General features: G+C 61.1%; 53 protein-coding genes, 1 tRNA gene and 1 riboswitch (2 of these 55 only partly in view). Of the genes, 30 read left to right on the forward strand and 24 right to left on the reverse strand.

The genetic code is table 11. The annotated features are described in order from the left end of the window. Positions 1–384: the 3' portion of a translation elongation factor 4 gene (lepA, locus tag MK6180000_RS04965; RefSeq protein ID WP_138933730.1), read on the forward strand. Its footprint begins 1,416 nt before the window's first position; 384 of the gene's 1,800 nt are visible here — the last part of the coding sequence; the start codon falls outside the window, past its left edge; it ends in the stop codon at positions 382–384. A gap of 19 nt (positions 385–403) precedes the next feature. Here lepA and MK6180000_RS04970 read toward each other — a convergent pair whose 3' ends face one another. The 5 genes from MK6180000_RS04970 to MK6180000_RS04990 all read right to left on the reverse strand — a co-directional run bounded on the left by MK6180000_RS04970 (position 404) and on the right by MK6180000_RS04990 (position 4,103). After that, on the reverse strand, positions 404–889 hold the full coding sequence (locus tag MK6180000_RS04970; protein ID WP_138933731.1) for an REP-associated tyrosine transposase: 486 nt from the start codon (positions 887–889) through the stop codon (positions 404–406). A 116-nt stretch (positions 890–1,005) separates the two neighbouring features. Continuing rightward, entirely contained in the window at positions 1,006–1,125 is a 120-nt protein-coding gene (locus tag MK6180000_RS04975) for an entericidin A/B family lipoprotein (RefSeq protein ID WP_138933732.1), read from the reverse strand. A 450-nt stretch (positions 1,126–1,575) separates the two neighbouring features. Continuing rightward, positions 1,576–2,094, reverse strand: a complete 519-nt coding sequence (locus MK6180000_RS04980; protein ID WP_138933733.1) for a bactofilin family protein — start codon at positions 2,092–2,094, stop codon at positions 1,576–1,578. Continuing rightward, a complete protein-coding gene (locus MK6180000_RS04985) occupies positions 2,084–3,403 on the reverse strand; it encodes a M23 family metallopeptidase (RefSeq protein ID WP_171054550.1) in 1,320 nt (439 codons plus the stop codon). Before MK6180000_RS04985 ends, MK6180000_RS04980 begins: the two co-directional genes overlap by 11 nt. A 238-nt stretch (positions 3,404–3,641) precedes the next feature. Continuing rightward, positions 3,642–4,103 (reverse strand): peroxiredoxin, encoded by a 462-nt coding sequence (locus tag MK6180000_RS04990; RefSeq protein WP_138933734.1) that lies wholly within the window; start codon positions 4,101–4,103, stop codon positions 3,642–3,644. 115 nt (positions 4,104–4,218) lie between these two features. Between MK6180000_RS04990 and MK6180000_RS04995 the strand changes: the two genes are divergently transcribed. The 7 genes from MK6180000_RS04995 (at position 4,219) to uvrA (ending at position 15,953) form a co-directional block, all read left to right on the forward strand. Further along, positions 4,219–7,698 carry a YhdP family protein gene (locus MK6180000_RS04995; RefSeq protein WP_138933735.1) on the forward strand — a complete coding sequence of 1,160 codons (3,480 nt, stop codon included), beginning with the start codon at positions 4,219–4,221 and terminating at the stop codon, positions 7,696–7,698. 25 nt (positions 7,699–7,723) lie between these two features. Further along, the gene (gene queA, locus MK6180000_RS05000; protein WP_138933736.1) at positions 7,724–8,776 is read left to right on the forward strand and encodes a tRNA preQ1(34) S-adenosylmethionine ribosyltransferase-isomerase QueA; all 1,053 of its coding nucleotides are present in this window, start codon (positions 7,724–7,726) and stop codon (positions 8,774–8,776) included. 110 nt (positions 8,777–8,886) lie between these two features. After that, the gene (locus MK6180000_RS05005) at positions 8,887–10,164 is read left to right on the forward strand and encodes an MFS transporter (RefSeq protein ID WP_138933737.1); all 1,278 of its coding nucleotides are present in this window, start codon (positions 8,887–8,889) and stop codon (positions 10,162–10,164) included. 123 nt (positions 10,165–10,287) lie between these two features. After that, positions 10,288–10,872 (forward strand): DUF924 family protein, encoded by a 585-nt coding sequence (locus MK6180000_RS05010; RefSeq protein ID WP_138936348.1) that lies wholly within the window; start codon positions 10,288–10,290, stop codon positions 10,870–10,872. Between the two features lie 128 nt (positions 10,873–11,000). After that, entirely contained in the window at positions 11,001–12,398 is a 1,398-nt protein-coding gene (gene lpdA / locus MK6180000_RS05015) for a dihydrolipoyl dehydrogenase (protein WP_138933738.1), read from the forward strand. A 14-nt stretch (positions 12,399–12,412) separates the two neighbouring features. Beyond that, positions 12,413–12,973, forward strand: coding sequence for a methyltransferase domain-containing protein (locus MK6180000_RS05020; RefSeq protein ID WP_246040436.1), 561 nt, complete (start codon positions 12,413–12,415; stop codon positions 12,971–12,973). Positions 12,974–13,070: 97 nt separating this feature from the next. After that, positions 13,071–15,953, forward strand: coding sequence for an excinuclease ABC subunit UvrA (gene uvrA / locus MK6180000_RS05025; RefSeq protein ID WP_138933739.1), 2,883 nt, complete (start codon positions 13,071–13,073; stop codon positions 15,951–15,953). A 13-nt stretch (positions 15,954–15,966) separates the two neighbouring features. On the opposite strand, the gene MK6180000_RS05030 is transcribed toward uvrA, so the two are convergent. The 5 genes from MK6180000_RS05030 to MK6180000_RS05050 all read right to left on the reverse strand — a co-directional run bounded on the left by MK6180000_RS05030 (position 15,967) and on the right by MK6180000_RS05050 (position 22,355). Continuing rightward, on the reverse strand, positions 15,967–17,229 hold the full coding sequence (locus MK6180000_RS05030; RefSeq protein WP_138933740.1) for a sensor domain-containing phosphodiesterase: 1,263 nt from the start codon (positions 17,227–17,229) through the stop codon (positions 15,967–15,969). Between the two features lie 134 nt (positions 17,230–17,363). Continuing rightward, a complete protein-coding gene (locus MK6180000_RS05035) occupies positions 17,364–18,464 on the reverse strand; it encodes an AI-2E family transporter (RefSeq protein WP_138933741.1) in 1,101 nt (366 codons plus the stop codon). Positions 18,465–18,573: 109 nt separating this feature from the next. Then, on the reverse strand, positions 18,574–19,446 hold the full coding sequence (gene mmsB, locus MK6180000_RS05040) for a 3-hydroxyisobutyrate dehydrogenase (RefSeq protein WP_138933742.1): 873 nt from the start codon (positions 19,444–19,446) through the stop codon (positions 18,574–18,576). 125 nt (positions 19,447–19,571) lie between these two features. Next, entirely contained in the window at positions 19,572–20,705 is a 1,134-nt protein-coding gene (locus MK6180000_RS05045; RefSeq protein ID WP_138933743.1) for a carboxylate-amine ligase, read from the reverse strand. Positions 20,706–20,852: 147 nt separating this feature from the next. After that, entirely contained in the window at positions 20,853–22,355 is a 1,503-nt protein-coding gene (locus MK6180000_RS05050) for a CoA-acylating methylmalonate-semialdehyde dehydrogenase (RefSeq protein WP_138933744.1), read from the reverse strand. Positions 22,356–22,457: 102 nt separating this feature from the next. Between MK6180000_RS05050 and MK6180000_RS05055 the strand changes: the two genes are divergently transcribed. The 3 genes from MK6180000_RS05055 (at position 22,458) to coaD (ending at position 24,488) form a co-directional block, all read left to right on the forward strand. Next, complete coding sequence (locus MK6180000_RS05055; protein ID WP_138933745.1) at positions 22,458–23,354, forward strand: LysR family transcriptional regulator; 897 nt, start codon at positions 22,458–22,460, stop codon at positions 23,352–23,354. 70 nt (positions 23,355–23,424) lie between these two features. Next, positions 23,425–23,856, forward strand: a complete 432-nt coding sequence (locus MK6180000_RS05060; protein ID WP_138933746.1) for a CBS domain-containing protein — start codon at positions 23,425–23,427, stop codon at positions 23,854–23,856. Positions 23,857–23,996: 140 nt separating this feature from the next. Continuing rightward, on the forward strand, positions 23,997–24,488 hold the full coding sequence (gene coaD, locus MK6180000_RS05065; RefSeq protein ID WP_138933747.1) for a pantetheine-phosphate adenylyltransferase: 492 nt from the start codon (positions 23,997–23,999) through the stop codon (positions 24,486–24,488). Between the two features lie 3 nt (positions 24,489–24,491). Here the strand turns inward: coaD and MK6180000_RS20255 are convergent, their stop codons facing one another. After that, on the reverse strand, positions 24,492–24,635 hold the full coding sequence (locus tag MK6180000_RS20255; RefSeq protein WP_171054551.1) for a hypothetical protein: 144 nt from the start codon (positions 24,633–24,635) through the stop codon (positions 24,492–24,494). A 95-nt stretch (positions 24,636–24,730) separates the two neighbouring features. Beyond that, a complete protein-coding gene (gene gap, locus MK6180000_RS05070) occupies positions 24,731–25,732 on the reverse strand; it encodes a type I glyceraldehyde-3-phosphate dehydrogenase (protein WP_138933748.1) in 1,002 nt (333 codons plus the stop codon). A gap of 170 nt (positions 25,733–25,902) precedes the next feature. On the opposite strand from gap, the gene MK6180000_RS05075 reads away from it, so the two are divergent. Beyond that, positions 25,903–26,871 (forward strand): DUF808 domain-containing protein, encoded by a 969-nt coding sequence (locus MK6180000_RS05075; RefSeq protein WP_138933749.1) that lies wholly within the window; start codon positions 25,903–25,905, stop codon positions 26,869–26,871. Positions 26,872–26,926: 55 nt separating this feature from the next. Here the strand turns inward: MK6180000_RS05075 and tkt are convergent, their stop codons facing one another. Continuing rightward, complete coding sequence (tkt, locus tag MK6180000_RS05080) at positions 26,927–28,942, reverse strand: transketolase (protein ID WP_138933750.1); 2,016 nt, start codon at positions 28,940–28,942, stop codon at positions 26,927–26,929. Between the two features lie 228 nt (positions 28,943–29,170). On the opposite strand from tkt, the gene MK6180000_RS05085 reads away from it, so the two are divergent. From MK6180000_RS05085 to MK6180000_RS05095, 3 genes are all read left to right on the forward strand, one after another. Then, entirely contained in the window at positions 29,171–29,701 is a 531-nt protein-coding gene (locus MK6180000_RS05085; RefSeq protein WP_138933751.1) for a coiled-coil domain-containing protein, read from the forward strand. Then, complete coding sequence (locus MK6180000_RS05090; RefSeq protein WP_138936350.1) at positions 29,701–30,096, forward strand: cell division protein ZapA; 396 nt, start codon at positions 29,701–29,703, stop codon at positions 30,094–30,096. The genes MK6180000_RS05085 and MK6180000_RS05090 overlap by 1 nt, the downstream gene beginning before the upstream one ends. 81 nt (positions 30,097–30,177) lie before the next feature. Continuing rightward, positions 30,178–32,586 (forward strand): ATP-dependent helicase, encoded by a 2,409-nt coding sequence (locus MK6180000_RS05095; RefSeq protein WP_138933752.1) that lies wholly within the window; start codon positions 30,178–30,180, stop codon positions 32,584–32,586. Between the two features lie 76 nt (positions 32,587–32,662). On the opposite strand, the gene MK6180000_RS05100 is transcribed toward MK6180000_RS05095, so the two are convergent. Continuing rightward, entirely contained in the window at positions 32,663–33,964 is a 1,302-nt protein-coding gene (locus MK6180000_RS05100) for an HlyD family type I secretion periplasmic adaptor subunit (protein WP_138933753.1), read from the reverse strand. Then, positions 33,961–35,694 (reverse strand): type I secretion system permease/ATPase, encoded by a 1,734-nt coding sequence (locus MK6180000_RS05105; RefSeq protein ID WP_138933754.1) that lies wholly within the window; start codon positions 35,692–35,694, stop codon positions 33,961–33,963. Before MK6180000_RS05105 ends, MK6180000_RS05100 begins: the two co-directional genes overlap by 4 nt. A gap of 325 nt (positions 35,695–36,019) precedes the next feature. Further along, positions 36,020–36,219: riboswitch (cobalamin riboswitch) on the forward strand. A gap of 104 nt (positions 36,220–36,323) precedes the next feature. On the opposite strand from MK6180000_RS05105, the gene MK6180000_RS05110 reads away from it, so the two are divergent. Continuing rightward, on the forward strand, positions 36,324–36,587 hold the full coding sequence (locus MK6180000_RS05110) for a hypothetical protein (protein ID WP_138933755.1): 264 nt from the start codon (positions 36,324–36,326) through the stop codon (positions 36,585–36,587). 6 nt (positions 36,588–36,593) lie between these two features. Here the strand turns inward: MK6180000_RS05110 and MK6180000_RS05115 are convergent, their stop codons facing one another. The 3 genes from MK6180000_RS05115 to MK6180000_RS05125 are packed head-to-tail and all read right to left on the reverse strand — an operon-like array spanning position 36,594 to position 38,622. Continuing rightward, a complete protein-coding gene (locus MK6180000_RS05115; RefSeq protein ID WP_171054552.1) occupies positions 36,594–37,388 on the reverse strand; it encodes a metal ABC transporter permease in 795 nt (264 codons plus the stop codon). After that, positions 37,385–38,173: an ATP-binding cassette domain-containing protein gene (locus tag MK6180000_RS05120; RefSeq protein ID WP_425466822.1), complete on the reverse strand. Its 789-nt coding sequence runs from the start codon at positions 38,171–38,173 to the stop codon at positions 37,385–37,387. The genes MK6180000_RS05115 and MK6180000_RS05120 overlap by 4 nt, the downstream gene beginning before the upstream one ends. Beyond that, positions 38,140–38,622 carry a helix-turn-helix domain-containing protein gene (locus tag MK6180000_RS05125; protein ID WP_138933757.1) on the reverse strand — a complete coding sequence of 161 codons (483 nt, stop codon included), beginning with the start codon at positions 38,620–38,622 and terminating at the stop codon, positions 38,140–38,142. The genes MK6180000_RS05120 and MK6180000_RS05125 overlap by 34 nt, the downstream gene beginning before the upstream one ends. A 98-nt stretch (positions 38,623–38,720) precedes the next feature. Between MK6180000_RS05125 and MK6180000_RS05130 the strand changes: the two genes are divergently transcribed. Then, entirely contained in the window at positions 38,721–39,659 is a 939-nt protein-coding gene (locus tag MK6180000_RS05130; RefSeq protein WP_138933758.1) for a zinc ABC transporter substrate-binding protein, read from the forward strand. Between the two features lie 152 nt (positions 39,660–39,811). On the opposite strand, the gene MK6180000_RS05135 is transcribed toward MK6180000_RS05130, so the two are convergent. Continuing rightward, positions 39,812–39,888 (reverse strand) — tRNA-Ile (locus MK6180000_RS05135). A 105-nt stretch (positions 39,889–39,993) separates the two neighbouring features. Here MK6180000_RS05135 and purM point away from each other — a divergent pair. The 3 genes from purM to rnd all read left to right on the forward strand — a co-directional run bounded on the left by purM (position 39,994) and on the right by rnd (position 42,871). After that, a complete protein-coding gene (gene purM / locus MK6180000_RS05140; RefSeq protein WP_138933759.1) occupies positions 39,994–41,040 on the forward strand; it encodes a phosphoribosylformylglycinamidine cyclo-ligase in 1,047 nt (348 codons plus the stop codon). After that, positions 41,037–41,630: a phosphoribosylglycinamide formyltransferase gene (gene purN / locus MK6180000_RS05145; RefSeq protein WP_138933760.1), complete on the forward strand. Its 594-nt coding sequence runs from the start codon at positions 41,037–41,039 to the stop codon at positions 41,628–41,630. Before purM ends, purN begins: the two co-directional genes overlap by 4 nt. A gap of 83 nt (positions 41,631–41,713) precedes the next feature. Then, positions 41,714–42,871, forward strand: coding sequence for a ribonuclease D (gene rnd, locus MK6180000_RS05150; protein ID WP_138936352.1), 1,158 nt, complete (start codon positions 41,714–41,716; stop codon positions 42,869–42,871). 4 nt (positions 42,872–42,875) lie between these two features. Here rnd and MK6180000_RS05155 read toward each other — a convergent pair whose 3' ends face one another. After that, the gene (locus MK6180000_RS05155; RefSeq protein WP_138933761.1) at positions 42,876–43,397 is read right to left on the reverse strand and encodes a hypothetical protein; all 522 of its coding nucleotides are present in this window, start codon (positions 43,395–43,397) and stop codon (positions 42,876–42,878) included. A gap of 169 nt (positions 43,398–43,566) precedes the next feature. Between MK6180000_RS05155 and MK6180000_RS05160 the strand changes: the two genes are divergently transcribed. Next, entirely contained in the window at positions 43,567–43,995 is a 429-nt protein-coding gene (locus MK6180000_RS05160) for a SufE family protein (RefSeq protein WP_138933762.1), read from the forward strand. An 89-nt stretch (positions 43,996–44,084) separates the two neighbouring features. Here the strand turns inward: MK6180000_RS05160 and purL are convergent, their stop codons facing one another. Next, positions 44,085–46,253, reverse strand: a complete 2,169-nt coding sequence (purL, locus tag MK6180000_RS05165) for a phosphoribosylformylglycinamidine synthase subunit PurL (RefSeq protein WP_138936353.1) — start codon at positions 46,251–46,253, stop codon at positions 44,085–44,087. A 161-nt stretch (positions 46,254–46,414) separates the two neighbouring features. Between purL and MK6180000_RS05170 the strand changes: the two genes are divergently transcribed. Both MK6180000_RS05170 and MK6180000_RS05175 read left to right on the forward strand, forming a co-directional pair. Then, complete coding sequence (locus tag MK6180000_RS05170; protein ID WP_138933763.1) at positions 46,415–47,446, forward strand: pyridoxal-phosphate dependent enzyme; 1,032 nt, start codon at positions 46,415–46,417, stop codon at positions 47,444–47,446. Continuing rightward, positions 47,443–48,573 (forward strand): M24 family metallopeptidase, encoded by a 1,131-nt coding sequence (locus MK6180000_RS05175; RefSeq protein ID WP_138933764.1) that lies wholly within the window; start codon positions 47,443–47,445, stop codon positions 48,571–48,573. Before MK6180000_RS05170 ends, MK6180000_RS05175 begins: the two co-directional genes overlap by 4 nt. Before the next feature lie 25 nt (positions 48,574–48,598). On the opposite strand, the gene mazG is transcribed toward MK6180000_RS05175, so the two are convergent. Further along, positions 48,599–49,414, reverse strand: coding sequence for a nucleoside triphosphate pyrophosphohydrolase (gene mazG, locus MK6180000_RS05180; protein WP_138933765.1), 816 nt, complete (start codon positions 49,412–49,414; stop codon positions 48,599–48,601). A gap of 85 nt (positions 49,415–49,499) precedes the next feature. On the opposite strand from mazG, the gene speB reads away from it, so the two are divergent. Next, positions 49,500–50,468 (forward strand): agmatinase, encoded by a 969-nt coding sequence (speB, locus tag MK6180000_RS05185; RefSeq protein WP_138933766.1) that lies wholly within the window; start codon positions 49,500–49,502, stop codon positions 50,466–50,468. 42 nt (positions 50,469–50,510) lie between these two features. Next, positions 50,511–50,909: a DUF1499 domain-containing protein gene (locus tag MK6180000_RS05190; protein ID WP_138933767.1), complete on the forward strand. Its 399-nt coding sequence runs from the start codon at positions 50,511–50,513 to the stop codon at positions 50,907–50,909. Here the strand turns inward: MK6180000_RS05190 and MK6180000_RS05195 are convergent. After that, positions 50,847–51,131, reverse strand: coding sequence for a hypothetical protein (locus tag MK6180000_RS05195; protein ID WP_138933768.1), 285 nt, complete (start codon positions 51,129–51,131; stop codon positions 50,847–50,849). The two genes, MK6180000_RS05190 and MK6180000_RS05195, sit on opposite strands and share 63 nt — an antisense overlap. A gap of 62 nt (positions 51,132–51,193) precedes the next feature. Here MK6180000_RS05195 and prfA point away from each other — a divergent pair, with 62 nt between their 5' ends. The 3 genes from prfA to MK6180000_RS05210 all read left to right on the forward strand — a co-directional run bounded on the left by prfA (position 51,194) and on the right by MK6180000_RS05210 (position 53,998). After that, entirely contained in the window at positions 51,194–52,243 is a 1,050-nt protein-coding gene (gene prfA, locus MK6180000_RS05200; protein WP_138936354.1) for a peptide chain release factor 1, read from the forward strand. Then, positions 52,240–53,076: a peptide chain release factor N(5)-glutamine methyltransferase gene (prmC, locus tag MK6180000_RS05205; RefSeq protein ID WP_138933769.1), complete on the forward strand. Its 837-nt coding sequence runs from the start codon at positions 52,240–52,242 to the stop codon at positions 53,074–53,076. The genes prfA and prmC overlap by 4 nt, the downstream gene beginning before the upstream one ends. 244 nt (positions 53,077–53,320) lie before the next feature. After that, positions 53,321–53,998, forward strand: a complete 678-nt coding sequence (locus MK6180000_RS05210) for a DUF4167 domain-containing protein (protein ID WP_138933770.1) — start codon at positions 53,321–53,323, stop codon at positions 53,996–53,998. Positions 53,999–54,346: 348 nt separating this feature from the next. Here MK6180000_RS05210 and MK6180000_RS05215 read toward each other — a convergent pair whose 3' ends face one another. Then, positions 54,347–55,252: a LysR family transcriptional regulator gene (locus MK6180000_RS05215; protein ID WP_138933771.1), complete on the reverse strand. Its 906-nt coding sequence runs from the start codon at positions 55,250–55,252 to the stop codon at positions 54,347–54,349. A 184-nt stretch (positions 55,253–55,436) separates the two neighbouring features. Between MK6180000_RS05215 and MK6180000_RS05220 the strand changes: the two genes are divergently transcribed. Together MK6180000_RS05220 and argC are read left to right on the forward strand one after the other, a co-directional pair. Next, a complete protein-coding gene (locus MK6180000_RS05220; RefSeq protein WP_138933772.1) occupies positions 55,437–56,249 on the forward strand; it encodes a glutamate racemase in 813 nt (270 codons plus the stop codon). 77 nt (positions 56,250–56,326) lie between these two features. Next, positions 56,327–56,413: the beginning of an N-acetyl-gamma-glutamyl-phosphate reductase gene (gene argC, locus MK6180000_RS05225; RefSeq protein ID WP_138933773.1), read on the forward strand. The gene runs 939 nt beyond the window's last position; 87 of the gene's 1,026 nt are visible here — the first part of the coding sequence; the start codon lies at positions 56,327–56,329; the stop codon falls past the right edge of the window.

Genomic DNA, 56,413 nt, shown 5'->3' on the forward strand with positions numbered 1-56,413 from the left:
TATCAGATACTGGGATATCGCACTGATAATCTGGTCAAGATGTCGATTCTGGTGAACGATGAGCCAGTGGATGCGCTGTCGATGATGGTGCACCGCGACCGGGCCGACATGCGCGGCCGCGCGATGGTGGAAAAGCTAAAAGACCTGATCCCGCGCCACATGTTCAAAATCCCGATCCAAGCCGCCATCGGCGGCAAAGTGATCGCGCGAGAAACACTGTCTGCGATGCGCAAAGATGTGACGGCAAAGTGCTATGGCGGCGACGCCACGCGCAAGAAAAAGCTGCTGGAAAAGCAGAAAGCCGGTAAGAAGAAGATGCGCCAATTCGGCAAGGTAGATATTCCGCAGGAAGCGTTTATCTCCGCGCTTAAGATGGACAACTGATTTCAGGTACGTCCGGGTTCTACGCGAGGATCATTTCAGACATAGGCGCGCGATGCACAGTTGAGACGGCCCAGTCTTCGGGCCTGCGCACGAGGCCGTGCTTAACCGGATCGAAGTGACAATAGTCAACATGGCGCTGAAAATCGGCTTCGCTGCGTATGGCGTGTTTCCAGAATTTGCATTGCCAAGTGCCCGTTTGGCCTTTGCGCCACTTGCTGTCGCGGCGGCCCGGCTTCGCGGGTAGGTGGCTGCAAAAAAGGGCTTCCATTCCCTTCCACGCTAGCGAAATTTCATCGTCGGGGTATGGCACGGTCCAGACGGCGTGAATGTGATCAGGCAGTACGACCATCGCGTGACAGGTTATTGGATAGTTGTCCAATACTGATGCGTAGGCATCGCGCAGCATGTCGATACCATTGGTCAGCGTCTTTGCGCCACGATCCTCAAGGCGGACGGTGAAGAAGTAGGTACCGCCCGGAGCGGATATATGTTGATGTCTGCTCATGACTTACTATCGCACATCTGGGTTAAACAATGGTTTAGTCGGGCGCGACGTTCGACGTGAAAAAGGGACGGCCTAATTGGACCATCCCTTTTTGCTAATCGTCGCGAATTAGCGAATTATTCCGCCTCATCTTCGATTGCGGCGCCAGCCTTTTGGACGTCGCGCCCAAAACCCTCGGTTGTCTCACAAGCGGTGAGGCCAAGGATCACCAGAATGGCAAGTGTTGCTTTTAGCATTAGTACGCTCCTAGTTGTGTAGTTGTGTTTCTCCTATAACGCCGGATTGCGCGGGTTGGTTCCAATGCAAATGACACTAGGGCAGGTGACAGGTGAGCGTCCGACCAAGCCATTCATTAAATCGAATGCGGGCTATGTCCGAACACCGCGCCACTCATTTTTGCAGGGCTGGCAGCGGCAACGGCTTTGGCGCTGGGGCGGTGTACCGAATCAGGTGCGTGATTGTATTTCCCTTCGGGCCTGCGATGACGGTAGCAGAGCCTTGCCCTGATATGAAGTTGCGGGATCATTGATCCACCATAGTCCAAGGCTACCAAGAAGCGCACCCGTCTACGCGGATCAATACCGTTTTGGCGCGCGCGCAGGCCGCCAATAAAAAACCGCCCCAAACCTGTCGGTGGGGCGGCTTCTCAATTTTCATGGCGCGGAGGCGCCAAACAGTTCAGTCGCTCAGGCTGGCTTTTGCTCCGCTGGTCTGGCGGCGCCCGGCTCTGCTGCTTTGGCCTTGGGGTTCAGTGGATCATCCTGGCGCTGAACCGAGCCTTCGAAATGGGCACCAGATTCGATAGCGATCGTTTTGTGGATGATGTCGCCTTCGACGCGTGCGGTCGATGTCAGGCGCACTTTGAGGCCGCGCACGCGGCCCACAATGCGGCCGTTGATCACAACGTCGTCGGCGATGACTTCGCCCTTGATCGTCGCCGTCTCGCCGATCGTCAGCAGGTGCGCGCGAATGTCGCCCTCGACCGTGCCTTCGACCTGAATATCGCCTGTGGTCTTCATGTTGCCCGTGACGTGCAAATCCGAGGATAGCACTGATGCGGGCGGCTTCGCCTTTGGCGCCGCCGACTTGTAATCGCCCTGAGGCGCTGTGGCCTTGGGAGCGTCTTGCGGCTTGTCATGGCCAGCCGGCTTGGGCGCATCTGTTCTTTGCGGGCTTGGGTCGTTGATTTTGCTTTTAGAAAACATCTCTCGCAGCCTTGATATAAGTCATTGGATTGACGGCATTGCCGTTTACGCGAACCTCATAGTGTAAATGAGTGCCAGTAGACCGTCCTGAGTTTCCCATATCACCGATCCGTTCGCCGCGCGAGACTCTTTGTCCCTTCGTTACGCGGATTTTAGATTGGTGCGCATATCGCGTCTCGATTCCGAACGCATGCTTGATCTTGACCAGCCTCCCGTAGCCCGAAAGCCAGCCCGCATGTGTGACCACGCCGTCGGCGGTTGCGTAAATCGGCGTGCCTGTCGGCCCGGCCATATCGGTCCCGGCGTGCATCCGGCCCCAGCGCTTGCCAAAGCCCGACGTGTAGCGAAACGCGCCCCTCAGGGGCAACGCGAAGGGCGCTTTTTCGGCGGCGATCCGGTACATGTTCAGCCGGTCCATCTGGTTGAGAATACCATTGGCACGAACGGCGTCTGCCGATGCTTCCTCGCCGCGGGTGGAAAAGCTAAGCGGCATCAGCGGGCCGCCTTGGCCGGAGTAACCCTTGCGCACGGTATTCAGCATCGTGTCGGTATTCATCCCGGCGGCGCGGAACATCTTGTCCAGCGGCTCGACCGAGATGGTCATTGCATCTTCCAACTGGCGAAAGATCTGGTCGTTCTGGTCCTGCATCAGGCGAATCTGTGCCTGCATCTCGTCCGCTTGTAGCAAGGCATCCTGCGCGTCTGCGCTGATCTTGTCGCGCTCGGCGGCGGTGTCGGCCAGCGCGGAGGTTAGGAAATCGACAGGGTTGGTGCCTGCCTCTTCGCCCTCGGCCAAGGGGCCACTGCCGCCAGACGTCTCAAGCTGGGCGGTCAACGCATCGGCGCTGCCGCGTGCCTGCTCGCGCTCTTTCATAGTGCGGCGGAGGGTAGACTGGATAACGCCGATGCCAGTCTCCATCTCGCGGCGGCGGGTCTCGGATGCCAAGAGTTCCGACTGCATCACAGAAATCTGGTCTAGCGCCGAGTTAAAGCGTTCCTGCGCTTCGCGGGCCTCGATTGCGCGTTTGTCCCGCTCTCCGCTCAGATCATTCAAGCGGCGCTCGTAGGTGCGCTGGTCGCGCTTGGCCTGTTCGCGAAAATTGCCCGATCCGATACTGTCCATCAGCAGGATCGCGGTGGCAATGATGGCCCACCCCACGATCAGCGATGCGCCACTGAACGCGATCAACTGCGTTACAGGCCGCAAGCGCATAAAGCGCGTGTCGGTGTCCGAACGCAGAAATACCCGGCGTTCGGGAAAATGGCGTTCTAGAAAAGCGTGAGTTGCTATTGCGATCCGTGTGCGCAAGGTGTCCCCATCCCTGATTGTCCCAGTACCATCCCGATGGGGCGCATCATTTGTGCCGCGCGCCGCCTTGAGCGTTTGCTTAGACAGACAGCGTCCATTGGGCAACAGTTTTGCGCCGCATCACGGCTGAAACGGGTTATGAGGGCCAGAAACGGCAAAATATTGCCGATATGCATGGTGTTTGAGCGGGGTTTTGTAGGCGGCCGCCTGTGCCGTATCGTCGCAAGCTGCCGTGCAGCTACAGCGTGCGTACAGCCTCCAGCACCTCGTCGGCGTGGCCCGGCACCTTGACCTTGCGCCATAGATTGGCGATCCGGCCATCCGCGCCGATCAGGAATGTGCTGCGCTCAATGCCCATAAAAGTCTTGCCGTACATCTGCTTTTCACCCCAGACGCCGTAATCTTCGCAGGTGCTTCCATGCTCGTCCGAGACGAGGGGGATAGTCAGATCATGCTTGGCGATGAACTTGTCGTGCTTTGCCACCGAATCCTTGGAAATGCCGATGACCTTTGCGCCAGCCGCCTCAAAATCGGGGGCGAGGGCGGAAAACGCAATCGCTTCCGTGGTGCAACCGGGCGTGTCGTCGCGCGGATAAAAGAAGAGGACGACGGGCTGTCCGGCCAGCCCACTAAGCTGAATTTCGCCGCCGCCGCCCAGTGGAAGGGTGAAATCGGGGGCCTTGTCTGAGATATCGGGCATCTGGCATCCTTGGGTTGGGCTGAGTTCGTGATATATTACCGTAACGCTTGCGAAAAATAAAAGAGCAGGCGCGCAAAACGAGAGGGGCCCCGCGTTGAGACCCCCAAAGGAGCAGATGAGCCAGAAAGGCCACCAGACGCCGCCGGATGCGCCGCCGGAAGTCGCACCTGATGCGGCAGCCGATGGTGTGCATCACGCACATCATGCGCATCGCGCACGCAGGCGTCGCCGTCGGCGAAAGGCCGGGCTGTGGTCATTGCTCAGTGTGGCCGTGCTGGCGGGGGCCTGCGCGCTATTCGTGCTGTCGTATCTTGGCACCCCGATTATCGTGCCCGACGGGCTGCGTGCCCGGATCGCTGACCGAATTAATGCAAGTGCCGGCGGCCTGACCGTCGAGGTCGGCGAGATGGCCGTCATAGTAGAGAAAGGGTGGACCCCGCGCCTTACGCTGCGCGCTGTCACGCTGCGCGGGCCTGACAGCCGTGTGCTTGCGACCCTCTCGGAACTGGGCGGGACTGTCGCGATGCGGCCTCTCTTGCGCGGCCAGGTGGAACCATCAGTCATTCGCTTATCGGGGTTGCAGGTGAACCTGCGCCGCGACGACACTGGCGGCGTCGGCGTGCAACTGGGCGGTGCGATTGGCAGCGGCGGTAACGCCCCTGAGGCCCGCGACCCCAGCGCAATGATCGCGCTGATCGACACGGCACTCACGCGGCCTGCCATGGCGTCGCTGACTGGCGTTTTTGCGGACAACATGACCCTGCGCTACGAGGATGCGCGCGCCGGGCGCGCCTGGACCATCGACGGTGGCAAGGTAGAAGCGACGCGCGAGGCAGGTGTCCTGCGGATGCGCGGCGACTTTACCGTGCTGGGCGCGCGCGCCTATGCCAGCACGTTAGAGATGAGCTTCTCCAGCCGGATCGGCAGTAGTGCCGCGCAACTTGGGCTGAACTTCTCGGATCTACCGGCGGGCGATCTGGCGATGCAATCGCCGGCGCTAAGCTGGCTGGATGCGCTGGACGCGCCGATTTCGGGCGCACTGCGCGCGCGGCTGGACGGCAACGGGCGGCTGGGGCCGCTGAACGCCAGCCTCAGCATCGGCAAGGGCGCGTTGCGTCCTACCGAGGGGACCAAGCCGATCGAGTTCGATTCCGCGCGCAGCTATTTTACCTATGACCCGGCAGAGCAGACCATCGCGTTTGAGGCGGTATCGATTGATAGCCGCTGGGTATCGGCAAGTGCCGAGGGGATCGCACATCTGATCGGCGGCGAGAACGGCTGGCCCGACGAATTGCAGGCGCAGTTGAGCGTCACGGATATCACCGCTGATCCTGCGGACCTCTATGACACGCCCATCGATCTGGACGGTGCCACGCTGGATATGCGCCTGCGGCTGGAGCCGTTTCATCTAAGTATCGGCCAGCTTAGTCTATCGGATCAGGGCAGCCATGTTGTGCTGACCGGCGATCTGCGCGGCGGCGAGGCGGGATGGGATCTGGCGCTGGACGGGCGCGTTGACACGATGCAGCGCGACCGCCTGATGGACCTGTGGCCCGAGGCCGCAGTGCCTAAAACGCGCACTTGGGTGTCGCAGAATGTCTCGCAGGCGCGGCTGCGCAATGTCCAATTGGCCGTCCGGTCCTCGCCCAAGCATCGGCCCGACGTGTTTCTCGGCTTCGACTTCGACGATTTGACGACCCGCTTTATGAAGCAGATGCCGCCTATTCAGCAAGCGGCTGGCAAGGCGCGCCTGCTGGAGGGGCGTTTCGCCATCGCCGCCGACTCGGGCTGGATCGATGCCGGGCAGGGCGGGCGGATCGACATATCTGGCACCAGCTTTACTGTGCCCAAGATCGGTATTCCGGATGCCCCTGCCGAGGTGATCGTGCACACGAACAGCTCAATCACGTCGGCACTGACCTTGATCGACAACGAGCCGTTTCAGTTTCTGACTAAATTGGGCCGTCCCGTCGATCTAGCCGACGGGCGCGCTCAGGTTGAGGCGCGTCTGGCATTTCCGCTAAAGAAGAAGGTGCAGACCGAGGAAATAAAATTCGACGTCTCAGGCACGCTGCGCAATCTGCAGAGCGACGTTTTGGTCCCGGGTCGCGTGCTAAGCGCCGACGCGCTAACGCTCGCAGTGAACGCGGATGGGCTAAAGGTGTCCGGCGACGGATTGTTGGGCAAGGCGCCGTTCAGCGGCGCGTATAGCGCGGCGTTAGGCCCCGATTCAGACGGCAGCCGGGTGGAGGGAACGGTGACGCTGAACCAGACCTTCGCAGACGAGTTCGGCATCGGCTTGCCGCCGGGAAGCCTTGGCGGGAGTGCGGTGGGCGACGTGGTGGTCCAGCTTCCGAAGGGCGAGGCGGGCAGCTTCATGCTGACCTCTAATCTCGCTGGGCTTGGTCTGTCGCTGCCGCAGCTGAAATGGTCCCTTCCGCGCGCTACGCGCGGGACGCTCGATGTGCGCGGCAGGCTGGGCGTGCCGCCGCAGATCGACAAGCTGTCGCTGGACGCGCCGGGGCTGCAGGCGCTGGGCAGTGTCAGCCTGACGAGCGCGGGCCAGTTGAACCGGGCAATGTTTTCGCGCGTCTCGGTCGGGGGCTGGCTAAACGCGCCCGTCACGCTGACGGGGCGTGGCAAGGGCGCCGCGCCGGGCATCGAAGTGACGGGCGGCAGCATCGATTTGCGCAAGGCGGACCTTGCCGGTACGGGCGGCGGCGCGGGCGCGGGCGGCCCTGTATCCTTGGCGCTGGATACGTTGGTCTTGTCCGACGGCATCGCGCTTCGCGACTTTCGCGCGCGTTTGAACACTGCCAATGGGGTCGACGGCACGTTCACGGGCCGCGTAAATGGCGGCGCAGCGATCCGCGGCCAGATCGTGCCGCAGCGCGGGCGCAGCGCGTTCCGTATAACGGCGGACGATGCGGGCGGCGTCCTCGGCTCTGCCGGGCTGCTAAAGCAGGCGCGCGGCGGCACGATGGAGCTGCTCCTGACGCCTGCCGGGGCTGAGGGTACCTACGAGGGCCAGCTGAATGGAGGCAACATCACGCTGACCGACGCGCCCGCGCTGGCCGCGCTGCTCAGCTCGCTCAGCGTCGTGGGTCTGCTGGAGCAGATGTCAGAAGGGGGCATCCACTTTACCGATGTCGACGCGCGCTTTGGGCTGGGGCCGGATCGACTGACGCTCTATTCGGGCAGCGCGGTGGGGTCCTCGATGGGTATCTCGATGGACGGCTATTACTACCTTGGAACCAAGCAGATGGATATGCAGGGCGTCGTGTCGCCGTTTTACTTTGTGAACGCGGCTGGGGGGATATTTACGCGGGCCGGTGAGGGGCTGGTGGGCGTCAATTATACTCTGACCGGGCCTGCGGCCGCGCCTAAGGTCGGGGTCAACCCATTGTCGCTGTTGACACCCGGCATGTTCCGCGAGATTTTCCGCCGCCAACCACCCGAGCGACCAAGCGGTGCGCTAAACGGGGTTCCGAGCGCGACCAGTTCGAACGTGACCGCGACGCAGGAGGCACCGCCGCCGGTGCCAGCGCCGCAACCGCGCAAGCCAGTTGATCGCGGCAACAGAAACCGCCCGTAACCTTGCCGGGCACAAAGGGCGCTGCATGAAGCTGAGCGATTTTGACTATGACCTGCCCGAGGCGCTGATCGCCACGCGCCCCGCCCGCCCTCGCAGCGCGGCCCGTCTGCTGGTGGCGCAAGGCGATGACCTGACCGATGCCCACGTCCATGATTTGCCGGACTGGCTGCGCGCTGGCGACCGTCTGGTGCTGAACGATACGCGCGTGATCCCTGCGCGCCTGAACGGGGTCCGCCGCCGCGATGGCGCCCAAGGGCTGACCGAGGCCCGTATCGAGGCAGTGCTGTTATCCCCGCGCCCCGGCGGCACATGGACCGCGATGATCAAGCCGCTAAAGAAGTTGCGCGAGGGCGAGGTCGTCATTTTCTCGGACGATCTAAGCGCGACCTTGATCGCCAAGGAGGATGGGCAGGGCGTGCTGGAATTCAACCTGACAGGCGATGATTTCGACGCAGCACTGGCCAAGGCGGGGGCTATGCCGTTGCCGCCCTACATCGCCGCGCGCCGCGCCGCCGATGCCAGCGACGTCGCTGACTACCAGACTGTCTGGGCACGCCATTCGGGCGCTGTCGCCGCGCCCACTGCATCGCTGCATTTCGATGATGCGCTGCTTGCGGCGCTGCGCGCGCGCGGCGTCGAATTTACCCACGTCACCCTGCATGTTGGCGCGGGCACGTTTCTGCCCGTCAAGGTCGAGGACGTGTTGACCCACAAAATGCACGCGGAATGGGGCGAGGTAACGCCGGAGGCAGCCAGACAGATCGCCGCGACCAAGGCGGCAGGTGGGCGCGTGATCCCTGTCGGCACCACCGCGCTACGCCTTATTGAAAGTGCGGCGCGTGCCACCGGCGCGATTGCGCCGTGGGAGGGCGAGACGGATATATTCATCTATCCCGGCTTCGATTTTCGGGTGACCGACGCGCTTATGACTAACTTTCACCTGCCCAAATCGACGTTGATGATGTTGGTCTCGGCCCTGATGGGCCAGCGCGAGGTCAGGCGCATCTACGCCCATGCGGTTCGCCATGAATATAGGTTTTTTTCCTATGGCGACGCATCCCTGTTGCTCCCGGCTTAAATCGCTGCCAAGGGCGTGTCGAAGCCTGCGCGGCACGAGTCGCGAACCGGCCAGACACGCGGCACAGATCCGAGGCATCATGGCCCGTCGGGACGCCATGGAGAAATACGATGTTCAAGGTTTTGTCAGGCGCGTGGGCGCTTCTCTTTGGTATGATGCTGCTTCAGGTTGGCAACGGCATGCAAGGCACGCTGCTGGGCATCCGGGGCGAGATCGAGGGATTTTCGACCTTCGCGATGTCGCTCATCATGTCGGGCTATTTTGTCGGCTTCCTCTTCGGCTCGCGCATGGCACCCGAGATGATCCGCCGCGTCGGGCACGTGCGGGTCTATGCGGCGCTTGGATCGTTCATATCGTCGATCATGTTGCTATATCCTACATGGACAGACCCATGGGCATGGGGCGTGGCCCGTATCCTGATCGGTTTTTGCTTCTCGGCGGTCTACGTGACAGCGGAGTCTTGGTTGAACAACTCGGCCAGCAATGAGAACCGTGGCAAGGCGCTGTCGCTGTATATGATCGTGCAGATGATCGGTATCGTATCGGCCCAAGGGTTGATGATTGTGGCCGATCCGGGCGGTTTCGTCCTCTTTATCATCCCGTCGGTCCTGATCTCGATCTCGTTCGCGCCTGTCCTTTTGTCGGTCAGCCCGACGCCCGCGTTCGACGCAATTAAGCCTATGACGCTGAAGCAGATCTACTATGCCTCGCCTTTGGGCTGCGTCGGCATGTTCCTGCTGGGCGGGGTATTTTCGGCGCAGTTTGGCATGGGCGCGGTTTATGGCGGTAAGGCTGGGCTAAGTGTTGGCCAGATCTCGGCCTTCGTGTCGTCGTTTTATATCGGGGCGATGATCATTCAGTATCCGCTGGGCTGGCTGTCGGACGTGATGGACCGGCGCCTGCTTATCCTGATCGCCAGCGCGGGCGTGTCGGTCGGCGCTGTGGCCGCAATCTTGTTCGGCGGCTACTTTCCCACACTGCTGATGGCGGCATTCATCGTCGGCGGGCTGTCAAACCCGCTCTATTCGCTGCTGATTGCTTATACGAACGACTTTCTGGCGCATGAGGATATGCCCGCGGCAGCCAGCGGGCTTGTGTTTATCAACGGGCTTGGTGCCGTCGCCGGGCCGCTGACCACCGCCTGGATGATGTCGGTGATGGGGCCGAGCGGCTTTTTCCTTTATATCGCGATACTGGGCGCGGCCACGTCGGCCTATGCCGCCTATCGCATGACGCAGCGCCGCACCAGGGTGGTCGACCCGGTCGAAAACTACACGACAGTCATGCCGTCATCGTCGCCGATGGCCGTGACATTTGCGCAGGTATACGATGTCGACGTAGCACAAGAGGAAGAGGCCGAAGACGCCGCCCGCTTGGGCGCCGCATGACGCGCAGCAGCTACATCATTGGCGTGAGCGAAATGTCGCATTTGAAGCAATACTTTACTATTCATTAGCGCCGACATGGCGCAACATGAAATCAAGGCAGACAGGCACATGAGGAGCGAACCCGTGACTGCACCAGAGGAAGTACTGAAGTTCTGGCTGGATGATGTGGGCGAGAAGGGCTGGTATGCGCCTACCAAAGCGCTCGACGCCGAAATCCGGGACAAATTCGAGGATGCATGGCGCAAAGCGCGTGAAGGCACGTTTGGCCTGTGGCTGACGTATCCGGCAGGAACGCTGGCATATATCATCTTGATGGACCAGATGCCGCGCAACATGTTCCGAGGAAACGGCGCGTCCTTTGCCACTGACCGCCATGCTGTCGCCGCCGCAAAGGCGGCGATCGGGCGCAAGTGGGACATGGCAATCGACGAGCCTGCGCGCCAGTTCTTTTATCTGCCATTGATGCACTCAGAGAACCTGTGCGATCAGGAGCGCTGTATTCGTCTGATCTGTGACCGGATGCCCGAAACCGGGACTGGCCAGTTGCTTCATGCGCGGGCGCACCGCGAGGTGATCCGCCAGTTTGGGCGCTTCCCCTATCGCAACGATGCGCTGGGCCGCAAATCGACATCGCAGGAAGTGGCGTATCTGAACGCTGGCGCCTATGGCCACACGTTGCGCCAACTTCAGCACAAGGACGCCGCCTGACCTACAGGCCGCCTGTGAAGCCGCGCCGCGCCCCGTAACGGGCGCGGCGTTTTGCATCCGTGTGATACGTTGTGCATGTTCGCAGGTTGGTTTAGCATTGAACTATAATTAGCCTTTCGGAGATGCACATGGCCCCCAAATCCTTTGACATGATCGTGATCGGCGCAGGCCCCGGTGGCTATGTCGCCGCCATTCGCGGCGCGCAGTTGGGTCTGAGCGTCGCAATTGTTGAACGCGAGCATATGGGCGGCATATGCCTCAATTGGGGCTGCATCCCAACCAAGGCGATGCTGCGAAGCTCGGAGGTGTTCCACTTGATGCACCGCGCCAAGGAGTTTGGCCTGAAGGTCGAAAAGGTCGATTACGATCTGGACGCCGTGATCAAACGCTCGCGCGGGGTGGCCAAGCAGTTGTCTGACGGCATCAGTCATCTGATGAAGAAGAACAAGATCAACGTGTTCCGCGGCGAAGCTCATCTACCTGCTAAGGGTAAGGTCGCTGTCAAGATGGACAAGGGTGATGACGAGGAACTGACTTCCAAGCATATCATCCTCGCCACCGGCGCCCGCGCCCGCGAGTTGCCCGGCCTTGAGGCTGATGGCGATCTGGTGTGGACGTACAAACACGCGCTGGTCCCCCCCCGTATGCCGAAAAATCTGCTGATTATCGGATCGGGCGCAATCGGTATGGAATTTGCCAGCTTTTACAATACACTGGGCGCCAAAACGACCGTGGTCGAAGTGATGGATCGCATCCTGCCGGTCGAGGATGCCGAAATCTCAAAATTCGCGAAAAAGCAGTTTGAGAAGCAGGGGATGACTATCCTGCAAAAAACCGCTGTCAAACAGCTGGATCGCGGCAAGGGCACGGTGACGGCTCACATTGAGGCGAATGGCAAGGTTGAGAAGCAGGACTTTGACACTGTCATTTCCGCTGTGGGTATCGTCGGCAATGTCGAAAACCTCGGGCTGGAGGAGTTGGGAGTCAAGATTGACCGCACGCATGTTCTGACCGACGAATATTGCCGCACTGAGGTCGAGGGCCTTTATGCCATCGGCGACATCGCGGGCGCTCCGTGGCTCGCGCACAAGGCCAGCCACGAAGGAAGCATGGTCGCCGAACTGATCGCAGGCAAGCATCCCCATCCGGTCAAGGCGACCAGCATCGCTGGCTGCACCTACTCCAACCCCCAAATCGCATCCGTCGGCTACACCGAGGCAAAGGCGAAGGAACTGGGATATGACATCAAGGTCGGCCGTTTCCCCTTTATCGGCAATGGCAAGGCCATCGCGCTGGGCGAGGCAGAAGGCATGGTGAAAACCGTCTTTGACGCCAAAACCGGTGAGTTGCTCGGCGCACACATGATTGGCGCCGAAGTGACAGAACTGATTCAGGGTTACGTCGTTGGCCGCCAGTTGGAGACGACCGAAGAGGACCTGATTAACACCGTCTTCCCCCATCCTACCTTGAGCGAAATGATGCACGAAAGCGTTTTGGACGCCTACGACCGCGTCATCCACATGTAGGGCAGGCGGGCCGCGTGCCGTCTCTCAACCGGATCGTGATGCAGCGCACTTCGCGCGAGTGGCTTGAGGCGCTGCCATTAGCCACCATGGATGCGGCCGAAATTTCAGGAAAGAACGGGCGGCGATACGATTTTCAAAGCTACGAACGTTTTCGCTATCCCCAGCATGACATCTGTGAGGGTCCATATGTGGATGCGGATGGGCTGGTTCGCAAATTCGATATCATCCTGGCCAACCAAGTGTGGGAGCATTTGGATTCGCCTTATACTGCCACGCGCAATGTGTTGCGGATGCTGCGTATGGGCGGATACTTCTGGGTGGCCGTGCCGTTTTTCGTGCGCTACCACGCCTCGCCCCACGATTGCAGCCGCTGGTCGGCACGCGGCCTGACCAATCTGCTGGTCGAGGCGGGGTTTGATCCGGCGCACATCCGGGCCGAGCAATGGGGCAATCGCAGTGCTGCTGCCCGCAATCTAGAGGCAAAATGGCCGCCAGATTATGACCCGAAGACAGATGATCTGGCCAATGATCCCGACTATCCGATCTGCGCGTGGGCCCTTGCCCAAAAGGTCTGACGCACTGCATTTGCAGCGTTCATTATTTGTTCGCCATAATGGGTTGGAAGGACGCCACGCATACACTATCTGTTAAGATTGAACTTGCGGGGGCATCATGGCTGAGCTGAAGAATATCGAAGTGCGCGGCGCGCGCGAGCATAACCTTAAAAACATTGACGTGGATATTCCGCGCGACCAACTGGTGGTTATCACTGGCCTGTCAGGGTCGGGTAAATCCAGCCTCGCCTTTGACACGATCTATGCCGAGGGCCAGCGCCGTTATGTCGAATCGCTGTCGGCGTATGCGCGCCAATTCCTTGATATGATGCAGAAACCTGACGTCGATCATATCAGTGGGCTGTCACCCGCAATCAGCATTGAGCAAAAGACCACTAGTAAGAACCCGCGCTCGACCGTTGGCACAGTGACGGAAATTTATGACTATCTGCGCCTGCTATTCGCCCGCGCTGGCACGCCCTATTCGCCCACCACCGGTAAGCCGATCGAGGCGCAGCAGGTGCAGGATATGGTCGACCGTATCATGGGTTTGGATGAGGGCACGCGCGCCTACCTGCTGGCCCCCATCGTGCGCGACCGCAAGGGCGAATACCGCAAAGAGTTTATTGAGCTGCGCAAGAACGGCTTTCAACGGGTCAAAGTGAATGGTGAGTTCTACGACCTGGATGAGCCGCCAACACTGGACAAGAAATTTCGCCACGATATCGACGTTGTGGTTGACCGTCTTGTGGTCAAGGAGGGGCTGGAGACGCGGCTTGCGGACAGCTTGCGCACCGCGCTGGACCTCGCTGATGGTATCGCCGTGCTGGAGATCGCAGAGCAACCGGGTTCAGAGGGCGAAGAAGAGCCGGGCACGCCCGAGCGCATGACGTTCTCCGAGAAATTTGCCTGCCCGGTTAGTGGCTTCACCATCCCCGAAATTGAGCCGCGGCTCTTTTCTTTCAACGCGCCGTTCGGGGCCTGCCCGGTCTGCGATGGTCTGGGCGTCGAGCTTTTCTTTGACGAACGGCTGGTAGTACCAGACCAGAACCTAAAGATTTATGACGGCGCGCTGGCCCCGTGGCGCAAGGGCAAGAGCCCTTATTTCCTGCAAACGATTGAGGCAATCGCCAACCACTACGAGTTCGATCAAAAGACCAAGTGGAAGGATCTGCCTGCCAAGGTGCAGCAGGTTTTCCTACGTGGATCGGGTGATGAGGAAATAGCGTTTCGCTATGACGAGGGCGGCCGCGTCTATAACGTGTCCCGCGTTTTTGAGGGTGTCATCCCCAACATGGAGCGCCGCTATCGCGAGACCGACAGCGCGTGGGTGCGCGAGGAATTCGAGCGATATCAGAACAATCGCTCCTGCGGGGCTTGCGAGGGATTCCGCCTGCGCGAGGAGGCATTGGCGGTCAAAATCGCGGGGCTGCATGTGGGACAGGTCGTGCAGATGTCGATCCGCGAGGCGCTGGCGTGGGTGACGGAAGTGCCCGAAAAGTTGAGCAAGCAAAAGAACGAAATCGCTCGCGCGATCCTCAAGGAAATCCGCGAGCGGCTGGGGTTCCTGAATAACGTTGGCCTCGAATACCTGACGCTTAGCCGCAACGCGGGAACGTTGTCGGGCGGGGAGTCGCAGCGTATCCGTCTGGCCAGCCAGATTGGCAGCGGCCTGACCGGGGTTCTCTATGTACTGGACGAGCCGTCCATCGGCCTGCACCAGCGCGATAATGACCGCCTGCTGCAAACGCTGAAAAACCTGCGTGATCAGGGCAACACGGTGATCGTCGTCGAGCATGACGAAGAGGCGATCCGCGAGGCCGACTACGTCTTTGACATAGGCCCGGGTGCGGGCGTGCATGGCGGGCAGGTGGTCAGCCACGGCATCCCGTCGGTAGTAGCCGCCGACCCAAACTCGATCACGGGGCAATATCTGTCGGGCGTGCGCGAGATCTCTGTTCCGGCCAAGCGGCGAAATGGTAATGGCAAGAAGCTGAAGGTCGTCAAGGCGACCGGCAACAACTTGAAAAACGTCACTGCCGAATTCCCCTTGGGCAGGTTCGTGTGCGTTTCGGGCGTGTCGGGCGGGGGCAAATCGACGCTGACCATCGAAACGCTCTTCAAAACTGCCTCAATGCAACTAAATGGCGCGCGTCAGACGCCAGCCCCCTGCGAGACGATCAAAGGGCTAGAGCATCTTGACAAGGTCATCGACATCGACCAGCGCCCCATTGGGCGAACGCCGCGGTCCAATCCGGCGACATATACGGGTGCATTCACACCGATCCGCGACTGGTTTGCCAATCTGCCCGAGTCAAAGGCGCGAGGGTATAAGCCGGGGCGGTTCAGCTTTAACGTCAAAGGCGGGCGCTGCGAAGCGTGTCAGGGCGATGGCGTCATCAAGATCGAGATGCATTTTCTGCCCGATGTTTATGTCACATGCGAGACGTGCCAAGGCGCGCGTTATAACCGCGAAACGCTGGAAATTCGCTTTAAAGGCAAGAGTATAGCCGACGTTCTTGATATGACGGTTGAAGATGCGCAAACGTTCTTTACTGCTGTTCCCAGCATCCGTGAAAAAATGGATGCGCTGGTGCGTGTCGGCCTTGGCTATATAAAGGTCGGCCAGCAGGCGACGACGCTATCGGGCGGCGAGGCGCAGCGTGTCAAGCTGTCCAAGGAACTGGCCAAGCGCAGTACCGGACGGACGTTGTATATCTTGGACGAGCCGACAACAGGACTGCACTTTGAGGACGTCAAGAAACTGCTAGAGGTGCTGCACGAGCTCGTAGACAGCGGAAATACTGTGATCGTGATTGAACATAACCTCGACGTTATCAAAACTGCGGACTGGATCATCGACATTGGGCCAGAGGGTGGTGATGGCGGCGGCGAGGTTGTGGCTGTCGGCACGCCCGAGCAGGTGGCGGCCGAGCCGCGTAGTCATACGGGTCATTACCTTGGGCCGATGTTGCAGCCTCGTAAGGTCGCGGCGGAGTAAGAGGCGCGCGCGGTCAGGCCGAGAGGTCTGCCTGCGCGCGACCGTCGTCGAACCATGCCATCGCGGTCGCCAGATCGGCGGGTTTACCTAGGAAGTAGCCTTGCGCAAGTGGCACGCCCAGTTCGTGCAATGTGGTCAACTCGCCTTCGGTTTCGATTCCTTCGGCCACGATCGCTGCGCCAATCTCGACCGCAAAGCGCACCAGCGCGGCGCCCAACGATCTGCGCACAACATCCTCGTCGATGCGGCTGGTCAGCGAGATGTCCAGCTTTATGATGTCGGGATGTAGTCGCACGATATGTTGCAGGCCCGAATAGCCTGCGCCTGCATCGTCCACAGCCAGCCGGACACCACGAAAACGCAGTACATCCAGTTGCGACAGGAGGCCATCGTAGTCGGCGACCATCGAGTGCTCTGTCACTTCCAGGACGATGCGCTCGGCTGGCCATGGTGAGAACGTAGCTGACAGCCTTCCGGACGCGACAGTACCCGGCGAGGCATTTACCGCGACATAGACGCTGGGCGGCAGGTGGTCGAGCGCGCGCAGCGCCTGTTCGATCACGCAGATCTCTAGATCTATTTGCAGGCCTACCGTGTCCGCATCGTCGAACCACAGGTTCGGGGGGCGGTAGGGCTGCCCGCGAAAGCGGCACAATGCCTCAAAACCTTTGGGGCGTCGCGCGGCGGCGTCCATTATGGGCTGGTACACCACGTCAAAATCGCGCGAGGTCAGGAGCGTGTTGATGACGCCAAACGTGCTGTCATGGGCAATGCGCTCAGCCATCTTGCTGTTTACCTGTTCGGCTGAAACGCCGGCGAAGGCGCGCATCACCTCCAGGTCACGGGGCGTCAGGTCACGCTTGGCTGTGCGGCTGAGGCAGCAAAACATGCCATATGCGCTGCCGTCGGGGCGGCGGATCGGCACGCTGACATGGCTTTTGATCGGAATTGCCGCTGTTAGTGCAATCTGGGCGCATAGCGGTTCGTCGTCGGTGTCGGGGATCAGTTCGGGCAGGCGCCCGGCCAGAATATGGCTGCAATAGACCTGATCTAGCGGCATAGTGCCGCCGACAAAGGCCAATTCCTCAAACCCCGGCGCACTGACCGCGCGAAAGACCAGATTGTCGCCGACGAATTCGGATAGATAAGCCACCTCCATCCCCAGATGAGTGCGCACAAATTCCAGCGCAGAGTTCACCGTCTCGTCCCCGCCGGAGGATGCGAGGCCCGTAATAGCTGGGAGTGTAAGGGGGACGTCTATGTCTTTGTGAGGCATTGCGGAACCTTTGCAAAAGCTGTTCTGCCTGCAGCCTATGCCGATCGACATTATGAACGGCTTACTGATTGCCTCTCACAGATCCAGATAACGCAGAGAATTTTAGGAAAATGCAGAACGGCACACGTATTGCGCTACTTGGACGCCGCCTCGGGCATCTTTTTGGGCTTTGCCTCGCGCACGCTGCTATCGCCCAGAAAATGCCCCACCGACTTGAGGCCGTCAATTTCGTCGCAGACAATCTTGGCTACGATTAGTACCGGCACGGCCACGACCATGCCAACGACCGACCAAATATAGGCAAAGAAGGCGACAATCAGGAAGAGGATCGGCGTGTTTAGCTGCATACGGCGGGCGATCATGACCGGCGTGACCAACTGCCCCTCAATCGAGGTGAGGGCCATATAAGTCGCGAAAACGCCGATCGCCTCCCACCCTGTCGGCAACGATACGAACGCAACCAGCGCCGCGATGCTGGCGCCCGCGATGGCCCCCAGAAACGGCACGAAGTTTAGGGCGAATGCCATGACACCGATGGCGATGGCGTTCGGCACACCCCAAAAATACATGGCCGCACCGATAGATACGCCCAGCAGCGCATTGATGATCGCGATACCGCCCAGATAACGGCTCAGGCGGTCCTCAATGGTCCTGATGATTTCGACGGCGCGGCGCTTGTCCTTCAATTTGGGCAGGCTTTCGACCGTGCGCAGGGCGAAAAAGTCACCTGAGCCGATGAGGAAAAAGGTCAAAAAGATCGCGAAGATTACTTGGCCTAACACCTTGGGCGCCATCGTCATGATCGTCATCGACGTCGATGAGTTAGAGACAACTGCGACCTCCATTGCGGGCTCGGCGCTGGCGTTTGACACTGCGTCGTCTATGGCCTTGGCCGCCTCATTAACCTTGGAAATCGTTCCGTTGCTGTCACCTAATTTGCCCTGCATTTCCTGCAAAAGTCTGGGCATATCGTCGATCAGGGTTGCCACGGGTTCCGCAAACCACGCGATGGCGATGCCTACCCCGACAAACAGAATGGAGGTAAACAGCGTCGCGATTAGCATGTTCGGAAGGCCCCACCGCGCCAGCGTGCGCCGGGGGCGGCTAAAGACAAAGTATGAGAGTATCGCCGCAGTCACGGGAATCAAGAAATTCGCAGCCAATATTAACGCCGCAACCAGCACAATTAAAAATAGGCCGACCAGCGGCACATAAATACGTTTTTGTGCCTGCACGTCCTTAAATCCCCCAAGAGCGTAATGCGCTCATGGTGCCTAACACATCATTGGCCCAATAAGTTCCGGCTATCGCGCAAATCGAGAGGTCTAACGCTCAATAAGCGAGTTAGCTGCGACTGCGGGCTGCCAGCCTCGGCAGCATCGCGCTGAAATCGCGGCCCCTGCCGTCCTCCTCCTCAACGAATTGCGCATAGAGCGCGCGCGCGGCAGTGCCGAGCGGCGTGTCTGCGTTAACCGCTTCGGCGGCCTGCTGGGCGAGGGCCAAGTCCTTGAGCATCAACTCGGCGGCAAAGCCGGGCGTATAGTCGTTGTCAGCAGGTGATTTCGGGCCGACGCCCGGCGCGGGACAATAGGCATTCATCGACCAGCTATAGCCCGACGACGTGCTGACCACATCGAACATCGCCTGTCTGTCCAGCCCCAGCTTGTCGGCCAGCGCGAAGGCCTCGCAGGTGACGATCATTGTCGTGCCAAGGATCATGTTGTTGCAGATCTTGGCGGCCTGGCCATTGCCGGACGGGCCGCAATGAACAGCCTTTTGCCCCATAATCTCAAAGAGGGGGCTGGCGGTGGCAAATCCTGCCTCATCGCCGCCGACCATGAAGGTAAGCGTGCCGCCTGCTGCGCCGCCAGTGCCGCCCGATACGGGCGCGTCTAGCGCCGACAGGCCCGCGTCTTGGGCCTGCGCCGCTACGTCGCGGGCGCTGGTCACATCGACGGTCGAGCAATCCAGAAAGACGGCACCCTTGGCCATGACAGGGATGATCTGTGCCGCAACGCTGCGTAGAATATCGCCATTTGGCAGCATGGTGATGACAACATCGACCCCTCTGGCTGCATCCTCGGCGCTGGCGGCAGAAGTGACGCCCTCTGCGGTAACGCCTGCGGGGTCAAAGCCTGCTACGTCATGTCCAGCGGCTGCCAGATTGGCAGCCATTGGCCCGCCCATATTGCCTAGTCCGATGAATCCGATTTGCATGACATACCCTCTCGCGCGTGTGATTTCAGCCCAGAGTATCGTCATCCGGCGGGCAGGTTCAATGGCAGCCTACGGCCAATCCTGCGGGAATTGCGCCGGGGGGGGGTACTTGTCTGTCCGGCGCTCTAGAGGTCGGCGTGGAATTCGTCGATGAGATGCGCGACGACTGCGCGCAGTGCGGCGTCGCTGTCCCCCTCCTTGTCCAGCGCTTTGCGATAGACGCGCCTCTGGCGGTCGGCGCTGGTGCCGTTTGCGGCTATCTCGCGCGCGCGCGATACCTCGGCGGCAGAGCCGAAATGAACTGCATCCTCGGCAATCAGCTCCAGCATCTCGCCGGCCAACGCGTCGAACGGGATAATATCTCCTTGGCCGAAATCAATCAGCCCTTCGCGCACGCCATAGCGTTGCGCGCGCCAGCGGTTCTCGGAAATCAGGAACGTCTCGTAGATGCGCCACCGCTGGTTTTTGACCGACAACCGCCACAGCATCCGCGACAGGGCCTGCGTAAGAGCCGCCAGTGTCAGCGCGTCCTCCATCCGGGGCTGCACGTCACAGATGCGCGATTCTATGGTGGGGTATTTCGACGATGGGCGTAGATCCCACCAGATTTTTGAGGCGTCCTCGATCACGCCCAAATCGGTCAGCGCGCTGACCGCGCGTTCGTATTCACCAAAGCTGGACATGCGTGGCGGCAGCCCGGTGCGCGGCAGGTTGTCGAACACGGTCAGGCGGTAGCTGTCCAGCCCGGTATCATAGCCCTGCCAGAACGGCGAAGAGCAGCTGAGCGCCAACAGATGCGGCAGGAAATAGCTGAGCTGGTTCATGATATCGATCCGCCGGTCGGGCGCACCGACGGCGACATGGACATGCATCCCGCAGATCAGCATCCGCCGCACGACGCCCGCCAGATCGGCGGACAGGTCGTTGTAGCGATCCTTGTCGCGGTGTTTTTGCTCGCGCCAGTTTGAAAACGGATGACAAGACGCCGCGATGGGCGCGAGTCCGAATTTGCCCGCCTCGCGCGCAACGCATGTGCGTAAGTGGCGCAGATCGTCGCGGGCCTCGGAAATGGTCCTGCAAACCTTGGTCCCGATTTCTATCTGGCAATTCAGGAACTCGGGGCTGACCTGATCCTGCAATTTGGTGCGGCAGGCATCCATCAGCGCTTCGGGCGCCTCGGTCAGCGCCATCGTCTCGGTATCAACGAGGAGGTATTCCTCTTCGATGCCGATGGTAAAGTCGGGCTGCGGCTCTGCCATGGTGCGCCTCCTGTTCGGGACATACAGCAAAGCGCAGGTGGCCCGCGATGCCAAGAAAAATCTAGTTTTCTTAGCCATAGCGTTCGAAGGCTATCGGTAGTGCGAACGCCCGGCGCGATAGGCCCCGGGCGTTCTGATACTTCGGTGTCAGTCAGCCAGTTTAAAGTGGAACTCGCCGCCTTCTTTGATGCCCGAGGGCCAGCGCGACGTCACGGTCTTGGTCTTGGTATAGAACTTGAACGCGTCGGGGCCGTACTGGTTAAGATCGCCAAAGGCCGATTTCTTCCACCCGCCAAAGGTGTAATGCGCCAGCGGCACTGGGATGGGAAAGTTGATCCCGACCATACCGACGTTCACACGGCTTGCGAAATCGCGCGCAGCGTCGCCGTCGCGGGTAAAGATCGCGGTGCCGTTGCCCATTTCATGATCGGACGCCAGCTTTAGCGCCTCCTCGTAGCTGCCTGCGCGGATCGTCGTCAGGACGGGGCCAAAGATCTCTTGCTGGTAGATATCCATGTCAGGCGTGACTTTATCGAATAAGTGAGGGCCCACAAAGAAGCCGTCCTCGTAGCCTTGCATGTTGAAGTTGCGGCCATCGACAACCAGCTCGGCGCCTTGGTCAACACCGGACTGGATCAGGCCCAAGATACGCTCCTTGGCGGCCGCCGTCACAACGGGGCCGTAGTCCATTTCGGTGTCTGAATTGTAGGGGCCCACCTTCAGCGCCTCGATGCGCGGAACCAGCTTTTCGATCAGGCGGTCTGCCGTCTCGTCGCCCACCGGAACAGCGACCGAGATCGCCATGCAGCGTTCGCCCGCCGCACCAAAGCCCGCGCCAATGAGGGCATCGGCCGCCTGATCCATGTCCGCGTCGGGCATGATGATCATATGGTTCTTGGCACCCCCAAAGCACTGCGCCCGCTTGCCGTTGGTGCAGGCGCGGCCATAGATGTACTGCGCAATTGGGGTTGAGCCGACAAAGCCGATGGCCTTGACCATATCGTTGTCGATGATCGCGTCGACCGATACCTTGTCGCCGTTTACCACTTGGCAGATGCCGTCGGGCAGGCCTGCTTCGGTCCACAGCTCGGCCAGCAGCAGCGGGCAAGAGGGATCGCGCTCGGACGGCTTGATGATGACGGCGTTGCCTGCTGCAATCGCCGGGCCCATTTTCCACATCGGGATCATTGCTGGAAAGTTGAAGGGCGTGATGCCCGCAACCACACCCAGCGCTTGGCGCATCGAATAAATGTCGATGCCGGTGCTGGCATTGCCAGAGTATTCGCCCTTCAGGAAATGTGGCGCGCCGATGCAGAACTCAATCACTTCCATGCCGCGCTGCACGTCTCCCTTGGCATCGGGGATCGTCTTGCCATGCTCGCGGCTGATCGCCTCGGCCAGCTTGTCCATGTCGCGGTTAATCAGACGGACGTATTCCATCATCACGCGAGCGCGCTTCTGCGGATTGACCGCGCCCCATTCTTCTTGCGCCTTGGCGGCGTCAGCGACGGCCTGGTCCAGCTCTTCGACGGATGCCAGCGGGCATTTTGCCTGCACTTCGCCGGTGGCGGGGTTGAACACGTCCGAAAAACGGCCCGATGTGCCTTTGACGTGCTTGCCGTTGATGTAGTGCGTGAGTTCGGTGGTCATGGTGTCCTCCAATTTCAGTTGCCGCAGCATAGCCTTGCAAAATTGAGGCGAACAGAGGCAATCTCTCAAAGACTAGTTTGCGTTTTTGCAAAGGGGGCGTTGATGCAGCCGCAATGGGATGATTTGAAAGTATTTCTGGCCGTCGCACGGCATGAAAGCCTGTCGGCAGCGGGCCGCGTTCTGAAAATTGACCCCGCAACCGTGGGGCGCCGCATCGCGCGGCTGGAGGAGGCGCTGAAGGCACCGCTATTCGCAAAATCCCCCCAAGGCTACGCGCTGACGAACGAGGGCCAGCGCCTGATGAGCCACGCGGCCCGCGCCGAGCAGGAGATGACCGCGGCGTTTGAGGATCTAACGGGGCAGGGCGCGCAGCTAAGTGGGCAGATTCGGCTAGGATCGCCCGATGGATCGGCTAACTTCGTACTGCCACAGGTCTGTGCGCAGATCGTCAAGCAAAACCCCGATCTGGAGGTGCAGATCGTCGCCCTGCCGCGTGTTTTCAACCTGTCGAGGCGCGAGGCGGATATGGCGATTGCCGTCAGCGCGCCATCGGCGGGGCGCCTTAGCGTGCAAAAGGTGACGGACTATAAACTCAGCCTTGTTGCCTCGCGTGCCTATCTGGACAATGCGCCGCCCATTACCTGTGTTGATGATCTGCGCGATCATCGCATCGTCGGCTATATTCAGGACATGATATTCGACAAGGAGCTGGACTATATGGCCGAGGCCGGGCTGCCGCCTGCCCAGTTGGCCAGTAATTCGATTTCGGTTCAGTTCAATTGGATACGGCAGGCGGCAGGCATTGGCATAATGCACGATTTTTCAATCCCGTTCGGGCGGGGCATCGTCCGCGTCCTGCCCGAACAGATCTGCCTCACACGCAGCTTTTACCTGATTCGTCATGCGGGCGATCGCCGCCTTGATCGGCTTAGCCGTTTCGCTGATGAATTGGCGGCGGGAATGCGCCGCGAGGTAGCACGTCTGGAGGCACGCAACTGACGCGTGCTTGACAGATGCCGTGCCTTGTTTACGCTGGGTAATTATTTAGTGGTAACAGGAGGCGCAGATCATGCTGGTTGCACAGATACTAAAGGCAAAAGGCGACGCGGTGTTTACCGCCGCGCCGGGTACGCTGGTGTCGGAAGCGGCAGCAACGCTTGCGGAAAAACGCATCGGCGTGCTGGTTATCATTTCAGGGGACGCGCGCGTCGAAGGTATCTTGTCAGAGCGCGACATCGTTCGCTCGCTGGGACAACGGGGCGCGGCGTGTTTGGCCGACACCGTGGACGCCATGATGACGCGCGACCCGGTTTGTGCCGCGCTGTCCGACACCGGCGAGCAGTTGCTGACGCAGATGACCGAAGGGCGTTTCCGCCACATGCCGGTAGTCAAGGACGGCAAGTTAATCGGCATCGTCACGCAAGGCGACGTGGTCAAGGCCCGGTTGGAGGAGTTGGCGATGGAGAACGAGTCAATGCAGGGCATGATTATGGGGCGCTGACGCCTGCGCGAGTGGAGCGAAAGGCCAGATAGAGGCGCAAAACGCCAAGGGTTGCGGGCAGGCGCGCGCGCCTAGATGCACTCTTGTCTTTTGCTATGCCAACGTGATGATTGGCGAAAATCAAAAACGGGTGACACCTCATGCGCATCGGACTTTATCCCGGTACATTCGATCCGATCACGCTAGGCCATATCGACATCATCAGGCGCGCCAGCACGCTGGTGGACCGTCTGGTCGTGGGGGTCGCGATCAACCGTGACAAAGGCCCGCTGTTTTCGCTGGAAGAGCGTGTTGCGATGATTGAGGCCGAAACCGCGCGGCTGAACTTGCCGGATGGCACCGAGATTGTCGTACACCCATTTGAAAATCTGCTAATCAACTGCGCCCGCGACGTGAACGCCCAAGTTATCGTGCGCGGCCTGCGCGCGGTGGCAGATTTTGAATATGAGTTTCAAATGGTTGGCATGAATCGCGCCATGGACGCTTCGATCGAGACAGTGTTTCTGATGGCCGATACCGGGCATCAGGCGATTGCGTCAAAGCTGGTCAAGGAGATCGCGCGTCTGGATGGCGATGTATCCACCTTCGTCACGCGGGACGTAAACGAGGCATTGATCGCTAAATTTCGCTGACGCCTAGCGCCAGAAGGCCAGCCACTCGATCAGATCGCCAAACTTGGCGCCAAGAAAAATCAGGCCGTCCATGCCCTGAAACCAGTAATCTGCAAACAGCGCCGCAGCGATCAGCAGAAACAGCCAAACGGCGATAGCGTTGGTCATCTGCGCGCCCTTCTGCCTGATAATTAGCCGAATGACATGCGGCCCGCGCGTCTTATGACAGACGGGGGCCGCATTTGGCAATAAGGCCCGGCTATTCAGCCCAGACGCCCCATCACGGCTGCGACGTCCGCCATGCGGCATGAAAACGCCCACTCGTTATCGTACCATGCCAGAACGCGCACCAGCGTACCGCCGACAACCTTGGTCTGGTCAGGGGCAAAGATGCTGCTCTCTTCGGTATGATTGAAGTCGATGCTGACCTTGGGTGCGGGATCATATGCCAGGATGCCATTCATCGGCCCTGCTGCGGCCTCGGCCACGATGGCATTCACGTCCGCCTCGGTCACAGACTTTGACGCGACGAATGTCAGATCCACCGCCGACACATTCGGCGTCGGCACGCGGATGGCCGACCCGTCGAGGCGGCCCTTGAGCGCGGGCAATACTTCGGACAGGGCCTTGGCCGCACCTGTCGAGGTGGGGATCATCGACATGGCAGCAGCGCGCGCGCGATAGAGATCCTTGTGCCGGCGGTCCAGCGTGGGCTGATCGCCTGTGTAGGAATGGATCGTAGTCATAATGCCGCTCTCGATGCCGATGCCCTCGTGCAACACCTTGGCCAACGGCGCGAGGCAGTTGGTCGTGCAGGAGCCATTGGAAATCATGCGCTCTCCCGCCAGCAATTCGCCGTCATTGACGCCCATGACTACGGTGCGGTCGACGTTCTTGCCGGGGGCCGATAGCAGCACTTTGCCGGCGCCGCGCGCCAGATGGGCCTTGGCCTTATCGCCGTCATTGAATTGGCCAGTGCATTCCAGCACGACATCGCAGCCGTCCCAGTCCAACTCTTCCATATCATAGGTCGAGAACATCTGTATCGCGCCGCGACCCAGATCCATCGTGCCATCGCCGGTGGTCACCGTACCCGGAAAGCGGCCGTGAACGCTGTCAAAGCGGACCAGATGCGCTGCCGTTTCAAGCGGGCCGGTGGCATTGAGTTTGACCACCTTGATATCCTCGCGGCCCGACTCGCTGATATGGGCGAGGGTGGCACGGCCGATGCGGCCAAATCCGTTGATGCCGACTGTGATGGTCATGGTCTGAGCTCCAAGCGTTTGGTAGGTGTTGGGCGCGATATAAGGCGCAGGCGGCTGTGCCGAAAGGTCAAAACGGTGTTAAGCTTGCCTGTTAGCGCTATTTTTGGGGTGCGGCCTTGCGCGGCCAGCGTGGCCCGCTACCTTTCCCGGATCAAGTACGGAGCAATATTATGAGCGGACTGCTGGCGCTACTCGACGACGTGGCAGCCATCGCCAAGGTCGCGGCGGCATCTATTGACGACGTCGCGGCGCAAGCGACCAAGGCCGGAGCCAAGGCGGCGGGTGCGGTGATCGACGACGCCGCTGTGACGCCAAAATACGTCCACGGCTTTGACGCAGACCGCGAATTGCCGATCATCTGGCGCATTGCGCGCGGATCGCTGATCAACAAGCTGGTGTTTTTGTTGCCGGCCGGACTCGCGCTCAGCGCATTCGCACCGGGCGCGATCACCCCGCTGCTGATGCTAGGGGGCTGCTATTTATGCTTTGAGGGCGCCGAAAAGGTGGCAGGAGTGCTGGGGCTCGGGCACCACAAGGAGGAGGCGGCTGAGGCGATTCCGGACGACCCCGCTCATCTAGAGGAGCAGAAGGTCTCGGGCGCGATCAAGACGGACTTTATTCTTTCCGCCGAGATCATGACTATCGCACTTGCCGCTATCCCGGCTAGCGGCTTCTGGATGGAGGCTGCAACGCTGGCCACCGTCGCGGTCCTGATCACGGCATCAGTCTACGGCGCGGTCGCCCTAATTGTGAAAGCTGATGATCTGGGCCTGCTAATGGCCGACAAGGGGCGCCTGCGGGCGACGCGCGTTTTTGGTCGCGGGCTTGTTTCCGCGATGCCCAAGGTGCTGGCTCTGTTATTGATAATTGGCACTGCGGCGATGCTGTGGGTGGGCGGGAACATCATTCTGCATGGTCTCGCTAGTTTGGGATTTGCATGGCCCTACAACGAGATACATCACATAGCTGAATTAATCACTGGCGGATTGGATCAAGCCCGGGGGGCAGCCAAATGGGCTCTGGTTGCTGCGATGGACGGTATTTTCGGACTGGCGCTGGGGCTGATCCTTATCCCTATCGGGGCGCGTGTGATCACACCGATCTGGCAGCGGTTGAGGCGGCTGAACCCGGTAGCATGACACCCATTGGTCTGGCCGGAAAAGGGAAGGCTGAACTTGTAGCCTTCCCAATACCTTAGAGCAAAGACTTAACCTTGGAAGCCACTGCCTCTGCGGTGATGCCGAACTTTTCGTACAAAACTTCGGCAGGTGCGGACGCGCCGAAGCTGTCCATGCCGACAAAGCCGGCCTTGGTTGCGCGGCCACGCTCGCCGCAAAGCCAGCGATCCCAGCCTTGCTGGACGCCAGCCTCGACCGCGACACGCACAGGGCCGCCTGGCAGCACGCGGCGGCGAACCGCCTCATCCTGGGCCTCGAACAACTCCCAGCAGGGCATTGAGACGACGCGCGTGCCGATCCCTTCGGCTTGTAGCAGATCGCGTGCCTTCATCGCGATTTCCACCTCGGACCCTGTGGCCATGATGATCGCCTGCCGCTTTCCTTCCGCATCGGCCAGCACGTAGGCGCCTTCGGCCGTCAGGTTTTTGTTGCGATGCTCGGTGCGCAGTGTCGGCACACCTTGGCGTGTCAGCGACAGAACCGATGGCGTCTCTTTGGTGCTAAGCGCCAGTTCCCATGCCTCGGCCGTTTCGATCGTGTCGCATGGGCGAAAGACCCATGTGTTGGGCGTTGCGCGGGAAATCGCCAGATGTTCGACCGGTTGGTGTGTCGGGCCATCCTCGCCCAGACCGATGCTATCATGCGTCATCACGAACACAGTCGGGATCCGCATCAGCGCCGCCAGTCGCATGGCGGGGCGCGCATAGTCGGTAAAGCACATGAACGTGCCGCCATAGGGGCGGATGCCACCATGCAGCAGCATGCCGTTCATCGCCGCCGACATCCCATGCTCGCGAATGCCCCAATAGACATAGCGGCCCTTGCGATTGTCCACGTCAAAGACACCCAGATCACCGGTTTTGGTGTTGTTCGAGCCGGTCAAGTCCGCCGATCCGCCGACCGTTTCCGGCATGATCGGGTTCACGATTTCCAGCACCATTTCGCTGGATTTGCGCGTGGCCACCTTCGGCGCCTCGGCGCTGATTTGCTTCTTGAGGGCTTTGATGCGCGCGCTGAGCGTTTTCGGCGCGTCGCGGCTCATAATGCGGGTGAATTCCTTTTGCCGGCGCTCGGATGCCTCTGCAAAGCGGCCTTCCCATGCGTCGCGCTCGGACGCGCCACGGCTGCCGATTTTCTCCCAAGCCGACTTCACATCGCCGGGCACCTCGAAAGGCCCGGTGGTCCAACCGTAGGCGGCCTTGGCGGCTGCCATCTGCGCGTCGTCGGTCAAAGCGCCGTGGCCCTTGGACGTGTCCTGCGCGGCGTGGCCCAGTGCAATATGCGTCTTGCACGCGATCATGCTGGGCTTTTTCGACGTCTTTGCCTTGGTTATCGCGGCGTCAATCTCGGCGGGGTCGTGCCCGTCTACCTCAATCACCTGCCAGTTCGCGGCGCGAAAGCGTTTCACCTGATCGGTGCGGTCCGACAGCGAAACTTTGCCGTCGATGGTGATGTCGTTGTTGTCCCAAAACAGGATCAACTTGCCCAGCGAATGACGCCCTGCCAGCGTGATTGCCTCTTGGCTGATACCCTCCATCAGGCAGCCGTCACCGGCGATGACATAGGTGTGGTGGTCCACCAGTTTGCGGCCATAGCGTGCGCGCAACATTTCCTCGGCCATGGCAAAGCCGACCGAGTTGGCGATGCCCTGACCCAGCGGACCGGTCGTCGTCTCGATCCCTTTGGCGTGGCCATATTCGGGATGGCCCGCGGTGATTGCGCCCCATTGGCGGAAATTCTTGATCTGCTCCAGCGTCATATCGGCATAGCCCGTCAGATGCAGCAACGAATAAAGCAGCATTGAGCCGTGGCCAGCGCTAAGGATGAACCGATCACGATCGGGCCAGTCAGGCGCGGCGGCATCAAACTTCAGATGCTTTTCATACAGGACGGTGGCGACGTCGGCCATGCCCATCGGCATCCCCGAATGGCCCGAATTGGCCGCATGGACAGCGTCTAGCGTCAGGGCGCGAATGGCGGTCGCTTTGGACCAATGATCGGGGTTTGCTTTGGCGAGGGCAGTGAGATCCACGGCAGCGGTATCCTTATGGCAGGGATGATTTCTCGCGCCCTTCAATACCAGCCCGGACCCGAAGTTCAAGCGCCGCTATGCCACCGCATCGCGCAAACCCTGCTACGGGCTTCGGCCGCGCGGAAGGGGGGAAGCCTTTTTGTCAGCCACCCGTTAGACTTGGCCCCAAGAGGGCCGGGCGGCGATTCGGCCAAGGTTTGCGAAACAGACATGAAGGACACGCAAGGGATGAGCGATATCGACGCGATGCAGAGCCGCATCATGGCCGCGCTGGACCGGATCGGGCAGGGGCTTGACGGGCTGGGCGCAGTTGGGGACGCCGACGAGGTGAAAACCCTGCGCCAAGAGGTCGAGGATGAAAAGCTGGCAAATGCCCAGCTGGAAGAGCGCGTCAAGCAACTGGGTGCACGTGCCCGCGAGGCCGAGACGGCGCTGGCCGCTGCCGGCGATGCAGACGCTGCCAAGGCCGAAGAAAGCTCGGCCCGCGCAAAAGCGCTAAAGCGGATAGACAGTGAACTGTCGTCACTGCGTCATGCAAATCAGCAGCTGCGCGAGAATAATACCGCCCTACGCGAGGCGAACGCCAAGGGCGTGGCCGAGCCACACCTGATCAACAAGGCTATGATGGCTGAGCTGGACGGCCTGCGTGCCTCGCGTGCCGCCGACCGCGCCGAAATGGACGTGATCCTGACCGAGCTGGCAGAAATTGCAGGCAAGCCGGACGATACGGCCCAGAGCGCTGGGATGGAGAATACATGATGCCCGAAGTTGATATCGAAATTGGCGGCCGTACCTTTCAGGTGTCCTGCCAAGAAGGCGAAGAGCATTTCCTGCAGTCTGCCGCCAAGATGCTGGATGACGAGGCGTCTGTTCTGGCCGCGCAGATTGGGCGCATCCCAGAGCCACGGATGCTGCTGATGGCAGGCCTGATGCTGGCCGACAAGACGGCGGGCCTGCAAGACAAAGTCGACGAGCTGCAGGATAGATTGTCCGAGCGCGACGCCGAGCTATCGGGTCTACGCGACGCGCCGCCGCCCGCGCCCGAGCGGATTGAAGTGCCGATTGTGCCCAGCTCCGTCACCGATACGCTGGCCGAAATTGCCGCCCGCGCTGAGGCGCTGGCCGAAACGGTGGACGGCAAGAAGGCGGGCTAGGGGCTGTTTGCTGCTCGAATTAGTAGAACATAGACCGAACATCACTTTAACTCGCGCGCTTGCCGCGCTAGGGTAAGCCGCATGAATAGCTTTGACGAATCCGACGCCTTTGAGGGCGCATCGCTGTCGGCGCGGGCTATGGCCGCACGCCCGGCGCCTTACTTGGACGGCCTGAATCCCGAACAGCGCCTCGCAGTTGAGACGATGGACGGCCCTGTCCTGATGTTGGCCGGGGCAGGGACGGGCAAGACAAAGACGCTGACGACGCGCATCGTACATCTGCTAAACACTGGACGCGCCCAGCCGAATGAGGTGCTGGCAGTCACCTTCACCAATAAGGCCGCGCGCGAGATGAAGAACCGCGTCGGCGCGCTGCTGGGTCAGTCTATTGAAGGAATGCCGTGGCTGGGCACATTCCATTCCGTCTGCGTCAAGCTGCTGCGCCGCCATGCGGAACTGATTGGCGTGCAGGGAGGGGGAAATGTTGATGATGTTATTGAGGCGCCTGCGCGCGAGGTCACGCTGAAGTCGAACTTCACCATTCTGGACACCGACGATCAACTGCGCCTGCTAAAGCAACTGGTGCGGGCCGCCGGCATCGACGACAAGCGTTGGCCCGCGCGCCAACTGGCTGGCGTGATCGACAGCTGGAAGAACCGCGCGTGGACGCCAGATAAGGTGCCCGCTGCCGAGGCAGGGGCCTATAATGGCAAGGCAGTCGCGCTTTATAAACAGTACCAACGCCGCCTGATCGAGTTGAACGCCGTCGATTTCGGCGATCTGTTGCTGCATGTCGTCCACATTTTCCAGACCCACGACGATATCCTGAAAAAATATCAGCGCTGGTTCCGCTATATTCTGGTGGACGAGTATCAGGACACGAACGTCGCCCAATACATGTGGCTGCGCCTGCTGGCGGGCGGGCACAAAAATATCTGCTGCGTTGGCGATGACGACCAGTCTATTTATGGATGGCGCGGCGCCGAAGTGGGCAATATCTTGCGGTTTGAAAAGGATTTTCCGGGCGCGCATGTGGTCCGGTTGGAGCAGAATTACCGCTCGACCCCGCATATCCTCGCTGCCGCCTCTGGCGTGATTGCAGGCAACAAGGGGCGTCTGGGCAAGGAGCTGTGGACCGATGTCAAGGAGGGCGAGAAAGTTCGCCTGATTGGCCATTGGGACGGCGATGAGGAGGCCCGCTGGATCGGCGAAGAAATCGAGGCGATGCAAGGCGGCACACGTGGGCTGCGCAAATTCGGCCTAGACGATATGGCGATCCTCGTGCGCGCCTCGCACCAAATGCGCGCCTTTGAGGATCGGTTCCTGACCATTGGCCTTCCATACCGCGTCATCGGCGGCCCGCGCTTTTACGAGCGGCTGGAAATTCGTGATGCAATGGCTTATTTCCGCTGCGTCACCAGCCCCAGCGACGACCTGGCGTTTGAGCGGATCGTGAATACGCCCAAGCGCGGTCTTGGTGACAAAGCGCAGCAAAAAATGCAGGTGACCGCCCGCGAGAACGGCGTGCCTCTGATCGAGGGCGCGCGGATCTTGCTGGAGGAAAAGGGTCTGACCGGCAGGGGTGCCAAGGAACTGACCACATTGTTGGACGGCCTCGCCCGTTGGGGCCGCATGACAGGCGACAAAGCGGTTAGTCATATCGAGCTGGCGGGCATCGTTCTGGACGAGAGCGGCTACACCGAGATGTGGCAAAACGACAAGACGCCTGAGGCGCCGGGCCGCTTGGAAAACCTTAAGGAACTGGTCAAGGCACTGGAAAACTTCGAAAACCTCACCGGGTTCCTCGAACATGTCAGCCTCATCATGGACAATGAAAGCGACAACGAGGGCGAGAAGGTCAGCATCATGACGCTCCACGCGGCAAAGGGCCTTGAATTTCCGGCCGTGTTCCTGCCGGGGTGGGAGGATGGCCTTTTCCCCTCGCAACGCTCAATGGACGAGAGCGGCCTGAAAGGCGTCGAAGAAGAACGCCGCCTTGCCTATGTCGGCATCACGCGGGCCGAGGAAATCTGCACCATATCCTTCGCCGGAAATCGCCGCGTGTTTGGCCAGTGGCAATCGTCGCTGCCGTCCCGCTTTATCGACGAATTGCCCGAGGAACATGTCGATGTTCTGACGCCCCCCGGCCTCTATGGCGGTGGCTATGGCGCGGCGGCTATAAGCGACGTGCAAAACAGCATCGACGCCAAGGTCGCAGATGCAAACGTCTATAATTCCCCCGGCTGGAAGCGGATGCAGGCGCGCGCCAGTAATCGTCCAACGTCCCAGCCACGCGAATCGAAATCGCCGGTGATCGACATGTCTGCCACCTCATCACATACGGTGGGCGAGCGGGTGTTCCACCAGAAATTCGGCTATGGTGAGATCATTGGCGTTGAGGGTGATAAACTGGAAATCGCCTTTGAGAAATCCGGAACGAAAAAGGTCGTCGCGCGCTTTGTCACCAGCCCGGATGACGTGCCCTTTTAAGGACGTTTGCTCAAAGTATCCGCGTCGTGATACAGGCTCCCACTGGGAGTTGTCGCGACCTGTTAAAGCGCCAAGATCACCCCCTGAATGCGCGCGCGAAATAGTCCGAAAGCGGTTTTACCAGATACGCCATGGGCGTCATGTCGCCGGTACGAAAGAACGCCTCGACAGGCATGCCGGGGACCAACTTGGTATTATCCGGCAGGCGGCGGCGCTCGCTGTCGCTGAGGGTGATGCGGGCGCGGTAATAGCTAGCGCCGGTGCCCTCGTCGCGAAATGCGTCGGCCGAAACTTGCATGACCTGACCCATCAATTCCGGCGTTTGGCGCTGGTCCAGAGCCGAGAAGCGCAGGATCACGTCCTGACCGGGATGCAGAAGATCAATGTCGGTTATCGGCACCTGCGCTGTAATGATTAGCGGGCGGTCTTGCGGTACGATGTACAGAATCGGATCGGCAGCGCGCAGCACCGACCGAGGCGCAAAGATCTGCAGGTCGTAAACCACACCCGACACCGGGGCCACGATCTCTAATCGGCTAAGTTTTTCGAGCAGGGCCGCGCGTTTCTCGCGCAGCTCCAGTTCGCGGTATTGCAGATCGCGCAGGGTGCTGATTGCCTCTTCGCGGCGGGTAGCGCCAAGTTTCAGCCGCTCAATTTCGATCTCAGTGATGCGCCCCTCGGCCTGTGCCTTTTGCGCGGTCAACTCGCCCAGCGTGCCAGCCATGCGCGCCTCTTCGCGGCGCAGCGCCAATAGGCGCGAGACCTGCGTCAGCCCTCTGTCCAGCAGCGATTGCTGCGTCACGCGTTCCTCAATAATCAGATTGCTCTGCTGGCTCATTGACGCTTGCTGTGCCTCGATCCCTTTGATCTGATCAGTGATCTGGATCCGGCGCTTGCCCAGTTGCGCAATCTCATTGCCTGCGGTCTCGGCCCGCGCAGCCAAAAGGCGGGCCTGGCCTTCCATCAGTTCGGCGGCGATGGGGCGTGTTTGAGCCAACTCCTGCAATAGAGGATCAAAGGTGATGGCGCTGCGGTCGTCGCGCTCGGCCTCAAGGCGCCCGCGCCGCGCCATCAGCTCGAACAGCTGGTTTTCGGTGATGGTTAGCTGCGAGGCCTGCAGGGCGGGGTCGAGTCTGAGCAACGTGTCACCTGCCGCGACGCGCGCACCCTCGGCCACGAGGATCGCCGCGACCACGCCGCCGTCTGCGTGCTGGACGACCTGCCGGTTCTGAGCGACTTCGACCTTTCCCTGCGCGATGATTGCGCCAGCAAGGTTTGCAAACCCCGCCCAGATGCCGAAGCCCCCTAATAGGACCACCAGACCCGCGATCCCGATGCCGATGGGCCAGCGGGCAGACCAGTCGGACGCGCTGCTCATTGCGCACCCCCTTGGCTGACCGATTGCACGATCTGGGTACGGTTGCGCACGACGTCGCGCAGTACTTCGTCGCGAGGACCGAAGCTGCGTACCTGTCCGCCCTCCAACACTAACAGAAGATCACATTCCTTGATGGCCGCAGGGCGATGGGCCATGATTAGAATGGTCTTGCCCGCCGACTTGAAAGCACGGATTGCGCTATTCACGGCCTCGCTGCCCTCGTTATCCAAGTTTGAGTTTGGCTCATCCAGCACCAAAATTACCGGATCGCCGTACATTGCGCGGGCGAGCGCGATGCGTTGCATCTGGCCGCCCGATAGACGCCCGCCCCCGGCGCTGATTTCAGTGTCGTAGCCACCCGGCAGCTTGAGAATCATGTCATGCGCATCAGCGCGTTTGGCTGCGGCGACAACCTGCTCGGCATCGGGATCTGTCGAAAGGCGCGCGATATTCTGCGAGACGGTCCCGGCAAAGAGCTGCACGCGCTGCGGCAGATAGCCGATATGCTGCCCCAGCGTATCGGGCGCAAACTGCTCCAGCGTAGCGCCGTCCAGCCGAATCTTGCCGGCCGCGGGTGGCCAGATGCCTGTGATCGCGCGGGCCAGCGAAGATTTGCCCGCGCCCGACGCGCCGATGACACCCACAGCCTGTCCCGGCTCCAGCGCAAAGGTGACGCCGCGCAGCGTCGTCTCTCGCTCTCCCGGTGGGGCGATGAAGAGGCCTTGCACCTCTAGACGCGCCTTGGGTTTGGGCAGGGCCGTACGCTCGGTCTCGGGGGGCACTTCGGCCAGCAGGCGGCCGAGGCCGAACCAACCGCGTATGGCGCGCTGCACCAATGGCCATTGTCCGACCAGCTGTTCTATCGGGGCTAGTGCGCGACCCAGAAGGATCGAACCTGCGATCATTGCGCCTGCTGTCAACGCATTCTGCAGCACCAGCCATGCGCCGAGGCCTAGCATCGCCGATTGCAAGAACAGTCGAAACGTTCTGGTTGATACATTAAAGCTGCCTGCCCAGTCTGACGCGCCGATATGCTGTTTAAGAGCCTCCGAGCGTGCGGTTTGCCACCTGTCGAAGGCCGCACTGCGCATGCCCAAGGCCTGCACCGCCTCGGCCTCGGACCGGATTTCGGCGGCCATCACATCGGCTGCGACGCTGGCCTCGCCTGCGGCAGCCAGCGAGCGGCGCGTCGCCAGCTGGTTGAGGACCGCCAGTACGATCAGTAACGCACCGCCCAAGAGGGCGAGCATCCCAAGCATGGGGTGGAATATCCAGATACCCAGCAAAAAGAGCGGCGTGAACGGAATGTCGAAGGCGGACGTCAGCACCGAAGAGCTCATTAGCTGCTGCACCGATTGCAGATCGCTGAGGCCTGTCGCGTCGCTCTGATCCGGCCTGCGTGCCGATTTGCGCAGCACCGCGTCAAACACCCGCCGCTCTAGCAGCGACTGAAAGCGGGCGCCGGCCCGGATCATGACGCGGCTGCGCGCAAAGTCTAGAATACCCATTATGCCAAAGAGGAATGCGGCCAGAAGCGTTAGCGCCACCAACGTCTCGACCGAACGGCTGCCAAGCACCCGGTCATAGACTTGCAGCATGTAGATCGGTCCGGTCAGCATCAGCAGGTTCACAAAAATACTGAAAATGCCAACGAACCAATACAGCGGCCGCGCGGCACGGCGCGCCGCACGCAATTCTGGCAGGCCTGCGTTGGAATGGGTTGAACTCATGCTGGACTTTACAACTTGTGAAAAAAGGAACTCAGGCGTCGTCGAACTTGCTGGCAATCGCGCCGCGCCCTAGAATCCGCCCAGCCAATATCCTTAATTCTATGGCTATAGAGCTGCATCAGGTTGCCTGAACGACGCGGCGCGGTCTGTATCGCGGGCACGGCAGGCATCACTAACCGGGTGGAGCGGCGCAATATTGATTTCATTGCACTACGAGAGGACGAAGCTTGCAACTACAGAGCATTGAAAAATTGATACAAATAGCGGGAGGACCCAACTACAGCCCGCCGCCCGCGATGAATCGTTGCACCCCAATTTCAAATCCGCCACACTGAGCATCCAAGGTGCCGCGTATCCGCGCGGAGAATTGGGAAGCCGGTGCAAATCCGGCACTGCCCCCGCAACGGTAAGGGTGGGCGAGACGGCGATATGCCACTGGGCCGCGAGGTCTGGGAAGGTTGCCGGATCATGGGCTTTGCGCCCGGCCCCTCAAGTCCGGAAACCAGCCTTGGACTGACGTCAAACCGCGGGGGGCGGTGCGGGCGCTGTTGGTGGTAATCCGCTCTACAGCCTTTGCGCATCCTCTCGCCCCATCCGGTCCGGGGGTGTGGCCGAGGAGAGTAGAATAGATGAGTGTTTCGCAGATATTAAGCGGGCTGGAGCGCAGCGATGCGACTGGCCCCGATGCCGATGCCGCCGCGCGTATGGGATTTCTGGAATGGGCCTTTGGGCTAGCAGGAGCGGCTACACCAGAGGCCGCGCGCGCGGCGCTTGATGCGGCGCCTGCGCCAGCTGAAAGTGCGGCGGCGCAGGCCTTTATCGGGTATTTGCATCAGGCCAGCGCCCATGTCACGCGCCCGGTGCGCCGTGGCCGCGCCGCGCGGATGCACTAAGCTAGGCTATGCGCGCCGAAGCGCCGCGATGACGCTTGATCCTGCGAACAAAATCGCGCTGACGCAGACAATTGTCGGCCCCGTCGGTGTGTCCAGCGCATAGGACGCGTGCAGGCCCGCCCAGGCGGCAGTCATTGCCAGAAGGGTGGCGGCCACGGCCATGCCCTCTGGCGTGCGGGCAAAGGGACGGGCGGTTGCGGCTGGAATAATGAGCAGCGCAGTGATCAACAGGGCGCCGACCACCTTGATCGCGACCGCCACCACTATGGCAAGCGCGAGCGTCAGGATCAGCTCCTCGCGTCGCGGGTCGATCCCGGCGGCGCGGGCCAAATCGGAGTCTAGCGTGGCCGTCAGCAGCGCGGACCAGCGCCAGCAAACGAGGCCCAGCACCAGCGCCGCGCCGCCCCAGATCACGCCCAGATCACCGCGCGACACCGATAGGATGTCGCCAAAAAGAAACGACATGACGTCGATCCGCACCCCGTGCAGGAACGACACGCCCACCAGTCCGAACGCCAGCGCCGAGTGGGCCAGCACCCCCAGTACCGTATCCACGCCGCGTCCCCGCCCAGACAAAAGCGTCACCAGCACGGCCATTGCCAGCGCTACGACCAGCGCCCCGGCGAAGATCGGCAGCGATAACGCGAGCGATAGCGCCACGCCCAAGATTGCGGCATGGGCTGTCGCATCTCCGAAATAGGCCATACGCCGCCACACAACAAAGCAGCCCAGCGGGGCGGCGGCCAACGCCGTGCCTATCCCGGCCAGCGCCGCGCGCACCATGAAATCATCCAAGATCATGGGCGGTTCTCCTCTGCGGCGTGTTCGTGCCCACACTCCTCGCCATGCACATGGTCATGGTGATGACGGTAGAGCGCCAGCGCACCTTGCGTGCCCTCGCCAAAGAGGGCGCGGTAGACGGGCGCTTCGGCCACTACCTCGGGCGCTCCCTCGCAGCAGACATGCCCGTTCAGGCAGATGACGCGATCCGACGCGCTCATCACTACGTGCAAATCGTGGCTGACCAGCAGGACGGCGCAGCCGGTGTCGCGGCGCACATCCTCGATCCGGCGATAGAATGACGCGGCGCCGGGCTGGTCTAGCCCTGCCGCGCCCTCGTCCAGCATCAGCAGGTCGGGGCGGCCCAATATGGCGCGGGCCAGCAGGACGCGCTGGAATTGCCCGCCCGATAGGTCGGCCATGGGCTGCGCTGCGATATCGGGCACGCCCGCCCGCTCTAGCGCGGCGCGCGCCTCCGCCGGTGCGACGCGGCGGGGCAGTCCCAGAAAACGAGCAACCGAAATTGGCAGCGCAGGGTCCAGCGCCAGACGCTGCGGCACATAGCCGAATGTCAGACCGGGCCGCCGCGTGATGCGCCCGGCACTGGGCCGAACCCCACCGAGCAGCGCGCGCAGCAGGGTGGATTTGCCCGAACCGTTCGGGCCGACGATCGTGACAATTTCGCCGGGGGCGATGCTGAAGTCGACATTCTCCAGCACCAACGCGCGGCCATGGCGCACGCCTAGTCCCCTTGTTTCTATCAGCGGCGCGGTCATGCGCGGGATACCTCGGCGCAGCTGGGGCATAGCCCCTCGGCCTCGCGCACCGTCCGCTCGATCACAAATCCGGCGCGCTTTGCGGCACGTGCCAGCTCGCTGGTGGATGGGTCCGTCTCGGCCTCGGTCACGCGCTTGCAGACGCGGCAAATCAGGAAGGCGGGGGTATGCGCATCTTCGCCGTGGGAGCATGCAATGAAGGCGTTTAGTCGTTCAATCCTGTGGGCGAATCCGTGGGTGACCAGAAAATCGAGCGCCCTGTATGCGACAGGCGGCTGTGATCCAAGACCATCGGTGCGCAGATGTTCGAGGATGTCGTAGGCGCCTAGCGCCTTGTGGTCGCTCAATAAAATTTCCAACACGCGGCGCCGGACCGGCGTGAATTGCAGCGCATGCTGGGCGCAGTGCCGCTCGGCGGCGACGATACCCGCATTGATACAGCCATCGTGGTCATGCGCGTCGAAGGCTTTCATCTGCATCGCGGGCGTCCTCGGGTCAGAGTTTGATATCGCTTGATGTGTTATAGTATATCATCTACAAGCGAAGGTGATATGTTATATAATCACATGAGGTCACCATGTCCATCAATGCTTGCCGTTCTGCCCTTGCTGGCGCCGCGCTCATTTTATCCAGTGCGGTAGCTGCCGTCGCTGACGTCCCGAAGGTCGCGGTGGATATTGCGCCCGTGCAGTCGCTAGTCGCGCGGGTGATGCAAGGGCTTGGCGCGCCTGAGCAGATCGTGCGGCAGGGCGCGTCGCCGCATGGCTATGCCCTGCGCCCGTCCGAGGCGCGCAATCTGACCGAGGCGGATGCCGTCTTTTGGATCGGCCCCGCATTGGAGCCGTGGCTGGAGCGCAGCATAGACACGCTAGCGCCGGATGCGGTCGTTGTTCGACTACTGGACGTGCCCGGAACGACGGTGCTTGAGTTTCGGCAGGGCGCGCAATTCGTCGCCCATGAGGATGAGGGCCATGACGACGACCATGAAGGTCATGATCATTCAGGCAGCGATCCGCACGGGTGGCTTGACCCCGAGAATGGCAAGCTGTGGTTGAATTCCGTCGCAGATGAATTGGCCAAGTTGGACCCTGATAACGCAGACGTTTACGCCGCTAACGCAAGCGCCGGCAAATCCGAGATCGACGCCGCTGCGGCACAGATTCGTCAGGATCTGGCGCCGATCGCGAACTTGCGGTTCGTCGTTTTTCACGATGCCTACCAGTATTTCGAGGCCCGATTTGATCTGGCCGCACTGGGGGCGATTTCGGCGGGGGATGCGTCCGATCCCGGCCCTGCGCGGATCGAGGCTGTGCGCGGCATTATACGGGACGGCCGCGTTGACTGCGTGTTTTCGGAGCCAGAGTTCAACCAGTCGTTCGTAGAAACTGTGATTGAGGGTACGGAGGTCAAGGCGGCAATCATTGACCCGCTTGGCAGCCAAATCGCGCCCGGCCCAGAGTTTTATCCAGCGCTGCTGCGCGCAGTTTCAGACGAATTGGTCGGCTGCGCAAAATAGGTATGCAGGAAGCTGCCAGACCGGAGTGTGCGCGCACGTTGCAACAGACAGCGCGGACCTCTGGGCTTTGACGGAAATTGCACTTGGCCCGTCCATTGCGCTGATTTTGCAGCAAACGCGCGCCCTGACGCGATCAGGGCAGGAGGGCGGTATGGTAGGCCCGGCAGGACTTGAACCCGCAACCAAAGCGTTATGAGCGCTCTGCTCTAACCAGTTGAGCTACAGGCCCTCCATGCCGCGTTTCCTACGCAGCAGCCGCGCCCGCGTCAAGGCTTTGAGATTGCGCAAGCCGCAGGTTTAAGCTAGGCCCGCGCGTAAATCTCAGGAGAGCGCGATGACCAATCCCAAGACTGGTGTGAGCTATGCCGACGCAGGCGTTGATATCGACGCGGGCAACGCGCTGGTCGAGCGGATCAAGCCCGCGGCCAAGCGCACGGCGCGCCCCGGCGTCATGTCGGGCCTTGGCGGCTTTGGCGCTCTCTTTGATCTCAAGGCGGCGGGGTATCATGATCCGGTGTTGGTGGCGGCGACCGACGGGGTCGGCACCAAACTGCGTATCGCGATTGATACCGGGCATGTAGACGGCGTGGGGATTGATCTGGTCGCGATGTGCGTCAACGATCTGGTATGCCAGGGGGCCGAGCCGCTGTTCTTTCTCGACTATTTCGCCACCGGCAAGTTGGAGATGGAGCAGGCGGCACGCATTATTGAGGGTATCGCAGAAGGCTGCGCCCGTTCGGGCGCCGCGCTGATTGGCGGCGAGACGGCTGAGATGCCGGGCATGTACCCTGCTGGCGATTTCGATCTGGCAGGCTTTGCCGTTGGCGCGATGGAGCGGGGGGCGACTTTGCCTGATGGCGTGGTCGAGGGCGACGTGCTGCTGGGCCTCGCCAGCGATGGCGTCCATTCCAACGGCTACAGCCTCGTGCGCAAGCTGGTTGATATGTCGGGACTGGGCTGGGATGCGGATTGCCCTTGGGGCGACGGAACCCTTGGCGCCGCGCTGCTGACGCCCACGCGCCTTTATGTGAAATCCGCGCTGGCCGCGATCCGCGCAGGCGGCGTTCATGCGCTGGCCCACATCACTGGCGGCGGCCTTACCGAAAACCTGCCGCGCGTCCTGCCCGATGGTCTGGGCGCCGATATTGATCTGGGCGCGTGGGATCTGCCCGGCGTCTTTGGCTGGCTGCGCCAGACGGGCGGCATGGATGAGGCCGAACTGCTGAAAACCTTTAACTGCGGCATCGGCATGATCATCTCCGTCGATGCGGCCCGCGCCGATGAACTCGCCGAGTTGCTGGCCGAGCAGGGTGAGACTGTTCATCGCCTCGGCCATGTCACCGAGGGCGCGGGTACTCGGTATAGTGGCGCGCTGGCGTGACGCAGAAGGTTGCCATCCTTCTGTCCGGTGGTGGCTCCAATATGGTGGCGCTGCTGGATAGCATGACGGGCGATAACCTCGCGCGCCCTGCGCTGGTGCTATCAAACCGCGCGGATGCGGGCGGCCTTGCCAAGGCCGCGGCACGCGGCGTGCCAACCGAGGTGGTCGATCACCGGCCCTACGGCGAGGATCGCGGCGCGTTTGAGGACGCGCTGCACGCGCGCATTATGGAATATGCGCCCGACATCATCTGCCTCGCTGGTTTCATGCGCGTGCTTACCGAAGGGTTTGTGGCCCGGTGGCAGGGGCGTATGATCAACATTCATCCGTCGCTCCTGCCCAAATATCGCGGCCTGCACACCCATGCGCGGGCGCTGGACGCGGGCGACGCCGAGGCGGGCTGCACGGTGCACGAGGTGACGGCTGCGCTGGACGACGGACCTCTCTTGGGACAGGCGCGCGTGCCGATTTTGGCCGAAGATACGCCCGAAACCCTTGCTGCCCGGGTGCTGGTGGCCGAACATCAGCTTTATCCTGCCGTCTTGCGCCGTTTCGCCGCTGGTGATCGTACACAAATTCATTTGCCCTAGGCACCGCGCCAAACACATTTCAATTAGCGCCGATCCACCTTATATCGGCGTATCAGACCTCAGCGAAAGAGCCCTTTGCCTTGATCCAGACCATCACCACGACCGACGCGCTGGCCGAATATTGTGCCCGCGCTGCCCAGCACCCCTATGTCACCGTCGACACTGAGTTTCTGCGCGAACGCACCTATTATTCCAAGTTGTGCCTTGTGCAACTGGCCTATCCGGGCGACGGCGATGAGACGGCCGTACTGGTCGATCCGCTCTCAGATGGTTTGTCACTAGAGCCGCTCTATACGCTTTTCCGGGATGAGGCCGTGGTCAAAGTATTCCACGCTGCTCGGCAGGATCTTGAGATCTTCTTTGTCGATGCGGGCCTGATCCCGACGCCGCTTTTTGACAGCCAAGTGGCCGCAATGGTCTGCGGCTTTGGCGAGCAGGCGGGATATGAGACGCTGGTCAAGCGGATTGCCAAAGCTGAGGTCGACAAATCCTCTCGCTTTACCGATTGGTCGCGCCGCCCTCTGAGCGATGCACAAAAAAGCTATGCGCTGGCCGACGTGACGCATCTGCGCAAAATCTATGAGTACCTCGCCCGCGAGCTGACCAAGACGGGCCGCGACAAGTGGGTGGCCGAGGAAATGGCCGTGCTGAATGCGCCCGAAACGTACGTGACCCAGCCCGAAGAGGCATGGCAGCGCATCAAGACGCGCAATAATTCGGGCAAGTATCTGTCTATCGTGCGCGAGTTGGCCCGCTTTCGCGAGAGCTATGCGCAGACGCGGGATATTCCGCGCAACCGTGTCTACAAGGACGATGCGCTGGTTGAATTAGCGGCGACCAAGCCCGCCAATGTGCAGGATCTGGGCCGCTCGCGCCTGCTGATGCGCGAGGCGCGTAAGGGCGACATCGCAGATGGAATTCTCAAGGCCGTTGCGGATGGACAGGCGATACCGGTCGACCAACAGCCAAAGCCTGACCTCAGCCGGGAAAAGTTACAGGTAAATCCGGCAATTGCTGATTTGCTGCGCGTTTTGCTGAAGGGGGCGTCGGATCGCGAGGGCGTTGCCTCCAAGCTGATTGCGACCGCTTCTGATCTGGATGCGATCGCCGCCGGGCAGCGCGGAGTTGCCGCCCTCTCTGGCTGGCGTCACGATGTTTTCGGGGCTGAGGCACTGCGCCTGTGCAAGGGCGAGATCGCCCTGCGCGTGAAGGGTGCGACCATAGAGACTGTCGAAGTCTGATCCCTCAGCGGCGGGACGTGGCAGTGTTCGTCTGGCCAAGAACCCGGATTTCGGACACCTGGTCCAGAGTCTGGCTGGTCACGAACTGGCCGGCCTCAACACGGCGCGTCTGCACGGGCCCTTGGGGGGTGTCGGTGCGCTGGATCGCGCGGAGGGTATAGGTAAGTGCGCCATTCGCAGGCTTGCCGCCGTTTTCGGGCCATAGCCGCACGTCGAACGCGCCTTGGCGCAGCGACAGGCCGGTTGCCTTGATAATCGCACCGCCTGCCGATCGTTCAATGACCACGCCCTCGACAGCGTAGATCGGCGTGCCAACATAGATTTCGGCCTCGGATTTGCGTTGCAGGATACTGTTGCGCTTTTCCGGTATCAGGGGATTGGCTGTCTCGCCCTGAACGGGGGCGGCGCGTTGAACCGTCCGGCTCTTACCGAACCAATTGGCTGGGTTCACACGCGAGTCGCGCAAGCCCGAGCAGCCCGCCAGCGTCAGGCTGGAAATCATCAAAACGGTCACCAGGCTGCGCATCGGCATCGTCCTTATCGGTATGGTCTGAAACTGGGCAGACCCTAGCAGCCCCGCGCGCCCAAGCGCAAGCGCGCGCAGCCCTTAGATGTGCCCGCCACACTACGCCGCCGGGGTGGACCTTTGCCAGATCAGACCCTACCTCTGAGTACAGAAATGAAAGGAGCGGATCATGGCCCAACCGGCATTCGAGGACATCGTCGAAGATTTCGAATTTCTGGACGACTGGGAAGACCGCTATCGTCACGTGATCGAGGCTGGCAAGGCGATGGACCCGCTGGACGACGCGCTAAAAGTGCCTTCGACACGCGTCGAGGGATGCGCCAGTCAGGTCTGGCTGCATCCGAAGGTGGGGAGCGGCACGTTTCGATTCGACGGCGATAGCGACGCGCTAATTGTGCGGGGCCTGATCGCGGTGCTGCGCGCGCTTTATAACGACCTGCCAGTGGTCGAAGTGCCTCGCGTTGATGCCGGAGGTGAGCTGGCTCGCCTTGGTCTCAACGATCATCTGTCAGCGCAGCGGTCTAACGGGCTGCGCGCGATGATTGAGCGGATCCGTGTGGTCGCCGCTGACGCAGCGCAGGATGACGGGCGGCAGTAATTAGCAATTTAGGCCAAGAAAAAAGCCCGCGCGGGTCAGGACCTCGCTCCGCTGGCTTAAACCTGGGCTAAACTTTAAGATATCCGAGACTATCCCGCGAAACGCTCGGCGAATGTGGTGCGGAAAAGATGGCTCAAGCTCTGTAGCGAGGCCTGAGCACCGCCCATTCGCACCTGATCACCGGTGAATTTGCCCACGCTGGAAATCGTCACGCCTGCGCGGGACGCTTCAATCATTAGCGCTTCGGCCTGATCAAAGTTACAGGCCACCAGATAGCGGCCCTGATCCTCGCCAAAGAGCGTAGCGGTGTCGGCGCTGTCCAGATGCACACCGACGCCCGCCGTCTCGGCCATTTCAAATGCGGCCAGCGCGAGGCCACCATCACTCAAATCGGTGCAGGCGCGTATCAGCGCGTGATTGGCGCGGATGAACTCGCCATTGCGCTTTTCCTCAGCCAGATCGACGGGGGGCGCATCGCCCTCAATACGGCTGAACACTTCGGCGAGCAGCGCCGACTGACCCAAGTGGCCGCGCGTCTCGCCAATAAGCAGTAGGGCGTGGCCCTCGCGCGCGCAGCCGATGATCGCGTCGTCTTCGTGCGCAATCAGGCCGACGGCGCCGATAGTGGGCGTGGGCAAGATCGCTGCGCCGTCGGTCTCGTTATAAAGCGACACGTTGCCCGATACGATTGGCATATCAAGGGCTGCAACAGCCTCGGCAATACCCTTGATCGCGAACACAAGCTGTCCCATTATTTCAGGCTTTTCGGGGTTTCCGAAATTCAGGTTATCCGTGCTTGCCAATGGCTTGGCGCCCATAGCTGTCAGATTGCGATATGCTTCGGCCACCGCTTGCTTGCCACCCATTTCGGGATTCGCATGTACGTAGCGCGGGGTCACGTCCGAGGTGAAGGCGAGCAGTTTGTCGGTGCCGTGCACCCGGATCAGGCCACCGCCAAGGCCGGGGCCGCGGACGGTGTCGGCCATGACCATTGTGTCATACTGCTCATACACCCATTCGCGGCTGCAATAGTTGACGGACCCGATCAGCGCGCGCAACGCGTCGATAGGATCGATTTGCGGCACCGATGCGGGATCCAGCGCCTCAGGCGCGGGCGTTTCTACCCACGGGCGGTCGTATTCGGGCGCGGTCCCCGACAGTGCGGCCAGCGGCAGATCCGCTTTGACCGAATTGTGGTGCATGATCAGGAAGCGGTCCTCGGCAATCGTCTCGCCTACAATCGCGAAGTCGAGATCCCATTTTTCGAAAACGGCGCGCGCTTCGGCCTCAAGCGACGGCTCTAGCACCATCAGCATGCGCTCTTGGCTCTCTGACAGCATCATCTCGTAGGCGGTCATGTTGGTTTCGCGCTGCGGCACGGCCTCCAGGTTAAGCCTGACACCAAGCCCGCCCTTGTCGCCCATTTCCACGGCCGAGCAGGTGAGGCCCGCCGCGCCCATATCTTGGATCGAGATAACCGCGCCCGTCGCCATCAGCTCCAGCGTGGCCTCCATCAGGCGCTTTTCGGTGAAGGGATCACCAACTTGCACGGTCGGGCGCTTGTCCTCAATCGTGTCGTCGAACTCCGCGCTGGCCATGGTTGCGCCGCCGACGCCATCGCGGCCTGTCTTTGCGCCGAGGTAGACTACAGGGCGGCCTACGCCCGAGGCGGCGGAGTAGAATATCTTGTCGGTATCGGCGAGGCCGGCCGCGAAGGCGTTGACCAGGCAATTGCCGTTATATGCGGGATCAAAGCGCAGCTCCCCACCCACAGTCGGCACGCCGAACGCGTTGCCATAACCGCCGATCCCCTCGACGACGCCATGCACTAGCTGGCGCGTTTTATGATGATCGGGCGCGCCGAAGCTGAGCGAATTCATCGCAGCGACTGGGCGCGCGCCCATGGTGAAGACATCGCGCAGGATGCCGCCCACGCCCGTTGCCGCGCCTTGGTAAGGCTCAATATAGGAGGGGTGGTTGTGGCTCTCCATCTTGAACACCACGCATTGGCCGTCGCCAATATCGACGATGCCGGCATTCTCGCCGGGACCGCAAATGACCTGCGGTCCCTCCGTTGGCAGGGTGCGCAGCCATTTCTTGGAAGACTTGTAGCTGCAATGCTCGTTCCACATGGCGGAAAAGATGCCCAGCTCGGTAAAGGTCGGCTCGCGCCCGATAATTTCAAGGATACGCTCATACTCGTCCGGCTTGAGCCCATGAGCGGCGATCAGATCGGGGGTGATGGCAGGCTCGTTCAAGTCGGGCTTGGTCATTCTGCTAAGTCCTTCGGGCTGGTCTGGTCGGTATGGCTGGTCAGTATGTCCGGCGCCGCCTCTTTAAGCGATTGCGCGCGAGGGGGGAAGGGGGCCTTGACTGGCGCGTGCGGGCTGCGTCCTATGATCTGAGGGGGAAATGCATCATGCAGATTTTGGATAACCCGTGGCGGGGCAGTGGCCTGCCGAATGGCGCACTGGATGATATCCCGTGGCCCAGCGTGGATGCGGATGCGCCGCGCGCGTTGCTTGCTCTGTGCCCGGCAGCTGGGGCGTCGCCGCTGGTCGTGGCCGGCGGATTTAACCCGACAGTCTGGGTTAAGGACGAGCGCGGGCGCATGAATTTGGGTAGTTTCAAGGCGTTAGGGGCGGCTTATGTTATTGCGCATGAGGCGCGCCAAGCGGGCGGCGAGGATGTAAGGCCCGCCCTGATGGGGCGCACCTATGTGACCGCCAGCGCGGGTAATCATGGGCTGTCGGTGGCGGCGGGCGCGGCCGTTTTTGGCGCAAAAGCGGTGATTTATCTGGCGGACCCGGTGCCCGAGGGTTTTGCGGACCGCTTGGGCGCGCGCGGCGCCGAGGTGGTGCGCGCAGGCGCGCATTACGAGGCCAGCATGGAGGCGGCGCAGACCGCAGCGAGGGAAAATGGCTGGACGCTGCTGTCGGACAGCTCTTGGCCCGGTTACACCGAACTGCCGCACCGGTTGATGGAGGGCTATCTGGCCATGGCTGCCGAGGCGGCAGAGCAAGTCCCGGATGTGCCGACTCATATTATATTGCAAGCCGGGGTTGGCGGGTTGGCAGGCGCGTGCGCCGCACTTTTCCGCGAGATTTGGGGGGATGCGCCACAGATCATCGTGGTGGAGCCTGAGGCAGCGCCCGCGCTTTATGCCTCCATCAAGGCAGGCGAGTTTGTATCAACGAACGGGCCAGTGTCGAACATGGGCCGCCTTGATTGCAAGGAGCCATCCTTGATCGCGCTAAAGGGGCTGGCGCGCGATGCGGATGCGTTTGCGCTGCTGTCGGATGCCGAGGCGTCGGCGCCGCTAAATGAGTTGGAGGCGATCGACCTCGCCACCTCCGAATCGGGGGGCGCGGGGCTGGCGATGTTGTGGCATCTGGACCTGACAGCCGAGGATCGCGTGCTGTGCATCCTCAGCGAGGGCCCGGCGGAGTGAAGCGGGGCTTCGCTCTGACTGAGTATCGCACGCGGTTGGCCGCCGCTCAGGCGCACATGGACGCCGCCGGGTTGGGCGCGCTGCTGCTGACGACCGAGCCGGAGATTAGGTATTTCACCGGCTTTCTGACGCGCTTTTGGGAGAGCCCCAGCAGGCCGTGGTTCTTGGCGGTGCCAGTATCGGGCATGCCTATCGCGGTGATTCCCAGCATCGGTGCCAGCTTAATGGCGCAAACTTGGGTGCGCGATATTCGCGTCTGGCCCGCGCCCGACCCTGAGGATGACGGTATCACCCTTTTGGCCGCTACGCTGCGCGAGGTAGGCGGGCCTGTCGGCGTGCCGTCCGGGCCAGAGAGTTATCTGCGGATGCCGCTTGCGGCCTTTGCTGCGGTCAAAACGGCAAGCGAGCTGGAGTTTACTCACGACCACGCAATAGTTGCCGCCCTTCGCGCGATCAAATCCGAGGCGGAAATCGCCAAGATTGCCCATGCCTGCGCTATCGGAGGCCGCGCGTTTGACCGGGTGCCTGAGATCGCCCGTGAGGGTGCATTGCTATCGTCGATATTCCGCGACTTCCAGCGTCTACTATTGGATGAGGGCGCGGATCTGGTTGCCTACATCGCGGGCGGTGCGGGGCCGGACGGGTATGGTGATGTCATCTCGCCCGCCGGTGATATGCCTCTGGCGCGGGGCGACGTTCTGATGCTGGACACTGGTGCTGTCTGGGACGGATATTTCTGCGATTTTGACCGCAATTATGCCGTTGGTGCGGCATCCGGCAACGCGGCGCTAGCCCACGCGCAACTGGCCGAGGCGGTTCAGGCGGGGCTAGAGGCGGCAGTACCCGGCGCGCGTGCTTGCGACGTTTACACCGCCATGGCGGCGGTGACAGGCGCAGGCGCGGGATCTGGGCGGCTGGGCCACGGTCTGGGGATGCAACTAACCGAAGGTTTGTCGCTGATTCCGCAGGACCGAACAGAACTGCGCCCCGGCATGGTCATCACGCTGGAGCCGGGGGTGACGACCGGACCGGGCACCATCATGGTCGCGGAGGAGGATATCGTGATACGCGATGGCGGCGCGCAGTGGCTGACGCGGTTTGCGGGGCCAGAGCTACCCGTGATTTAAGGATCGCTGTAGGCAGCGACTGGGCCTAGCGGCCCTTTTCCTCGGCCTTGGCGCGGTTCCAAAGGGCGTCCATTTCGGCCAGATCGCTCATCTCAGGTGTTTTGCCTTTCTCGGCCAGCAGTGCCTCAATCCGCTCGAATCGTCTTGTGAACTTGGCGTTTGCGCGGCGCAGGGCCGCCTCGGGATCAACCTTCATGCGCCGCGCAAGGTTTGCCATGACAAACATCAGATCGCCGAACTCTTCTTCGGTGTGGTCCGGATCGCCGCTTGCCTCAGCCTCTACCAATTCGGCCATTTCCTCGGCCACTTTGTCCAGAACGCCGGTCATGTCGGGCCAGTCAAAGCCGACCCGCGCCGCGCGCTTCTGCAGCTTGGTCGCGCGCAGAAGGGCTGGCAGCCCCAATGCGACACCGTCAAGCGTGCCTGTTTGGGTCTGGCCCGCACGCTCGGCCGCCTTGATTGCCTCCCAATCGCGGGTCTGCTGCTGGGCGGTCTTGTCACGGCTTTCGCTACCGAAAACATGGGGGTGACGCGCGACCATTTTGTCTGCAACGCCATTTGCGACGGTGTCGAAGTCGAACAGGCCCTTATCGTCGGCAATCTGCGCGTGAAAGACGACCTGTAGCAGCAGATCGCCCAATTCGCCGGTCAAATCAGGCCAGTCAGCGCGCTGGATGGCGTCTGCGACCTCATACGCCTCCTCAATGGTGTAGGGCGCGATGGTGGCAAAATCCTGCTCGATATCCCACGGGCATCCGGTGGCAGGATCGCGTAGGGCGCGCATGATCGCCAAAAGGCGCGGCACGCCTCCCTTTGGGTCGTGGATCAGGTCATCGGTCATCAATACCTCCATCAGGCGCAGCCTTGCATCCTGCCCGGTTTGTCTTACAGGGTAGGGGCAATGCGCAAGAGCGAAGGACAAGATCATGGGACTGGAAGACGCAAGCAGCACGGTTGACGAGGCATTTACGCGCGATGATAATCGCGGCCTCAGCTTTGAAAACACATTTGGCGGGGCAACGTCGTTCCTGCGGCGGCGCTATACCAAAGATCTGGCTGGCGTCGATGTGGCCGTGACGGGCGTTCCTTTCGATCAGGCGGTAACGAACCGGACCGGAACCCGCCTTGGCCCGCGCGCAATCCGCGAGGCCAGTGCGCTGCAGACTGCCGACACGCCATATGGCTGGGACTATGACGCGATGGAGGCGATGAATATCATCGATTACGGCGACCTGGCATTCGACTACGCAATGGTGCCAGAGTTTCCCGGGCTGCTGACGGCACACATCAAGAAGATATTGGATGCGGGCGCCGCCAGTGTGGTGCTGGGCGGCGATCACTATATCAGCTTTCCGATCCTCAAGGCGTATGCAGAGAAGTATGGCCCGATGGCGCTGCTGCATTTCGATGCGCATACCGACACGTGGCAGGACGATAATTACGAGCGGATTGACCACGGCACCATGTTCTACAAAGCGATCAAGCTGGGGCTGATCGATCCGGCAAAGTCGGTGCAGGTTGGCATCAGGACTACCGTACCCGACACGATGGGTATGAATATCATCGACGCGCGCGAAGTTCATGAGGGTGGCACCGCAGCGGCGGTGAAAAAGATCAAGGGTATCTTGGGCGATGCGCCAGTCTATCTGAGCTTTGATATCGATGCGCTTGACCCGGCCTATGCGCCCGGTACTGGCACGCCCGTCTGGGGCGGGCTGACCAGCGCGCAGGCGGCTATCATGCTGCGCGACTTGGCCGGAATCGACCTGAAGGGCGGTGATATCGTCGAGGTGTCGCCGCCTTTCGACAACACTGGTGCAACCGCGATTGCCGGGGCGCATGTGGCGACGAACATCATCTGCCTGCTGGGATGGAACGCCCATGGCAACGGCTGACTTGAATCTGAGTATCGCCCACCAAGATGAAATGGACGCGGCATGAAATGGATTGGCCTGATTGTCCTGCTGGGGCTGGCTGGCCTTCTGGTTTGGATCAGGTTGGCACCCGACGATGTGGCGCGTTGGCACGTATCGCCGGAGGCAACCGGGGATCGCGATATGGAGGGCGGCGTGATGCGCGCCGTGCCGGGCGATCTGGCCGCGCTGGATGCGATAATCAGGGCCGAGCCGCGCGCGCGCGTTCTGGCCGGGTCTGTGGATAGCGGAATGGTGACATATATCACACGCTCGAAGGTGATAGGATTTCCCGACTACACCACAGTGGAGCAACGCGGCGATACGCTCGCCCTCTATGCGCGGCTGCGGTACGGGAAGTCAGATATGGGGGTCAACAAGGCCCGCGTGGAGCGTTGGCTGGCTGCTCTGGGGCAGGGATGAGCTAAGGCAACCGTCGGTGATCTTGCGCCACATCGGCACGTTCAGCGACATTTGGCACTGCGCCATGAATGTCTTGCCGTCCACATTGAGGCACGTCATTTCGCCCAGCTCAATGCGGCTGCCCGTCTTGTCGGTACAGTAGCAGTCGATCACCTTGTCGCCCATCATACTATCGGCCAAAGCCGGGCTGGTGATCAGTGAAAGGGCAATGAGGATACGCATGAGTTTATTCTATCACGAGCAGTGGTCTTGACCAAATCATTTGGATGGGGGACATGGGCGCTATGATCCCATTCGACAGATTAGTGCAGATTGTGCAGCGTTTCGAGTTTCTCGAGGCCAAGATGGCGCAAGGCGGTGGCGATATTGCCGCGCTGGGCCGTGAGTATTCAGAATTGCGGCCAGTGGTTGAGGAAATCCGCCACTACAAGGCGCTACTAGAGGGGATAGATGGCGCGCGCGCCATGCTGGACGATCCCGAAATGCGCGAGTTGGCTAAGGACGAGTTGGAGGCACTGGAAGAGCAGCAACCGCGCATCGAGGCGGCGTTGCAGTTAAGCCTGTTGCCCAAGGATGCCGCCGACGCCCGCCCTGCCATGATTGAAATCAGGCCCGGCACCGGGGGCGAGGAGGCGGCGCTGTTCGCGAGCGATCTCTTGCGGATGTATCAGCGATACTCCGAGGCGCGCGGCTGGACGCTGGACATCGTAGAGATGAGCCAGACCGAGTTGGGCGGCATCAAAGAGGTTGTTGCGCACATTCAAGGTAACCACGTCTTTGCCCGGCTGAAATTCGAGAGCGGCGTGCACCGCGTGCAGCGCGTGCCAGAGACAGAAAGCGGCGGGCGCATCCACACCAGCGCGGCGACGGTTGCGGTTCTGCCAGAGGCCGAAGACGTGGATATCAAGATCGATGCGAACGATATACGCATCGACACGATGCGTGCCTCGGGCGCGGGCGGGCAGCATGTCAACACCACCGACTCGGCAGTGCGAATCACGCATATCCCCAGCGGTATCGTCGTAACCAGCAGCGAAAAATCGCAACATCGCAACCGCGAGATCGCGATGCAGGTATTGAAAACCCGGCTCTATGACGCGGAGCGGCAGCGTGTCGATAACGAACGCAGCGCCGACCGCGCGGCGCAGGTAGGTAGCGGTGATCGCAGCGAGCGGATACGAACCTACAATTTCCCTCAGGGGCGGATGACGGACCACCGGATTAACCTGACACTCTATAAGCTCGATCAGGTGATGCAGGGCGATCTGGATGAGGTTATCGACGCGCTGACCGCTGATGCGCAAGCCCGAATGCTGGCCGAGATGGGGGCATGACATGCCGACTCGCCGATCTGGCCCGCGATGGGACAGCTCGGCTGGAGGCTGCCGGGATACATAACCCGGCGCGCGAGGCGCGGCTGCTGCTGGCGCATGTATCAGGACTGAGCGCGGCGCGGTTGGGCGCCGAGATGGACGAGGTTGCCGGGCCGGATGTGGTATGCAGAATGGACAAGGCAGTCGCGCGCCGATGCGCGCGTGAGCCAATGTCGCATATCATCGGCAAGCGGCTGTTCTACAAGCATGAATTTCAGGTGACGCCCGACGTTCTCGACCCCCGGCCAGAAACCGAAGCACTGGTTCTGGCGGCGCTGGAGTTCCCTTGGGCGAGCGTGTTGGATCTTGGCACGGGGTCCGGGGCGATTATTCTATCCCTCTTGGCCGAGCGTGCGAAGGCGGCAGGCACGGCCACTGATCTGTCGCCTGCAGCGCTGGGCGTGGCGCGGGCCAATGCCGAGGCATTGGGGCTGGCGGCGCGCTGTGACATGATCCAGTCCGACTGGTTTGCCAGTGTCGCCGGGTGCTTTGATTTGATCGTGTCGAATCCGCCCTATATTGCTGAGGACGAGATGCCGGATCTTGGCCCAGAGCTATCGTTCGAGCCGCGTATCGCGCTGACGGATGGTGCAGATGGGCTGACGGCATATCGCGCGATTTGCACTGGTGCGGGGGCGCATTTGGTACCGGGCGGCTGGCTGATGGTAGAAATCGGGTTGCAGCAGGGGCCGGGTGTGGCCGCGCTGATGCGGCACGCTGGGCTGGTAGATGTCCGAATCTTGCCCGATCTGGATGGCCGCGATCGCGTGGTACAAGGGCGTGCCTCGGTGTGACAAGTGTGCCCAGATCCCGCGATAATCTACGTTTTGGCGAATAATGATGAGTTATTGCAGCTTTTCCCTTGTGTGAATGGGCCGGGCGTGATTACTGAAATTTGTCGTAGCGGTGGATACCTTTCTTTGGGTGGTCCCGCAGGACGCCAAGCCAACATAACCGAACCCGGTTTCATGCATTTCGGCGCATCGGGCGCCTCTCGGGTTTACCACGGTTCTAAAAACAAGGCTGGACAGCAGAAACATGAGATCATCGAAGTCACGTTCGCGCAACAAGTCGAACAGAAATCGCCCCAATACGGTCGGCAATGTCGTGAACCGCGTGTTCGACAGCTCTGGCCCCGAGGGCAAAGTGCGCGGCACGCCGCAGCAGATCATCGAGAAATATAATCAGCTGGCACGTGATGCTCAGCTGTCGAATGATCGCGTCGCAACCGAGAATTTCCAGCAGCACGCTGAGCATTACCTGCGACTTTTGGGCGAAGCCCAGAAGGAGATGGACGCCAAGCGCGAGCAGCAGGAACGCGAAAACCGGGATCGCCAGGTCGACCGTGATCGTGCGCAGCAGAATGATGACCGCTCGCAGCAAGGCAACGGCGGCCATGACGCCGGGGGAAGCTCGCAGCCGGACGTTCAGGACACACACAGCCACAGCGAGGCCAGCACGCTGGTCGAAACGCCTGAGGGCGATTCCGCGCCCAAGCAGCGCACGCCGCGCAAACCGCGCCACAAGCCGCAACCTGAAGGCGAGACCCAAACTGGCGGTCCATCCGATAATGGCCCGCAAGACAGCCAACCTGAACAAGCCAAACCCCGTCCGCGCCGCCCGCGCAAGCCCAAGGCAGACCCGTCTCAGGCAGACCAGCAACAGACGGAGCGCAGCGAGGGCGATAACGGAAATAGCGAAACGGCGGCCGAGTAAGGACGCGCTGCATTGATGCTACGATTATTGCGCTTTTGATAATGTAGAAACCGGGTCGGGCAATATGCTTGCGCCCGGTTTTTTCATTTTTGCCTGTAAACGTGACGCCGGCACTGGTTCGGCCCGCGCTGACGCCCAGTCCGCCGCGTTGTTTATCAGCGACGATTCCGGCAAAAAAAAAGGCCGAGCGCTAGGCCCGGCCATAGTCCAACAGGGAGGTATGACGGTGGCGCCGTAGCGGCGCTCCCGTCAAGAGAGCAAATAAAGCCTCCGTTCGGACCGATCAAGTGAAATAAACAAATTCATCAGCATGGCCGCTATGCGCCCAATGCATAGCAGCCTGATATGCTACGTAATTATCTGTTCTTTCACGTTTTTTCTGTATGCAATGATCTCTTGTTGCACGAAGTCGCGGAAGGCCGCGATGCGCTGTGAATGACGCAATTCTTCGGGGTAGGCGAGGAAGACAGGTACCTCGACCGACTCAACCTCGGGTAGAACGCGAACAAGATTCGGAAAATCATACGTCAAATAGTCGGGGAGCACTCCGATTCCCAGATTATTAAGTACGCCTTGCAGCACGCCAAAGTAATTATTCACCGTAAGCAGCGACCAGATGTCGTTCGTCACCAACTCTTTGACCAGATAGGTGGCAGCACTGACCTGCGCAGAATTCACGTTCTGGCAAATCAGGCGGTGATCGCACAGATCGTCGACACTGGCGGGGGTGCCTCGCTGCGCAAGGTAATCTGGTGCCGCGTAAAGGCCCATATGAACGCCCATCAGCCGTTTGCGGATCAGGTCGGCTTGGCTGGGCTCTTTCATACGGATGGCCACGTCGGCCTCGCGCATGGGGAGATCCAGCACGCGCTCTTCCAGCATCAGGTCGATTTTCAGATCGGGATATTTCTCATATAGCTTGGCCAGACGCGGGGCGAGCCAGAGGGTACCGAACCCTATGGTCGTAGTTACGCGCAACTCGCCGAACACTTCGTCCTCGCTGTCGCGAATGCGGGCGGTGGCGGCATCCAGGCGTTTGATCATGGCGCGGGTCGCTTCGAACAACAACTCGCCTTGCTCGGTCAGGATCAGGCCGCGGGCGTGGCGGTGAAACAGCGTCGCGCTCAACGATTGCTCGAGCGAGCGGATCTGGCGCGACACGGCCGACTGCGACAGGTGCAGTAAATCGCCAGCATGGGTCAGGCTGCCGGCATCCGCGACGGCGTGAAAAATTCTAAGTTTGTCCCAATCCATGTAGGCGCGTCCAATTCATTGGTTTTATCCGTCCCTCATACCAAATAATCCGGCCCGCTGCATAGGAGCATCACGCGCGGCAGGAGTTTCATTGATGCGCACGTGCAGATCGGTGTGGCGCAGCGCGGGAAGCGTGACTAGAATCGCCGCAACGCGGCATATCCAATCGACAAGGGCAAAGCGCATGGCAGTAGGAATTTTCGACAGCGGATTGGGCGGTCTTACCGTGCTGGACGCGATCGTGGCCGGGCTGCCAGAACAGCCGCTAGTCTATCTGGGTGATAACGCGCATGCGCCCTACGGCGTGCGCACTGCGGATGACATCTATGCGTTGACGCAAGCGGGGGTCCAGCGACTGTGGGATCGAGGCTGCGATCTGGTGGTGCTGGCCTGCAACACTGCCTCTGCCGTTGCGCTGCGCCGAATGCAGGAGGCCGGCGTGCCGCGGGGCAAGCGCGTGTTGGGGGTGTTTGTACCGCTGATCGAGGCCCTGACCGAGAGGGAGTGGGGCGACAACTCTCCGCCGCGAGAGGTGGACGCGCGGCATGTGGCGCTATTTGCCACCCCTGCGACTGTGGCGAGCCGGGCGTTCCAGCGCGAACTGGCGTTTCGTGCCATCGGCGTTGACGTTGAGGCGCAGGCCTGCGGAGGCGTTGTCGACGCCATTGAGGAGGGTGACATGATCCTGGCAGAAGCGCTTGTGCGCAGCCATGTGGAGGCGCTGCGCCGCAAGATGCCACAGCCGCAAGCCGCCGTGCTGGGCTGCACGCATTATCCATTGTTGGAGGCTGTATTTCAGCAGGCTCTCGGGCCGAATGTGACAGTGCTGTCGCAGCCCTCGTTGGTGGCGCGCAGCCTCGCGCATTATCTGGCGCGCCATCCAGAGATGGCTGGCCAAGGGAGCGGCGTGGAATATGTGACCACAGGCGATCCTCTTCGCGTATCGGACCGCGCGACGCAATTTTTGCGGCGGCCGGTCCGATTTGCGGCTGTCTGATCGCAGAGAACTATCGTCGCATTGCCCGGCGCGCCGTGATGGCGTAGGAGTTTTTCAAATTTGTAAGGGACCAGTTCATGCATAATATCGCTATCCTTGGCGCCTCTGGCTATACCGGGGCCGAGTTGGTCCGCCTGATTGCGGTGCATCCTGATATGCGCATC

Source organism: Roseovarius arcticus, assembly GCF_006125015.1.
GTDB classification, from domain to species: domain Bacteria; phylum Pseudomonadota; class Alphaproteobacteria; order Rhodobacterales; family Rhodobacteraceae; genus Roseovarius; species Roseovarius arcticus.

Bases quoted from the DNA above. Each gene is read 5' to 3' on its own strand.
- MK6180000_RS05100 (WP_138933753.1), bottom strand. From the start codon at position 33,964: ATGAGCAGCGCGTCCGACTGGTCTGCCCGCTGGCCCATCGGCATCGGG.
- MK6180000_RS05110 (WP_138933755.1), top strand. From the start codon at position 36,324: ATGAGTGTTTCGCAGATATTAAGCGGGCTGGAGCGCAGCGATGCGACT.
- uvrA (WP_138933739.1), top strand. From the start codon at position 13,071: ATGGCTGAGCTGAAGAATATCGAAGTGCGCGGCGCGCGCGAGCATAAC.
- MK6180000_RS05160 (WP_138933762.1), top strand. From the start codon at position 43,567: ATGGCCCAACCGGCATTCGAGGACATCGTCGAAGATTTCGAATTTCTG.
- MK6180000_RS04990 (WP_138933734.1), bottom strand. From the start codon at position 4,103: ATGCCCGATATCTCAGACAAGGCCCCCGATTTCACCCTTCCACTGGGC.
- MK6180000_RS20255 (WP_171054551.1), bottom strand. From the start codon at position 24,635: ATGACCAACGCTATCGCCGTTTGGCTGTTTCTGCTGATCGCTGCGGCG.
- MK6180000_RS05130 (WP_138933758.1), top strand. From the start codon at position 38,721: ATGTCCATCAATGCTTGCCGTTCTGCCCTTGCTGGCGCCGCGCTCATT.
- prmC (WP_138933769.1), top strand. From the start codon at position 52,240: ATGACATGCCGACTCGCCGATCTGGCCCGCGATGGGACAGCTCGGCTG.
- MK6180000_RS05085 (WP_138933751.1), top strand. From the start codon at position 29,171: ATGAGCGATATCGACGCGATGCAGAGCCGCATCATGGCCGCGCTGGAC.
- mmsB (WP_138933742.1), bottom strand. From the start codon at position 19,446: ATGCAAATCGGATTCATCGGACTAGGCAATATGGGCGGGCCAATGGCT.
- MK6180000_RS05115 (WP_171054552.1), bottom strand. From the start codon at position 37,388: ATGATCTTGGATGATTTCATGGTGCGCGCGGCGCTGGCCGGGATAGGC.
- MK6180000_RS05190 (WP_138933767.1), top strand. From the start codon at position 50,511: ATGAAATGGATTGGCCTGATTGTCCTGCTGGGGCTGGCTGGCCTTCTG.
- gap (WP_138933748.1), bottom strand. From the start codon at position 25,732: ATGACCATCACAGTCGGCATCAACGGATTTGGCCGCATCGGCCGTGCC.
- MK6180000_RS05155 (WP_138933761.1), bottom strand. From the start codon at position 43,397: ATGCGCAGCCTGGTGACCGTTTTGATGATTTCCAGCCTGACGCTGGCG.
- speB (WP_138933766.1), top strand. From the start codon at position 49,500: ATGGGACTGGAAGACGCAAGCAGCACGGTTGACGAGGCATTTACGCGC.
- MK6180000_RS05045 (WP_138933743.1), bottom strand. From the start codon at position 20,705: ATGGCAGAGCCGCAGCCCGACTTTACCATCGGCATCGAAGAGGAATAC.
- coaD (WP_138933747.1), top strand. From the start codon at position 23,997: ATGCGCATCGGACTTTATCCCGGTACATTCGATCCGATCACGCTAGGC.
- MK6180000_RS05215 (WP_138933771.1), bottom strand. From the start codon at position 55,252: ATGGATTGGGACAAACTTAGAATTTTTCACGCCGTCGCGGATGCCGGC.
- MK6180000_RS05055 (WP_138933745.1), top strand. From the start codon at position 22,458: ATGCAGCCGCAATGGGATGATTTGAAAGTATTTCTGGCCGTCGCACGG.
- mazG (WP_138933765.1), bottom strand. From the start codon at position 49,414: ATGACCGATGACCTGATCCACGACCCAAAGGGAGGCGTGCCGCGCCTT.
- MK6180000_RS05095 (WP_138933752.1), top strand. From the start codon at position 30,178: ATGAATAGCTTTGACGAATCCGACGCCTTTGAGGGCGCATCGCTGTCG.
- prfA (WP_138936354.1), top strand. From the start codon at position 51,194: ATGATCCCATTCGACAGATTAGTGCAGATTGTGCAGCGTTTCGAGTTT.
- MK6180000_RS04975 (WP_138933732.1), bottom strand. From the start codon at position 1,125: ATGCTAAAAGCAACACTTGCCATTCTGGTGATCCTTGGCCTCACCGCT.
- purM (WP_138933759.1), top strand. From the start codon at position 39,994: ATGACCAATCCCAAGACTGGTGTGAGCTATGCCGACGCAGGCGTTGAT.
- MK6180000_RS05060 (WP_138933746.1), top strand. From the start codon at position 23,425: ATGCTGGTTGCACAGATACTAAAGGCAAAAGGCGACGCGGTGTTTACC.
- MK6180000_RS05120 (WP_425466822.1), bottom strand. From the start codon at position 38,173: ATGCCCCAGCTGCGCCGAGGTATCCCGCGCATGACCGCGCCGCTGATA.
- MK6180000_RS05125 (WP_138933757.1), bottom strand. From the start codon at position 38,622: ATGCAGATGAAAGCCTTCGACGCGCATGACCACGATGGCTGTATCAAT.
- MK6180000_RS04970 (WP_138933731.1), bottom strand. From the start codon at position 889: ATGAGCAGACATCAACATATATCCGCTCCGGGCGGTACCTACTTCTTC.
- MK6180000_RS05005 (WP_138933737.1), top strand. From the start codon at position 8,887: ATGTTCAAGGTTTTGTCAGGCGCGTGGGCGCTTCTCTTTGGTATGATG.
- MK6180000_RS05210 (WP_138933770.1), top strand. From the start codon at position 53,321: ATGAGATCATCGAAGTCACGTTCGCGCAACAAGTCGAACAGAAATCGC.
- MK6180000_RS04995 (WP_138933735.1), top strand. From the start codon at position 4,219: ATGAGCCAGAAAGGCCACCAGACGCCGCCGGATGCGCCGCCGGAAGTC.
- MK6180000_RS05075 (WP_138933749.1), top strand. From the start codon at position 25,903: ATGAGCGGACTGCTGGCGCTACTCGACGACGTGGCAGCCATCGCCAAG.
- MK6180000_RS05105 (WP_138933754.1), bottom strand. From the start codon at position 35,694: ATGAGTTCAACCCATTCCAACGCAGGCCTGCCAGAATTGCGTGCGGCG.
- MK6180000_RS05195 (WP_138933768.1), bottom strand. From the start codon at position 51,131: ATGCGTATCCTCATTGCCCTTTCACTGATCACCAGCCCGGCTTTGGCC.
- MK6180000_RS05170 (WP_138933763.1), top strand. From the start codon at position 46,415: ATGCAGATTTTGGATAACCCGTGGCGGGGCAGTGGCCTGCCGAATGGC.
- lpdA (WP_138933738.1), top strand. From the start codon at position 11,001: ATGGCCCCCAAATCCTTTGACATGATCGTGATCGGCGCAGGCCCCGGT.
- MK6180000_RS04980 (WP_138933733.1), bottom strand. From the start codon at position 2,094: ATGTTTTCTAAAAGCAAAATCAACGACCCAAGCCCGCAAAGAACAGAT.
- queA (WP_138933736.1), top strand. From the start codon at position 7,724: ATGAAGCTGAGCGATTTTGACTATGACCTGCCCGAGGCGCTGATCGCC.
- MK6180000_RS05050 (WP_138933744.1), bottom strand. From the start codon at position 22,355: ATGACCACCGAACTCACGCACTACATCAACGGCAAGCACGTCAAAGGC.
- MK6180000_RS05220 (WP_138933772.1), top strand. From the start codon at position 55,437: ATGGCAGTAGGAATTTTCGACAGCGGATTGGGCGGTCTTACCGTGCTG.
- MK6180000_RS05090 (WP_138936350.1), top strand. From the start codon at position 29,701: ATGCCCGAAGTTGATATCGAAATTGGCGGCCGTACCTTTCAGGTGTCC.
- MK6180000_RS05030 (WP_138933740.1), bottom strand. From the start codon at position 17,229: ATGCCTCACAAAGACATAGACGTCCCCCTTACACTCCCAGCTATTACG.